This window comes from Candidatus Binatia bacterium, from assembly GCA_036563615.1.
In the GTDB taxonomy this organism is placed as follows: Bacteria; Desulfobacterota; Binatia; order UBA12015; family UBA12015; genus DATCMB01.
In genome coordinates this window covers 113,332-170,678 of the sequence record DATCMB010000016.1, presented here as the reverse complement: position 1 = coordinate 170,678, position 57,347 = coordinate 113,332, and the positions used below count along the sequence as shown (strand labels likewise).

Here is a 57,347-nt window from a genome sequence, read left to right as displayed (position 1 = left end):
CCTCGAGTGGGGCTGGCTCGCGACGCTCGAGGAAGCGCGCTGCGTCGGCGGACGCACCGGCTGGAGCCCGCAGCACCTCGCGCTGTTCGAGGACGATCGCCTGGTCGCGGCCTGCCCGCTCTACCTCAAGACCAACAGCGAGGGAGAGTTCGTCTTCGACTACGCGTGGGCGAACGCCGCCTACGGCGCGGGGATCGAGTACTACCCGAAGATGCTGGTCGGCGTGCCGTTCACGCCGGTCGAGGGACGCCGCTTCCTGGTCGCGCCGCACCTCGACCGCCGCGCCGTCGTCCGCATGCTCGGTCAAGCGCTGCGCGACCTGTGCGAGGAGAACGAGGTCTCCTCGGTGCACGTCAACTTCTGCACCGAGGACGAGGCGGAGGTGCTGCGCGAGCTCGGCTTCGCCGAGCGGGTCGGGTTCCAGTACAAGTGGCGCAACCGCGGCTACGCGACCTTCGACGACTACCTCGCGGCGCTACGCCACAAGCGGCGCAAGGAGGTGAAGCGCGAGCGGCGCGAGCTCGCCGAGCAGGGGATCGAGATCGTCGCGCACGTTGGCGACGAGATCCCGGACGCGCTCTTCCCTCGGATGTACGAGCTCTATCTGACGACCGTCGACAAGTACGTCTACGGTCGCAGGTACTTGACGCGGCGGTTCTTCGAGATGCTCCCGCAGCGCTTTCGCCACAACCTGTGCTTCATCACGGCGCGGCGGGGTGGTGAGCTCGTCGCGGGGACGTTCAACGTGCAGAAGGGCGGGGCGCTCTACGGCCGCTACTGGGGAACGCACGAGGAGCTGCGCTTCCTGCACTTCAACGTATGTTACTACGCGACCATCGAGCACTGCATCGCGCACGGGATGGAGCGCTTCGAGCCGGGCGCGGGCGGCGAGTTCAAGTGGCTGCGGGGATTCGACCCGGAGCCGACGCGCAGCATGCACTGGCTGCGCGATCCGCGGCTCGCCGCCGCGGTGCAACGCTTCGTCCAGGCGGAGCGTCGCGAGATCGATCGCGTGCGGCGCGCGATGCTCGAGCAGAGCCAGCTCAAACGTCAAGCAACGGACGGCGAGAGCTGAGCGTCGAGCATCTCGAGCGCGCCGCGCGATCGTGGCCGGGCAGAGCGCGCCTCGCGCGGCGTCACGAGCTCGAGGACTTGACGCTGGCGCGAGGCGCGGTCCGCCGCGGACCTATGTGCACGGCCTTGCGACCGACTCAGACGGTCTGGCCGGTACCCCGCACGTCGTGCGCGGACGGACGCGGGAAGGCGACGCGCATGGGCGCAGCGGGCGCCGTCCGGCGATGCGACTCGCGGTACATGTTGGCGAGGAACCACAGCGCGCCGCACGCGAGCACGAGCGCGGTGAGGAAGAGCGACGATACCCAGAAGGGGCTGAGGGTCAGCGTCACGGACTGATCCGGGATCGCCGCCGACGTCAGGGTGGGTACGACCGAGCTCAACATTGTTCCGACTCCTTCCATTTCCCACCCGGGCCCTGCGGCCACCCGGTGCGGGTACCACTCCGAGCGCTTGCGGTGGATTCCGCGACAGCGCCCCTGCGTTTGGCTCGGAACGACCCCGCGGGTGCCGCGAAATCGTCCGCATGTCCGAGATGGGGCGGGCATTGTGCAAGCGCGGTGCCGTCAGGCGTGGCGCGCTCTCCACTGCCCATCGCGGTCTATGATGCGGCGGATGGGCGATCCTGTTGCCGATCGGCAACGGCGCACGCGGCGCGACGTCAAAGCGCGGTAGCGACGCGCGCGCGGGCCGGGCGAGCGCCGGCGCCGCCGTCGTCGAGCGAGGGCGATGTCGCGAAGGCTATGTCGCGAGGGTCACGCCGCGGCGATCAGGCCGCGGCGCCCGCGCGCTGCGCGCGCTCGACCCGCACCTCGATGCCGTTCAGCACCGCGTTGCCCGACAGCGGGTCGAAGCGGTCCTCCTCCGCGAGTCGGTTGCTGTTCGCGCCGGCGACCGAGCGCGCGACGCGCAGCCGCACGCCCTCCTCGTCGTGACCCCAGCCGTGCGGCAGGCTGACCACGCCCGGCATGACGTTCTCGGTCACCTCGACCGGGACCTCGACGCTGCCGGCGCGCGAGCTCAGGAGCACCAGCTCGCCGTCGGCGAGGCCGAGCCGGCGCGCGTCCACCGGGTGGAGGTGCAGCGTGCAGCGCTCCTTGCCCGAGACGAGGCTCGGCACGTTGTGCATCCACGAGTTGTTCGAGCGCAGGTCGCGCCGCCCGACGAGCAGCAGGCTCTCGCCGTCGCGGCGCGCGATCTCGTCGAGACGCGACTCCAGCCGCGCGACGTCGGCGACCAGCGGCTCGGGCGCGAGCTCGATCTTGCCCGACGGCGTGCGCAGCAGATCCGGCAGGCGCGGCGTCAGCGCGCCGAGGTCCGCCGCGCGGCCGCTCGCCTCGAGCTGGTCGAGCGTCAAGCCAGCGCGCGCGCCGAAGCCGTCGCCGTACGGACCCGTGCGCAGCATCAGGTCGAGCATGCGCTCGGGGCCGCGACGATGCGCGAGCGCGCGGCGCACCGTGTCCGCGTCGCGACCGTGCGCGGGCGAGTGCGGGCCGAGCGCCTTCTCGAGCTGCTGCTCGAAGACGAAGTCGTCGAGCGCGTCGACGTCCGCGTTCGATCCCTGTCCGGAGACGATGCCGGCGAGCCGCAGCAGGATGCGCCACTCGGGCATCTGCCCGTCGGGCATGTCGAACACCGGACGCGAGTAGCGCGCGAAGTTGCGCACCGAGAGCTGCGTGAAGGCGAGCGGGAAGTGCCCCTGCTCGAGCGGCGACGGACCCGGCAGGATCACGTGCGCGTGCCGCGTGGTCTCGTTGAGGTAGATGTCGACGCTCACCATGAAGTCGAGCGTCGCGAGCGCGCGCGAGAGGCGAGCGCCGTTCGGCGTGCTGAGCGCGGGGTTGCCGGCGATCGTGATGAGCCCGCGGACCTGACCCTCGCCCGGCGTCTCGATCTCCTCGGCGAGGCAGACGACGGGAATCTCGCCCAGCACCTCCGGGATGCCGCGCACGCGGCTCTTCCAGCGCCCGAGGCGGATCCCCTTGCCGCGCCCCGGCTCGCCGAGCGTGTTCGCCGCGCCGGCCGCTCCCTTGGGGAACATCGCGCCGCCAGGACGGTCGAGGTTGCCGGTCAGGACGTTGAGCACGTCGACGAGCCAGCTCGTGAGCGTGCCGAACTCCTGCGTGCAGGTGCCGATGCGCGCGTAGACGGCGGCCGTCTTGGCCGACGCGAGCTCGCGCGCGAGACGGCGGATGGTCGCGGCGTCGATGCCGCACGCCGGTGCGACGCGCTCGGGCGAGAACGCGCGCGCGAGCTCCTCGACGCGCTCGATGCCCACGACGAGCGGCTCGAGCGCGCCCGGACGCGCGAGGTTCTCCTCGAACAGCACGTGCACCATCGCGAACAGCAGCAGCGCGTCCGTTCCCGGGCGGATGAAGTGGTGCTCGTCGGCCTCCTGCGCGGTGCGCGTACGACGCGGATCGATCACCACGCAGCGTCCGCCGCGCGCGCGCAGCGCGCGCAGGCGTCCCTTCATGTCGGGCGCGGTCATCAGGCTGCCGTTCGACACCAGCGGGTTCGCGCCGAGGATCAGCAGGTAGTCCGTGCGGTCGACGTCCGGGACCGGGACGCTGAGCGCGCTGCCGAACATCAGGCCGGCCGAGATCTGCTTCGGCATCTGGTCGACGGTGCTCGCCGTGAAGACGTTGCGCGTCCCGAGCGCGCGGATCAGCACGCGCCCGTAGAGCCCCATCCCGAGGTGGTGCGCCGACGGGTTGCCGAGATAGATCGCGACCGCGTTGCGCCCGTGCTTCTCGAGGATGGCGTTCAGACGCCGGTCGATCTCGGCGAACGCTTCGTCCCAGGTGGCCTCGTGCCAGTCGTTGCCGCGGCGGATGAGCGGCGTGCGGAGACGGTCGGGGTCGGCGTGGAGCTGCGCGAGCGCGGGCGCCTTCGGACAGATGTAGCCGCGGCTGAACGGGTCCTCGTCGTCGCCGCGGACCGCGACCACCTCGCGTCCGCGCGTCGTGATCGCGAGGTTGCAGTTCGCCTCGCAGAGGGGGCAGGTGTGCAGATGCGTCGCCGTCGCGGGTGCTTGCTGCATCGTTTCCTCCGCGCGGCCGGCGTTTCTCGGCCGCTCAGCTCGCCGCGTGGCCCTGCGCGGCGGCGGCGCGCGCGACGATCTTTCGCGCGCGGTTGATGTGCGGCGCGTCGACCATGGCGCCCTTGTAGACGAACGCCGCCTGGCCGCGCGCAAACGCCTCGGTCGCTGCCGCGAGGAGCGCGTTGGCCTCCGCGACCTCCTCCTCGCTCGGCACGAAAACGCGATTGATGATCGGGACCTGCGCCGGGTGGATCGCGGCCTTGCCGGTGAAGCCGAGATCCGCCGCTTCCTGCGCCTCGCGCTCGAGCCCCTCGGCGTCGTGGAAGTCGAAGTACGGCATGTCGAGCGGGTCCATGCCGGCCGCCGCGGCGGCGAGGAGGCAAGCGGAGCGCGCGAACTGGAAGACGTCGGGCAGCGAGCCGTCCGGCTTGCGCGAGCGGCGCGAGCCGAGCGCGTTCGACAGGTCCTCGCTCGCCCACATCATCGCCGTCGAGCGCAGGCTCGCCTGCGCGACGCGGCGGATGTTGAGGATGCCCTCCGGCGTCTCGGTCGCGAGCAGCACGAGGCGGACGGAGCCCTGCTCGCGGCCGACCAGCGCCTCGAAGTTGGCGAGCGCGCGGTCGATGAAGCGGACGTCGTCCTCGCTGCGCACCTTCGGGATGACGTAGCCGTCGGGGTGGCCCGCCATCGTGACCGTCAGGTCGTCGAGCGTGAGACCGGTCTCGAGCGGGTTGATGCGCACGAGCTTCTCGGCGCCGCGGAAGTCGAGCTCCTTCAGCGCGTCGCGCACCATCTCGCGCGCGGCCGCCTTGTGCGCCGGGACGACGGCGTCCTCGAGGTCGAAGATCAGCGAGTCCGCGCCGGCGCTGAGCGACTTCTCCATCTTGTGCCGGTCGTCGCCGGGGACGAACAGCAGCGAGCGTCGCAGACGCGGCGTTCCTGGCTTGGTTTCGCGGGACGGGCTCATCGGCCTTTCGCCTGTCGCTATCGCGGCGAACGTATGCAGGCAAGACGCGAGCGCGGGGTGCGAGAGGCCCCGCGCCCTTGCGCGTGCGGACCGCCTGGAACACTGTCGGTGCGACGCCGCCGCCGGTTCCCGGCGGAGGTTCTTCCGAGGAGAGAGGATGAGCAACGACGGCTGGGAGGAGATCCGCTACGCGGTCGATGCCCGCATAGCGACCATCACGCTGCACCGACCCGAGCGCATGAACGCGTTCACGGCGCGCATGTGCCGTGAGCTGATCGAGGCGCTCGATGCGGCCGACAAGGACGACGACGTCCGCGCGGTCGTCGTCACCGGCGCGGGACGCGCGTTCTGCGCCGGCGCCGACCTGAGCAGCGGCGGCGACACCTTCGACGCCAACGCCAAGGGCTACCAGGACACGATCGACACGCACCGCGACGGCGGCGGCCTCGTGTCGCTCAAGGTGTACTCGCTGAAGAAGCCCGTGATCGCGGCGATCAACGGTGCAGCGGTCGGCGTCGGGATCACGATGACGCTGCCCATGGACATCCGCATCGCCGCCGAGGGCGCCAAGATCGGCTTCGTCTTCGCGCGTCGCGGGATCGTCCCCGAGGCCGCGAGCAGCTGGTTCCTGCCGCGTCTGGTCGGCATCGAGCGCGCCGCGGAGTGGGTCTACACGGGTCGCGTATTCGACGCCGCGGAGGCGAAGGAGGCGCGTCTCGTGAGCCGCGTCCTGCCGGCCGATCAGGTGCTGCCCGCGGCGCAGGAGCTCGCGCGCGAGATCGCGGAGAACACGTCGGCGGTGTCGGTGGCGCTCGCGCGCCAGCTGATGTGGCGCATGCTCGGCGCCGCGAGCCCGCTCGAAGCGCACCGCATCGACTCGAAGTGCATCTTCTACATGGGCCGCTCGCCGGACGCGTACGAGGGCGTGTCGTCGTTCCTCGAGAAGCGTCCGCCGCGCTTCAGCATGAAGCCGAGCACCGACATGCCGCCGTTCTATCCGTGGTGGAGCGAATGAAGACCCGACGCATCCGACGTGCGACCTGGCTCGTGGCGGCGCTGGCGCTGTGCGCGACGGCGGCCAACGTGAGCGCAGCGCCGCCCGTTCTCGACGAGTCGAAGCTCGTCGACCTGACCCACACCTTCGACGACGAGACCATCTACTGGCCGACCGAGAAGGGCTTCGAGCTCGAGCAAGGCCCGCACGGCTTCACGCCGCAAGGCTACTTCTACTCGGCGAACCGCTTCTGCACCGCGGAGCACGGCGGCACGCACATGGACGCGCCGATCCACTTCGCGGAGGGCAAGCTCACCGCCGACGCCGTGCCGCTGCAGGCGCTGATCGGAGCGGCGGTGGTGGTCGACGTCACCGAGCAGGCGAAGCAGGACCGCGACTACCGTCTCACCGTCGAGGACCTGCAGCGCTGGGAGGCGAAGTACGGCCGCATCCCCGACGGCGCGATCGTGCTGATGCGCAGCGGCTGGAACCGCTACTGGCCGGACAAGCTGCGCTACCTCGGTACCGCGGAGCCGGGCGACGTCGAGAACCTCCACTTCCCCGGCTTCTCGCGCGAGGCCGCGGAGTGGCTCGTCACGCAGCGGACGATCGACGCGATCGGCGTCGACACCGCGAGCATCGACCACGGCCCGTCGAAGGACTTCATCGTTCACCAGGTGATCAACGGCGCCAACAAGCCCGCGTTCGAAAACGTCGCCAACCTCGACCGCCTGCCGGAGAGCGGCGCCACGATCATCGCGCTGCCGATGAAGATCGGCGGCGGCTCGGGCGCGCCGCTGCGCATCGTCGCCCTGCTGCCGTGAGATGACGGTGAAGATCGGCATCCCGCTCTTCATGCTGCGTCCGGAGCAGCTGGTGCCGGTCGCGAAGCGCGCCGAGGAGCTCGGCTTCGAGTCGGTGTGGGTCGCGGAGCACCTGGTCTTCCCGACGCGCTTTGCGAGCCGCTATCCGTACACCGCAGACGGCGTGCCGCCGATCCAGCCGTCGACGCCGCTGCTCGACCCGTTGCTGGTGCTCGCGCAGGTCGCGGCGGTGACCTCGCGCATCCGCCTCGGGACGAACGTGTACTTGCCGGCGCTGCGTCACCCGCTGCACGTCGCGCGCCTCGGCACGACGCTCGACGTGCTCTCGGGCGGACGGCTGAGCCTCGGCATCGGCGTCGGCTGGCTCGAGGAGGAGTTCCGCGCGGTCGGCGTCGACTTCGCGCGCCGCGGCGCGCTGACGCGCGAGTGCGTCGCGGCGCTGCGCTGCCTGTGGAGCGAGGACGAGCCCGAGTTCCACGGGCGCACGTGGTCGTTCGGGCCCGTCAAGTTCGAGCCCAAGCCGGTGCAGAAGCCGCACCCGCCGCTGCTGCTCGGCGGCGAGAGCGAGGCGGCGCTGCGCCGCGCGGCGCAGATCGGCGATGGCTGGTACGGCGTGCGGCACACGCCGGAGAGCGCGGCGGCGGTGGTCGGGCGTCTGCGCGCGCTGCGCGAGGAAGCGGGGCGCAGCGCGCTGCCCTTCGAGATCACCGTCGGCCCGAGCGCCGACTCGCTCGACCGCGACGTGATCGCGCGCTTCGCGGACGCCGGCGTCGACCGCCTGGTGTCGCTGCCCTGGCGGCGCGCGCGCGAGGCGATGGACGCGCTCGAGGCGTTCGCGGCGCGGGTCCTGTAGCGCACGCTCGGGTCGCGCACGCCCAGATCGCGCGCGTTGCAAGGGTCTCGCGTCTTCGGAGCGCGGCGCGAGGGCGGCACGCGTGAGCCGCCCCCGCGCATCCGCTCGCGCTTCAGCTCACGGCAAGCCCAGGAGCTGCGTGAGATCGAGCGCGCCCCGCTGGCTCACCGCGCCGACCGCGGGCAAGCCCGCGAGCACGTCGAGCAAGGTCCCCGTCGCCGGGATGCAGAAGGTGCCCGCGAGGCGCATGCCGAGCAGGCTTCCCGACGAGCCGAAGCCCGCGCCGCTCTCGGTCACGACGCGCGCGTCCGGCAGGCCGAGCGCGCCGGGCGCCGTCTGACCTTCACAGAAGGTTCCTTCGGCGTCGGCCGTGATCGTCGACGTGCCGGTGCCGAGCTGCGTGATCGGCACCGTGAGCGCGCCGAAGAAGGTCGCGTCGGCGGGCGGGCAGTCCGGGCTCGTGCCCGCGGCGCCGACCGGCGTGCACGCGCCGCCGGCGTTGGCGCCCGCGCTGCACTGGCCGTTCACGCACACCGGGCAGGGCTCGGTGAGATTCCCCGTCAAGTACACGCGCGCCGAGATCGTGGTCGCGAACGTCGCCCGCGTCGTCAGCAGATCGACCTCGCCGCAGAGATCGGTCTGGAAGGCGTTGACCACCCACGCGCCGAACGAGGTGAGCGGGATCGGCGGACCGAAGAAGCAGTTCGCGTCGTAGTTGCACGTGCCGGGGGCGCCGCCGCAGTGCGCGTCGGAGGTGCAGGCGCCCGCGCCGTCGGTGCCCGGGGCGCCGTTCAGGCAGTGCGCGCCGGGTCCCGCGCCCTTCGTGCAATCGAGCGGACCGCTGCCGCTGCTGCCGCCGAGCTTGACGTCGAGCACGCCGACGCCCTTCACCGCGAGCATCGCGGTGCTGCCGGCCGGGATCAGGATCGGCGCGAGCCCACCCGTGTAGAGGCAGCCCTCGCCGAGGTCCGCGATCTTGGCGTTCGAGCCGTCGCGCACCTGGCCGCTGAAGGGCGGAGATGCGGGTGGATCGAACGCGGCGCCGCCGCAGCTCGGCGAGCCCTCGACCACCGTGAACGGCACCTTGAGCAGCTCCGGCAGGCCGATCAGCGGCCGGCAGAGCGCGGGCAGCGGCGGCAGCGTCGGGATCGGACGCGGCGTCGGCGACTGCGTCGGTTGCGGCGTCGGCGTTGGCGTCGGCACGGGTGTGGGCGTCGGGGCGCAGCCGGTCGCGGTGCACGCGTCGCAGCAGCTCGCGTACTGCCCGACGCACGCGCTGCCGCCGCTCGGCGCCTTGCAGCGCGAGGCGTTGCCGACGATCGTGCACGTCGTCTTGCCTTGACGGTTCGTGCGGCAGCACGACACCGCGCCGGGACGTCCGCACGACGACTTGTTCACGCAGCGCATGACGCTCGAGCGACAGCTCGTGGGCAGCGTGCCCTGCGCGACGTTGGCCTTGACCACCTCGCGCGCGCAGCGGAGGTAGGTCGATCGGCTGCCGGCCGTCGTCGGGCAACCACAGCTCGCCTCGATCGCGGCGCGGGTCGCCGCCACCGCCGCGTCGTCGCCCGGTAGATCACCGCAGCGCGCGCTGACCTCGCCCGCGCCGAGCAGCAGCGCCAGCACGGCGCCGCCGAAGACCATCGCAAGAAACCTCACCGCCACGCCGCATGCGTCGCGTCTCATGCCGTACCCTCCCTCTTGGGATCCGCCGGGAGCGCCTACGACGGTGGTCGAGCAATCGCGCGCAAGGCTGGATCGAGAAGGGAGGGCGCCTTTGCCCGCGTGAGCGGCTCCGCGGCGAACGTGTTGGTCGCGACGCTACTGCATCGCGGGGGCGCGAGGAAGGGGCTTCGCGGCGCGGCTCGGTCGGGATCGACGCCGCGGTTCTCTGCCGGTGGGGGCGGAGCCGTGGGTGTGACCGACGCTGCGGCTTCTGTGCCGGTGGGCGCGGCGTTGGTGGGGACCGGACGGTTGCCCGCACGTGCCTTCTTGGAGGTGGCCGCGCGCAGCGGTCGCGTGGCCGGGGCGATGACGAGCACGTCACGCTCGGCGTGCCTCGCGCGGTTGTCGTGCACGTGCTCGTCGAGATCGCCCCGTCCCCGCGCCCGCTGCGCGCTCACGTAGGGGGGCGACGCTCGGGCGACGGCGAATGGTGTCCGCGGAGACCGGCGCCGCGGTGAAAGTGCCGCGACGCGGGCGCGCGCCACGCGTCGCGGCTTTGCGCGCGGTCAGCTTGCCTGCACGACGAGGCGCGCGCTGGGCTCCGTAGCGGGTTCGGGGCGGCGGAGAAGGTAGAGGAGGGGGCCGACGCTGCCGAGCGTGGCGGTCAGGACGAGGTAGGGCAGCGGCGAGATGCCGTGCTGGCGGGCGTCGCGCACCATCCAGGTGGCGATCAGGCCGAGCGCGATCACCAGGTCGACGGCGCAGGTGATACCGGACCAGGTCGACGTCACCTCGGCGAAGAAGCCGACGTAGCCGACCTGCCAGACGGCGTACGCGGTCAAGAAAGAAAAATCTGCGAGAACGACGGCGAGCAGCACCTTCTTCCAGCTCATGGGAGCCTCCTTTCGTGATCGTGCCGGGCGGCCATCGCCCGGCGCGCGGCTGCTCGTCCAAGCGGCGTGCCGCGCCGACCGTGCACGGCGTGTCGAGCAGGAGGTGCGGCCGGCGCGCGGCGAGCGACGGATCGCGTTGCGCCGCGGCCACCGGCGTTGCGGCTCTGCAACGGCACGGCCGCTTCCTGGTGCGCCGGCTCCGAGCGATTGTTGCTGCTGCGGCGCCGTGCGAGACAATCGACCAGCGCCCTGCACTGGCAGCGGAGTTGCTGCTCCGACGGACGAACGATGACCACCGACGGCGAAGCTGCGGACCACGAGACGGCGATCGCGCACGCGAGCGGAATCGCGGTCGACGAGCCGCGCACCTTCCGGATCCGCGAGCGCTGGCTCGGGCTCGCGGTCGGGGCGGCGATCGGGCTCGTCGACCTGATCGGCACGCTCGCGCTCGGCATCCACTTCGAGATGAACGGCAGCGACGTGACGCTGCTCGTGCTCGGCGTGTACGGCGTGACCTTCGCCGCGTTCGGCTTCACCTTCGGGCTCGTCCTCGAGGCGCGACGCCGCGATCGGAAGGCAGCGGCGATCATCGCGCAGCAGATGGAGACCGTCGCGACGACGCGCGCGCGGCTCGCGCAGAGCGAGAAGCTCGTGGCGCTCGGACAGCTCGCAGCGGCGATCGCGCACGAGGTGCGCAACGCGCTCGGCGTCATCCGCTCGGCGGCGCAGGGTCTTGCCGAGAGCGTGCCCGCGGACGACGTCGAGCGACAGCGCGCGTGCTCGTTCATCAGCGCCGAGATCGACCGGCTCGGCAGCGTCGTGTCGTCGCTGCTCGGCTTCGCGCGCCCGCTGCGCCTCGCGCCGCGTCCGGTCGAGGTGTCGAAGCTCTTCGATCAGGCGCTGCTGCTCGCGCGTCCGGACCTCGAGGCGAAGGAGATCCGCGTCGTGCGCCGCGAGGACGGCGCGTTGCCGCCGGTGCGCGCCGACTCGGACCTGGTCGTGCAGGTGCTGCTCGGGCTGCTCGCGAACGCCGTCGAGGCGGTGCCGCGCGGCGGCGAGGTGGCGCTCGAGGCGCGCGCCACGGACGGCGTCGTCGAGATCGGCGTCGCCGACTCGGGACCCGGCATCCCCGAAGATCTGCGCGCGCGCGTGTTCGAGCCGTTCTTCACCACGCGCGACAAAGGCACCGGGCTCGGGCTCGCGGTCGCGCGCCAGATCGTCGAGGCGCACCAGGGGCGCATCGAGGTCGGCGAGCGTCCGGGCGGCGGTGCGCGCTTCTGCATCTCCTTGCCCTTGGCAACGGTAGCGCCCGCAGCGCTCGCGAGGTCGGCGTGAAGGCACGCATCCTCGTCGTCGACGACGAGGAGCGCATGGCGCAGGTGGTCGCCATGGCGCTCGCGCGCGCGGGCTGGGAGTGCGAGACCTGCACGACCGGCGAGGCCGCGCTCGCCGCGGTCGAGACGCGCGGCGCCGACGTCGTCGTCACCGACTGGCGGATGCCGGGCATGGACGGCATCGAGCTGCTGCGCCGTCTGCACGAGAAGCGTCCCGCGCTGCCGGTCATCCTGATCACCGCGCACGGCAGCGTGCCGTCGGCGGTGGCGGCGATGCGCGAGGGCGCCTTCGACTACATCACCAAGCCGTTCGACAACGACGAGCTGCGCGCGCTCGTCGGACGCGCGCTCGAGCTCACGCGGCTCGAGCGCGAGAACCGCTACCTGCGTCAGGAGGTCGCGAGCCGCTACGCGCCCGACGCGATGGTCGCCGAGAGCGCGCGCAGCAAGGAGCTGCTCGAGCTCGTGCGTCGCGTCGCGCCGAGCAAGGCGACGGTGCTGATCCAGGGCGAGAGCGGCACCGGCAAGGAGCTGGTCGCGCGGCTGCTGCACTTCTGGAGCGACCGCGTCGGGCAGCCGTTCGTCGCGGTCAACTGCAAGGCGTTCGCGGAGGGCGTGCTCGAGAGCGAGCTCTTCGGTCACGAGAAGGGTGCCTTCACCGGCGCGGCGAGCGCGCGCGCGGGCTGCTTCGAGCGCGCGCAGGGCGGCACGCTCTTCCTCGACGAGATCGGCGAGGTCAGCCTCGACTTCCAGGCGAAGCTGCTGCGCGTGCTGCAGGAGGGCGAGGTGCTGCGCGTCGGCGGCACGCAGCCGCGCCGCATCGACGTGCGCGTCGTCGCGGCGACGAACCGCGTGCTGCGCGACGAGGTGCAGGCGGGACGCTTCCGCGACGACCTGTTCTTTCGCTTGAACGTGATCCCGATGCAGCTCGCGCCGCTGCGCGAGCGTCGCGAGGACATCCTGCCGATCGCGAGCCACTTCCTCGCGCGACACGCGGCGGGCGGCGGAAGGCGTCTCGTGCTGTCACCGGAAGCCGAGCGCGCGATCCTCGAGCACCCGTGGCCGGGCAACGTGCGCGAGCTCGAGAACGTCATCGAGCGCGCGGTGGTGCTGGCGCGCGGCGACGTGATCCAGCCCGAGGACCTGCTGCTCGAGCAGACGCTCGCGGTGCCGTCCGCTGCGGCGAGCGCAGAGGCGGCGAACGAGGGCACGCTGCAGGAGTGCCTCGATCGCGCGGCCGCGGCGCGCATCCGCGCCGCGCTCGAGGCCGCGCACGGCTCGCGCGTCGAGGCGGCGCGCGCGCTTGGCATCGAGCGCACGACGCTCTACCGGATGATGAAGCGCCTCGGCTTGGAGTAGACTGCAGGCCGGCTCGACACGCCGCGCAGCCGCGGCGAAGGAGAACTGGCCATGCCCCGCATCCCACACGACGCGCCGACGCTCCTCGCGCACGACCCGACGAACCTCCGGTCGCCCCGCGGTGGCGCGCAGAGCCCGCGGACCGAGGACCGCGTCGACGAGGCCGTCGCGGCGCCAAACCGGCACCTGACGGCGCGGCGGCGCGTCGACGAGCGGCGCGCGGGGACGCGCTCGTGAGCCCGCGCACGTCGCGCGAGGCGCGCACGGGCGGGCGAGATACCGGTGCCGAGCGGGCTACGGTACGCTCGACTTCGAGAGGAGCGCGATGAAACCCCTGTGGCAGCGTAGCGGCTCGGCGCCGGCGAAGGGCGGCCCCGCACGACCTGGAACCAATTCCGGCACCAGCGGACAGAAGCAGCCCCCCATGCCGAAGCGCTCGACCTGGGTGTGGTTCCTCGTCGTGCTGCTCGCGAACTACCTGCTCGTGCGCTTCCTGATGCCGGGTCCGGAAGCGCCGCTGTCGGTGCCGTACACGTTCTTCCGCGAGCAGGTCGACGCCGGCAACGTCGAGGCGATCTTCGGCCGCGGCGAGACCATCACCGGACGCTTCAAGAGCCCCGTCACCTACCCGCCGCCCGAGAGCGCGGCGAAGGCCGAGCAGCCCGGCGAGACGCGCGAGCGCGCGAGCGAGAGCAGCACCCCACGCGCCGCGACGCGCCGCGGAGGCGACGGCCTCGCCGACCCCGGCCCGCCGCGCACCGGCACGACCTTCACCACGACGTTGCCGTCCTTCGTCGACACCGACCTCGAGCGCTTCCTCGTCGCGCACCAGGTCGAGATCAGCGCCGAGCCGATCGACAGCGGCGTCGGACCGCTCGCGACGCTGCTCTACGGCTTCGGTCCCGCGCTGCTGTTCATCGGCTTCTACATCTGGATCTTCCGCCGCGCGTCGCAGGGCGGCATCGGCGGCTTGATGGGCATGGGCAAGAGCCGCGCGCGCCGCTACGACCAGGAGCAGGACACCAAGGTCACCTTCGACGACGTCGCCGGCATCGACGAGGCGGAGAACGAGCTCGTCGAAATCGTCGATTTTTTGCGTGACCCGCCGAAGTACACGCGGCTCGGCGGCACCGCCCCGAAGGGCATCCTGCTGGTCGGGGCGCCGGGCACCGGCAAGACGCTGCTCGCGAAGGCCGTCGCGGGCGAGGCGGGCGTGCCGTTCTTCTCGATGAGCGCCGCGGAGTTCGTCGAGATGATCGTCGGCGTCGGCGCGGCGCGCGTGCGCGACCTGTTCAAGCAGGCGCGCGAGCACGCGCCGGCGATCATCTTCATCGACGAGCTCGACGCGATCGGTCGCGCGCGCGGTCAGGTCGCGCTCGGCGGCTCGACCGAGCAGGAGCAGACGCTCAACCAGATCCTCACCGAGATGGACGGCTTCTCGAGCCGCGAGGGGATCATCGTGCTCGCCGCGACCAACCAGCCCGAGGTGCTCGACAAGGCGCTGCTGCGTCCGGGACGCTTCGACCGCCGCGTCGTGGTGAACCTGCCGGACAAGAACGGCCGCGAGGCGATCCTCAAGGTCCACACGCGCAAGGTGCCGCTCGCGAAGGACCTGAGCCTCGCCGAGATCGCGGGCGCGACGCCGGGCTTCTCCGGCGCGGACCTGAAGAACCTGGTGAACGAGGCGGCGCTGCTCGCCGCGCGCCGTGACCAGACCGAGGTGCGTCAGCAGGACTTCTTCGACGCGCTCGAGAAGATCGTCCTCGGACCGGAGCGTCCGCTGCTCCTGAGCCGCGCCGACAAGGAGCGCATCGCCTACCACGAGGGCGGACACGCGATCCTCGGGCTCGTCGTGCCGGGCGCCGACCCGGTGCACCGCGTGAGCATCGTGCCGCGCGGGCTCGCGCTCGGCGTCACCTACCAGCGCCCCGACAGCGATCGCTACAACTACCCGGAGGCGTACCTGCGCGCGCGCATCATCGGCATGCTCGGCGGTCGCGCCGCGGAGGAGATCGTGTACGGCACGAAGACGACCGGCGCCGAGAGCGACATCGAGCAGGCGACCGATCTCGCGCGTCGCATGGTGACGCGCTGGGGAATGAGCGAGCGTCTCGGCCTCGTGCAGCTCGGCCCGCGCGAGAACCCGTATCTCGGGACGCAGGCCGGATTCGGTCTGAGCAAGCCGTTCAGCGAGGAGACCGCGAAGCTCATCGACGCCGAGGTGCGCAGGATCATCAGCGAGTGCCACGAGGAGGCGCGCCAGCTCTTGACCAAGCACCGCAAGGCGCTCGACGCCCTCGCGGCGGCGCTGCTCGAGCGCGAGACGCTCGACGAGAAGGAGATCCACGAGGTGACCGGCTTGCCGCCGGCGCCGCAGCTCGAGACCGGCATCGTGCCGCTCGTCGACGAGCCGCCCGCCGACGCGGTCGCAAGGAAGTCGGCGGGTTGAGCAGGGCTGGCACCACGGCCGCGCGACGTCCGACGGATCCGAGCGTCGCAGGCGCGCCGGCGGGTCTCGAGCGACCCGCGTACCGCGCCACCGTCGACGAGGTCGTCGCGGCGCTCGGCACCGATCTGCGCAATGGCTTGACGGCGAGCGAAGCGCGCGCGCGCCTCGAGCGCTTCGGCCGCAACGAGCTCGCCGGCGAGGAGCGCGTGCCCGCGTGGCGCAAGTTCCTCGCGCAGTTCCAGGACGTGCTCGTCATCCTGCTGCTGATCGCGACGCTGATCTCGGCCGCGATCTGGTTCTACGAGCGCGACGCCGCGGCGCCTTACGAGGCGATCGCGATCTTCGCCGTCGTGCTGCTCAACGCGATCCTCGGCTACGTGCAGGAGGCGCGCGCCGAGCACGCGCTCGCGGCGCTGCGCCAGATGGCGGCGGCGCAAGCGCACGTCGTGCGCGACGGCGAGCGACGCAGCGTGCCCGCGACGGAGATCGTCCCCGGCGACGTCATCCTGATCGAGGAAGGCGACACCATCCCCGCCGACGCGCGCGTCGTGCAGGCGACCGCGCTGCAGACCTCCGAGGCGGCGCTGACCGGCGAGAGCTTGCCGGTCGAGAAGGACGACCTGCCGATCGAGGACGAGGTCGGCATCGGCGACCGCCACAACATGGTGTTCAGCGGCACCGCCGCGACCTACGGCCGCGGTCGCGCGGTGGTGGTCGCGACCGGGATGCAGACCGAGATGGGCCGCATCGCCGGGCTGCTGCGCGCCGCGACGGACGACGCGACGCCGCTGCAGAAGGAGCTCGATCGCACCGGCAAGCTGCTCGGCGGCATCGTCGTGCTGATCGCGATCGTGCTGATCGCGACCGTGCTGATGGTCGAGGACGTGGACGGCGTGGCGGCGCTCGTCGACGTGTTCGTCATGGGCGTGGCGCTCGCCGTCGCCGCCGTGCCGGAGGGGCTGCCGGCGGTGGTCACGGCGGTGCTGTCGCTCGGCGTGCAGCGCATGGCCCGGCGCCGCGCGATCGTCCGACACCTCGCCGCGGTCGAGACGCTCGGCTCGGCGAACGTCATCGCGTCCGACAAGACCGGCACGCTGACCAAGAACGAGATGACGGTGCGCGTGGTCGTGACCGCGAGCGGCCGCGTCCGCTTCGGCGGCACCGGCTACGCGCCGGAAGGCGAGGTGACCGCCGAGAACGGTTCCGCGATCGAGGGCGCGCTGCGCGCCGAGCTGATCCGCGCGCTCGCCGCCGCCGACCGCGCCAACAACGCGGTGCTGCAGAAGCGCGGCGGACGCTGGGTCGTGCACGGCGATCCCACCGAGGGCGCGCTGATCGTCGCCGCGCACAAGGCGGGTCTCACCGAGGAGACGCTGGACGCGCGCTTCGAGCGCGTCGGCGAGGTGCCGTTCTCGTCCGAGCGCAAGCTCATGAGCACGATCCACACCGACGCCGAGCGCGCCGGGCGGCTGCGCGTCTTCACCAAGGGCGCGCCCGACGTGCTGCTCGCGCGCTGCACGCACGAGCTGGTCGGCGAGGAGACGCGGCCGCTCACCGACGAGCGTCGCGCCGAGATCGGGCGGGCGAACGACGAGCTCGCGGGCGAGGCGCTGCGCACGCTCGGCGTCGCGATGCGCACGCTGCCCGAGAACGCGCTCGCGAACGACGATCCGAACGACGAGGTCGAGCGCGAGCTCGTCTTCCTCGGCCTGATCGGCATGATCGATCCGCCGCGCAGCGAAGCGGGCGAAGCGGTCGCGCGTGCGCGCTCGGCCGGCATCCGTCCGATGATGATCACCGGCGACCACCCGCGCACGGCCGCGGTGATCGCGCAGCAGCTCGGCATCGCGGACACGGCGCGTGCGGTGACGGGCGCCGAGCTCGAGAAGGCGTCCGACGAGGAGCTCGACCGCACCGTGGCCGAGGTGTCGGTCTACGCGCGCGTCAATCCGGAGCACAAGCTGCGCATCGTCGAGGCGCTGCAGCGCGGCGGCGCGATCGTCGCGATGACCGGCGACGGGGTCAACGACGCGCCGGCGCTCAAGACCGCGGACATCGGCGTCGCGATGGGCATCACCGGCACCGACGTGTCGAAGCAGGCGGCCGACATGGTGCTCGCCGACGACAACTTCGCGACCATCGTCGCGGCGGTCGAGGAAGGGCGCGCGATCTTCGCCAACATCCGCAAGTTCCTGCGCTACCTGCTCGGCACCAACATCGGCGAGGTGCTGACGATGTTCCTCGGCGTGCTGTTCGGCGACGCGCTCGGGCTCGCGGCGCACGAAGGCGTCGTGCTGCCGCTGCTCGCGACCCAGCTCCTGTGGATCAACCTCGTGACCGACGGCGCGCCCGCGCTGGCGCTCGGCATCGATCCGGCCGATCCGGACATCATGCGCGAGCCGCCGCGGCCGCGCGACGAGAGCGTCATCACGCCGGCGATGTGGCGCAGCATCCTGTTCGTGGGCGTGGTGTTCGCCGTGACGACGCTCGGCATGATCGACGCCTGCCTGCCCGGCGGATTCATCGAGGGCTCGGGCGACCTGCGCTACGCGCAGACGATGGCGTTCAACACGCTCGTCTTCGCGTCGCTGTTCGCCGTGCTCAGCGTGCGCTCCGACGTGCAGAGCACCTTCGTCGGGCTGTTCCGCAACCGCTGGCTGTGGGGCGCGATCCTGATGTCGGCGGCGCTGCAGGTCGCGGTCATCTACGTGCCGTTCCTGCAGGAGGCGTTCTCGACCGTGCCGCTCACGGTGGGCGACTGGATCGCCTGCATCGCGGTCGGCAGCGTGGTGCTGTGGCTGCGCGAGATCACCAAGCTGGTGAAGCGCGTGATGCTGCGCGCGCGTAACGCTGACGCTGCGGCGTGACGCGCGGCACCACACGGGAGGCGTTGCGCAGCCTGCGGGCGCTGTCCCGCGCGCTCGCGCACAGCGAGATCCGCGGCCGCGCTGCCGCGATGGCGATCCTGCTGTTCGTTTTTCTCTTGACGATCAACGGGCTCAACGTGGTCAACAGCTACGTCGGCCGCGACTTCATGACCGCGATCGAGCAGCAGGACCAGCGCGCGTTCGTCCGTCAGGCGCTGATCTACGCCGGCTTCTTCGTGCTCTTGACGGTGGTCGCGGTGCTCTACCGATTCACCGAGGAGCGGCTCGGGCTCCTGTGGCGCGAGTGGCTGACGGAGCAGCTCGTCGACCGCTACCTGCGCGATCACGTCTACTACGACCTGAACGTCTCCGGCACGCTGACCAATCCCGACCAGCGGATCGCCGACGACGTGCGCTCGTTCACGACCAACACGCTGTCGCTCGCGCTGATCTTCACCAACGGCTTGATCACCATCGCCGCGTTCTCGGGCGTGCTGTGGTCGATCAGCGGGACGCTGTTCCTGGTCGCGGTCGGCTACGCGGCGCTCGGCTCGGTGCTGACGATCGGCTTCGGTCGTCCGCTGGTGCGGCTCAACTACGCGCAGGCCGACTGCGAGGCGAACTTCCGCGCGGAGCTCGTGCACGTGCGCGAGAACGCCGAGCACCTCGCGATGGCGCATCGCGAGCGTCACATGCGCGGACGTCTGCGACAGGACGTCGAGGCGCTGGTGCAGAACATGCGGCGCATCATCGCCGTCAACCGCAACCTCGGCTTCTTCACGACCGGCTACAACTACTTCATCCAGCTCATCCCGGTGCTGGTCGTCGCGCCGATGTTCATCCGCGGCGAGGTCGAGTTCGGCGTCATCTCGCAGTCGTCGATGGCGTTCGCGCACCTGATGGGCGCCTTCTCTCTGGTGGTGACGCAGTTCCCGCAGCTCTCGTCCTACGCGGCGGTGGTGGCGCGGCTCGGCGCCCTGACCTACGCCATCGACTCCGTCGCCACGCGTCCGAGCCCGGGCGTCGAGATCGTCGAGGACGAGCGGCGCTTCGCGTTCGAGAACGTCACGCTGCGCTCGTCGCACGACCGGCGCGTGGTGGTGCGCGACTTGACGCTCGAGCTGCCGCCGCGCGCGCACGTCCTGGTCCGCGTGCCGACGCCGGGCACGGCGACCGCGCTACAGCGCGCCGTCGCCGGCGTCTGGGAACGCGGCGAGGGTCGCATCGTGCGGCCGCCGCTCGACGACGTGCTGATGCTCCCCGAGCGGCCCTACCTGCCGCCGGGGACGCTGCGCGAGCTGGTGCTCGGGACGGAGACGAGGAACGTGTCCGAGGACGAGCTCTGGTCCGTGCTGCGGCGCCTCGGCCTCGAGGGCACCGTGCGACGCGTGGGCGGGCTCGACGTCGAGCGCGACTGGGACGACGTGCTCACGGTCGACGAGCAGCGGCTGATCGGCATCGCCCGCATCGCGCTCGCCGGCGTGCGCTACGCGATGCTGGCTGACGTCGAGGAGGCGTTCGGCAGCGAGCGCGCGCGCCGCGTGCTCGACCTGCTCGCCGAGCGCGGCATCGGCTGCGTCGAGCTCGCCGAGGGCGAGATCGAGCGCCCTGAGGCGGCGGCGACGATCGTCATCGCGCTCGACGGCAGCTGGACGCAGCCGGTGGCGCAGGCGCGCGTGTCCTGACGGCGCGCGGTCTGGCGAGCCACGCGATCCGCCGACGCGGGCCGCGCCGTGCTCCGCGGTCCCGGCGACGCAGCCCGCTCGCTTGCGTCCTCAGCGCGCGATCACGACCTTCAGCGCTCCCGTCTCGGCGGCACGCGAGAACGTGTCGTAGGCGGCGAGCATGTCGTCGAGCGCGAAGCGGTGCGTGATGAACTTGCCGACCTCGAGCCGACCTTCGGCGATGAGCTTGCGCAGCATCGGGGTCGTGTTGGTGTTCACGAGCCCGGTGGTGATGGTCACGTTCTGGATCCAGAGATCCTGCAGGCGCAGCAGAACCGGCTTGCCGTGCACGCCGACGTTGGCGACGTGCCCGCCGGGGCGGACGATCTCCGTCGCCATGTCGAAGGTCTCGGGCACGCCGACCGCCTCCACCGCGACGTCGACGCCGAAGCCGTCGGTCATCGCCATGACCTTGTCGCGCCAGTTCGGGTCGCGGGAGCTGATCCCGTCGCTCGCGCCGAATTTCTTTGCTTGTTCGATGCGCTTCTCGTCGAGATCGATCGCGATGATGCGCGCGGCGCCGTAGAGCCCCGCGGTCGCGATCACGGCGAGGCCGATCGGCCCCGCGCCGATCACGGCGACGACGTCGCCCGGCTTGGTCGCGCCGTACTGCACGCCGATCTCGAAGCCGGTCGGCAAGATGTCGCTCAGCAGCACGGCGTGCTCGTCCGGGACGCCCTCGGGCACCCGGTACAGCGAGTTGTCGGCGTAGGGCACGCGCACGTACTCCGCCTGCGTGCCGTCGATCAGGTGCCCGAGCACCCAGCCGACGCCGGGCGCGCCCTCGTCGCCGAGGCAGTGCGCGTACATCGCCTGCTTGCAGAACGCGCAGCGGCCGCAGGACTTGATGCAGGACACGATGACGCGATCGCCCTTGGCGAGCGTCGTCACCGCGCTGCCCACCTCGACGATCGTGCCCACACCCTCGTGGCCGAGGATGCGTCCCGGCTGCACGGCAGGCACGTCGCCCTTCAGGATGTGCAGATCGGTGCCGCAGATCGTCGTCGTGTCGATGCGCACGATGGCGTCGGTCGGCTGCTCGATGCGCGGATCGGGGACGTCCTCCCACGCCTTCTTGCCCGGCCCGTGGTAAACCAGCGCCTTCATCGTGTGCTCCTCCGACGGCCGGCGACGGCGGCCGTCAACGGTCGAGCCTAGGCTCGTCGCGCACGCGAAACAACGCGCGGCCGGTCAGATACGGAGAAAATACTTGACGGCCTGGTTGAACGCGTCGGCGCGCTCCCACTGCAGGAAGTGGCCCGCGCCGGGGACGACGAACGGCCCTACGCACTCGGTGAACGCGACGCGCGCCTTGTCGACGAAGTCGCGCGGTACGACGTGGTCCTCGGGTCCGTACAGCACGAGCGTCGGGATCGGGTTCTTCTCGAACAGACGCACCTGCTCCGGCGCGCGGCGGTTGCCGGTCGCGTACTCGTAGTTGGCGAAGCTCGCGCGCAGCTTCGCGCCGTCGGCGAACGGCTCGGTCATGAAGTCGACGTCCTCGGGCGTGAACGTGCCGGGCGCCGCCCAGAAACGGTGGCCGTAGAAGTCCGCGATGTAGGCCCGTCGTCGGCGCGGGGTGTCGAGCTCGGCCGCGAGCCCGTCGGCGTCCGTTGCTTGACGCAGGAAGTAGTCGGACGCGGGCCGCGAGCGACGGTCGAGCTCGGCCGAGAGGCCCGCCGCCTGGTAGTCCGCGGTGAGGAACGGCAGCACGGTGTTGAACAGGCACTGCCGCACGACGAAGCCCGGAAAGCGCAGCCCCATGTCCTGCGCGACGACGCCGCCGAGATCGCCCGCCGCGGTCACGCAGCGCTCGTGGCCCAGCACGTCGTGCACCAGCGCGTAGACGTCGCGCACGTGCGCGACGACGTCGTAGCGGTCGTCGGGCGCGAGGTCCGAGTCGCCGAAGCCGCGCAGGTCGGGGACGATGACCTCGAAGCCCGCGTCGGCGAGCGGTGCGATGTTGCGCCACCAGATGCGCTTCGTCTCCGGGTAGCCGTGCAGCAGCACGAGCGGGATCCCGCCGACGCCCTCGCGCACGTAGGCGATGCGCAGGCCGCCGAGGTCGGCGTGGTGGATCGTGAAGCTCGCGTGGCTCACGCCGGCGCTCCGACGATCTTGAGCTCGACGGTGCGTCCGTCGGGATCGTCGACGTAGAACGAGCTGCCGAAGCCGCTGGCGCCGTAGCGCTGGGCGACGTCGCCGTGCGCGATGCCGGCGGCGTCGAGCGCGGCGGCGAGCTGCTCGGCGCTCTCGGCGCGCACGGCGAGGCAGAAGTGGTCGTAGAGCGACTCGCCGGGCCCGGCCTGCGCGCCGCCGAAGACGTCGGCGTCGACGATGTCGACCAGCGCCGAGCCGGCGCGGAGCTGGTAGAGGCCGATCTGCTCGACGGTGCGCTCGACGGGCAGCCCGAGCTTGTCGCGGTAGAACGCGAGCACCTCGGCGAGCTTCTTCGTCCGCAGGACGACGTGATCGAGGCCGACGACATCGATGGGCATCGGTGCATTGTCGGCGCGGGCGCGGGCTCGAGTCAAAGGCGCGCTGCCGCTGCCCCGACGCGGTGGGAACCGCCGACGTGACTTCGGTGCCGGTGGGCGCGGTGGGGCAGCTTCGCACCGGTGGGAACCGCCGACGTGACTTTGTGCCGGTGGGCGCGGCGCGCGCGGCCCGGGTCCGGAGCCGCGCCTCGCCGTGCGGGCTGCGGCGCTTCTCGCGAGCCTCGGTGGACGGCTCGGCTCGGAGAGCGGCTCCGGTCCCGGGCCGTGCGCGCCGCTTGCCGTGGTGGCACGGCGTCGGTGGTGACCGGACGGTTGCCCGCGCGTGCCGCGCTGCCGGTGGCCGCGCGTCGCGGGCACGTGGCCGGGGCGATTGACGAGCAACGTCACGGACGTCGTGCCTCGCGCGAACGCGCGTGCACGTGCTCGTCTAGATCGCCCCGTCCCCGCGCCCGCGGCGCGCTGACGTGCGTGCGACGCGGCGACGACGGAGCGGCTTCTGGGTCGCGCACACCGTGCGTGCGCGCGTACTCAGGTACGGGGAGCGGTCGCTGCGCACGAGCTTGGCGGTGATCGCGCTCAGCATCCCGGTCGCTCGATGGTGTGAGCTGCGCGATCGTGGCTGCGGCTTGGCCGTTCACCTCGCCGAGGATGATGACGCACTCGACGCCAGGGGCAGCGAGCGCTGGGCATCGGCGCGCATCCCCGGCGCGGGCTCGAGTCGAAGCCGTGCGTGACGAGGGCGTAGAGCCGCCACCGTTGCCGTCGTGCTGTCATCGCCGACAGCCGCTCTCCGCGATCGGAAAGCTCTCCGTCGTCCCAGCGTTGCACTCTCGTCAGCGCGTAGCGGGCGCGGGGGCGGGGCGATCTAGACGAGCACGTGCACGACACGCGCGCGAGGCACGGCGACGACGACGTGCTCGTCAATCGCCCCGGCCACGCGACCGCTGCGCGCGGCCCCCACATGCGGGGCGCGGGCGGGCAACCGTCCGCCCGGCACCAAAGCCGAGCCACCGCAGCGAGCGGAGCGCGAGGCCCGGGACCGGAGCCGCTCTCCCAGCCGAGCCGTCCTCGACGAACGCGAGAAGCACTGCAGCCCGCGACGGCGAGGCGCGGCGCCGGGCCCGGGCCGCGTGCTCCGCGCCCACCGGCACCGAAGTCACGTCGGCGGTCCCCACCGGTGCGAACCTGCACGCCCCGCGCCCACCGGCAGCACAGTCCCGTCGGCGGGTTCCACCGACGCGAACCTGCCCCCATCGCGCCACCGGCACCCACGCCGCGTCGGCGGTTCCCACCCCCGCGCGATCAACGCCGCGGGCGGTCGTTGCGCACGAGCTGCGCGGTGATCGAGCTCAGCATCTCGATCGCCTGGCGCCGCGGCAGCTGGGCGATGGCGGCGGCGGCTTGACGGTTCGTCTCGCCAGGGATGACGACGGGCTCGACGCCGAGCGCATCGAGCGCCTCGCGCACGACGTCCGCCGGGTCCATCGCGGGCATGAGCTCGGCCTCCCTCGGCTGCGACGAGAGCCAGCCGGGTGTGCGTGTCGAGCCAGGCTGCACGACCAGCACGTCGACGCCGTGCGGCCGCAGCTCGCTCCACAGCGCGTCGCCGAAGACGAGCGCGAACGCCTTGGTCGCCGCGTAGATCGCGAGCTGGCTCGAGCCGACGTTGCCCGACATCGACGACATCAGCACGACGCCGCCGCGCCCACGCGCGACCATCGCGGGTGCGAGCGCGTGCACGAGGTGCACCATGCCGCGGCAGTTGACGTCGATCGTCGCGTCGCTGAGCGCGAGGCTGCTGTCGAGGAACGGCGCGACGGTGCCGATCGCCGCGTTGTAGACCAGCAGCCCGATCTCGACGTCGGCGACACCGGCCTGCACCTCATCGGCGATGTCGGGACGCGCGAGGTCGAGCGTCAGCGTGCGCACGTCGACGCCGTGCGCGCCGCGGATCGCCTCCGCCGTCTTCTGCAGCGCGTCGCCGTCGCGATCGATCAGCACCAGGGCGAGGCCGCGCGCCGCGAGCTGACGCGCGTACTCGGCGCCGAGCCCGACCGCCGATCCGGCGACGAGCGCGTACGGTCCGTACCTCGCGGGAAAGGATGCGTCGGGCGTCATGCGGGAGGTCTTCCCACGACGCCGCGCCCGCGTCCACCCGCGCGCGTCAAGCGCGCAGCAGCCGCTCGGTATCGGCCCAGCCGAGGCAGGGATCGGTGATCGACACGCCGTAGCGCAGCGCCGCGCGCGGCTGCGGGAACGGCTGGTTGCCCTCTTCGAGGTTGCTCTCGAGCATGACGCCGATCAGCCCCGGCGTGCCCGCGCGCCGCTGCTCGACGACGCTGCGGTACACGTCCTCCTGCCGCGCCGGCACCTTGCGCGAGTTGGCGTGGCTGCAGTCGACGAGCAGCGCGCGCCTGAGCTTGCGCGCGTCGAGCTGCTCGAGCGCGCCCGCGATGCTCTCGGGATCGAAGTTCGAGCGCGCGCGACCGCCGCGCAGCACGAGGTGGCCGTACGGATTGCCCGACGTGCGCACGACGGCGGTGACGCCGTTCTCGTCGATGCCGAGGAAGCTGTGCGACGTGCCCGCGGCCTGCATCGCGTCGAGCGCGACCTCGAGGCTGCCGTCGGTGCCGTTCTTGAAGCCGACCGGCATCGACAGCCCGCTCGCCATCTCGCGGTGCGTCTGCGACTCGGTCGTGCGCGCGCCGATCGCGGCCCAGCTCACGAGGTCGGCGAGGTACTGCGGGACGATCGGGTCGAGAAACTCCGTCGCCGCGGGCAGCCCGAGCTCGGCGATGTCGCGCAGCAGACGGCGCGCGAGGCGCAGCCCGGCCTCGATGTCGTAGCTGCCGTCGAGGTGCGGGTCGTTGATCAGACCCTTCCAGCCGACCGTCGTGCGCGGCTTCTCGAAGTAGACGCGCATCACGATCTCGGTGCGGTCGGCGACGTCGGCGCGCACGCTCGCGAGCCGGCGCGCGTAGTCGAGCGCCGCGTCGGGATCGTGGATCGAGCACGGGCCGACGATCGCGAGCATGCGCGGGTCGCGGCCGTCGAGGATCGCCTCCACGGCGGCGCGTCCGGCGGCGACGGTGCGCATCGCGTCCTCGCTCGCCGGCAGCTCTTCCTTGAGCGCGCGCGGCGCGATCAGCGGCTCGGTCGAGCGGACGTGCAGATCGGTGAGCGGCGTCGGCACGCGGACCTCAGGTCGCGGAGCGGACGGCGTCGAGCGCGCTCGCGTTGTCGAGCGCCGAGACGTCGCCGAGCGCGGGCTGCGCTCCCGCCGCGCCGGACTCGCCGTGCGCCGTCAAGTATACGGCGCGGATCAGCCGCCGCATGATCTTCGCGTTGCGCGTCTTCGGCAGCTCGGCCGCGAACTTGATCGCCTCGGGCGCCATTGCCTTGCCGAGCCCGTCGACGACGCGCTGACGCAGCTCGGCGCGCAGCTTCTCGTCCGGCGTCACGCCCTTCTGGAGGACGACGAAGCAGACCAGCGCGCCGCCCTTCACCTCGTGCGGCACCTCGATCGCCGCCGCCTCGACGACGTCGGGGTGTGCGACCAGCAGCGACTCGACCTCCGCCGGACCGAGGCGCTTGCCGGCGATCTTGATGGTGTCGTCCGAGCGTCCCTCGATGAACCACTGGCCGTGCTCGTCGATCCGCGCCCAGTCGCCGTGCACCCAGACGCCGGGGATGCGCGTCCAGTAGGTGTCCTCGTAGCGCTGCGGGTCGCGCCAGAAGCCCTGCGTCATGCCGGGCCACGGCCCCTTCACGACCAGCTCGCCGACCGCGCCGCGCACGGGCTTGCCGTGCTCGTCGACGACGTCGGCGTCGACGCCGAGGATCGGCGCCGAGAAGCCGCATGGCTCGATCGGGTGCAGCACCGTGCAGCCGAGGATGCCGCCGCCGATTTCGGTTCCGCCGCTGTAGTTGACGATCGGGCAGCGGCCGCGTCCGATCTCGCGCGCGTACCAGGCGTAGGGCTCGGGGTTCCAGGCTTCGCCGGTCGAGCCGAGCACGCGCAGCGACGTCAGGTCGTGCTTCGCGGGCCACTCGGAGCCGTGCTCCTTGAGCGCGCGGATCACGGTCGGCGCGAGCCCGAGGTGCGTCACGCGATGACGCGCGGCCATCTCCCACAGCCGATCGGGCTGCGGATGGTCGGGCACGCCCTCGAACAGCACCATGCTCGCGCCGAGCGTCAGCGTGCCCAGCATCTCCCACGGCCCCATCACCCAGCCGATGTCGGTGACCCAGAGCATGCGGTCGCCGGCCTCGACGTCGAAGCAGTAGGCCATGTCGGTCGCGATCTTGAGCGGGAAGCCGCCGTGCGTCGCGACCACGCCCTTCGGACGTCCCGTGGTGCCCGAGGTGTACATGATGAGCGCCGGGTCCTCGGACGACGTCGCCACGATCTCGACGTCCGCATCGCTCGCGTCGTCCGCGGATGGCCACCAGCGGTCGCGTCCCTCGCGCCACGGCGTGTCGCCGCTGCGGTCGCCGCCCGCGCGCGGCACGACGAGCACGCCCTGCACCGAGCCGCCGCCGAGCTCGATCGCGCGATCGGCGGTCTCCTTCATCGCGACGCGCGCGCCGCGGCGGAAGAACGCGTCGGCGGTGACGAGCACCTTCGCTTCCGCGTCGGCGAGGCGCGTCGCGACCGCTTCGGCGCCGTAGCCGGAGAAGCAGGGCACCGCGACCGCGCCGAGGCGCAGCGTCGCGAGCAGCGCCGCGACGGTCTCGGGCAGCATCGGCAGGAAGAGCGCGACGCGGTCGCCGTGTCCGACGCCGAGCTCGCGCAGCGCGCGCGCCGCGCGCTCGACCTCGCGCGCGAGCTCGCCGAGGGTCATCTGCCGCTGCGCGCCGTCGTCACCTTCCCAAAGCACCGCGACCGCGTCGCGGCGCGCCGGCAGCCAGCGGTCGACGCACAGCTGCGCCGCGTTGATCCGGCCGTCCGGGAACCAGCGCGGCCACGCCGGTCCCTTGCTCGCGTCGAGGACGCGCGAGAACGGCGTGAGCCACTCGAAGCCGAGATCGCGCAGCACCGTGCGCCAGAAGCGCTCGGGATCGGCGATCGACAGGCGGTGCAGCGCCGCGTAGCCGTCGGGCGTCGGCGGCAGGTCGTGCGCGCGCAGCAGGCGTCCGATGCGGCTCGTCGCCGCGCGCGCCGGGTCGGGCTGGTAGCTCCACTCGGGCACGTCCGCTCCATAGCACCACCCGCGACCGGCTCGCACTTGACCACGGATCGCCTCGCACTTGCGGCGCCGTCGGGGCATCGGGCAGATTCGCTGCATGAAAATCGGACTCTTCCTGCCCGTGGTCGGCGGGCGCGACGCCGGTCACCTGCGCGAGTACCTGACCGCCGCGGCGCGGGCGGCGGACGAGGCGGGCTTCCACTCGATGTGGTTCCCCGAGCACGTCGTGCTGTTCGACGACTTCGAGTCGAAGTACCCCTACTCGCCGGACGGCAAGCTGCCGATCCCGGGCGGCATCGGCATGCTCGAGCCGTTCACCGCGATCTCGTTCGCGGCCGCGGTGACCTCGCGCATTCGGCTCGGCACCGGCGTCTGCCTGGTGCCGCAGCGCTCGCCGATCTACACCGCGAAGCAGGTCGCGGACTGCGACGTGCTGTCCGGCGGACGCATCGACTTCGGCGTCGGCATCGGCTGGCTGCGGGAAGAGTTCCAGGCGCTGGGCGCCGACTTCGAGGATCGCGCGACGCGCTGCCGCGAGTATCTCGCAGCGATGAAGTCGCTGTGGATGGACGACGTCTCCGAGCACCAGGGTCATCTGCTGCGCATCCCGCCGGTGCGCATGTTCCCGAAGCCGCTGCAGACGCCGCACCCGCCGATCGTGTTCGGCGGCCACAGCGATCGCGCGCTGCGCCGGGTCGCCGACCTGGGCGACGGCTGGTTCGCCTTCGACCTGCTGCCCGAGGAGGCGAAGCCGCGCATCGAGGAGCTGAGCGCGATCTTGACGCGTCGCGGGCGGCGTCCGGACTCGGTCGAGATCAGCGTGTCGCCCTACATGAAGGGCGCGCGCGACGTGGAGAGCCTGCGCGCGTACGCCGAGGTCGGCGTCGACCAGGTGATCCACATGGTGTTCTCGATGACCCCTGCCGAGGCCGTGGAGGAGATCCGCCAGCTCGGACGCGATCTGCTGCCCGCCGCGGCGGACATCCAGCCGCGGCGGCGCACGCACCACTGAGCGGTCACGCGCGCGGCTGAGCGTCTGCGCGCTCCGAGCCCCACGCAGCGCACGCGCGCGTCGGGACGCGCGTCAGGAAGCGGTCGCGCCTGCTCGCGAGCGCGCGACCGCTTCAGCGCGACGGGTCGAGCACGACCTTGATGATCTCGCTCTGCGTCTCGAAGCGCTCGAACACCGCCGGCGCCTCGGACATCGGCGTCAGCTTCTCGACGAACGGCGTCACGTCGATCCGCTGCGTCGCGATCAGGTCGAGCGCCGCGTCGAACTCCTGCGGCGTGTAGGCGATCGACGGCAGCAGCGAGATGCCGCGCGTGAGCCAGCGTCCGGGCTTGATCTCCGCCGGCGCGTGGTACGACGCGACCATCACGACCGTCCCGCCGACGCGCGCGAGACGCGCCGCGCGCTCGATCGACTCCGGCTTGCCGCTCGCCTCGATCACGACGTCGGGCCCGCCGTTGGTCAGATCGCGGATGCGCTCGTCCGCCTGATCGTCCGAGGTGAACGCGCCGAGGCCGAGCTCGTGCGCGCAGGCGACGCGCGACGGTCGGTCGTCCATGCCGAAGGTGAGCCCGCCGTAGGAGCGCGCGATCATGCCGGCGAACAGCCCGAGCGGACCGAGGCCGATGATGCCCATGCGCGTTCCCGGGCGGACGTCGCCGAGGTTGACCGCGTGCAGCGCGACCGCGAGCGGCTCGACCAGCGCGCCACGCCGTCCGTCGACGCTGCTCGGCAGGCGACGCAGCGAGGTCACCGGCACTGCGGCGAGCTGCGCGAGCCCGCCGGGGTCGCCGCCGCAGCCGACGGTCTTCGACAGGCCCTTGCGACAGAGATTTTGCTTGCCGGTCTGGCAGAGCTCGCAGCGCCCGCAGAACGGCACCGGCAGAACGCAGGCGCGATCGCCCGGCTCCCAGTCCGCGACGTCGCGTCCGACCTCGACCACCGTGCCGGCGAACTCGTGACCGAGCACGGCGCCGTCGGGCAGCAGACGGTTTCTGTAGATGCTGTGATCGGTGCCGCAGATGCCGCACGCCGCGACCTCGAGCACGACGTAGCCGGGCGCGGGCGTGGGATCGGGCACCTCCTCGATCGAGAGACGGCTTTCACGAAGAACGACGGCTCGCATGCAACGTCCGATTCGGTCATACTTCCGCGCACGCAGCAACGCCTCCCAGCCGTCCCGCGAACCGCACGATGACCACTCCGTTCTACCATGCCACGGCGAGCGACCGGCCGTGGAAGCGCTACCCGTACGTCATCCCGGGCGCCGACGAGACCTGGTTCACCTTTCCCGCCGCCGAGGGCGACCAGGGCACGGCGGTCAACACCTGGTTCATCGAGACGGAGCTACGCGGCCTGCGCAGCGGACGACGCCTCGCGCTGCTCGCGATCTTCGCGGCGTCGCGCGTGCCGGTCGCCTTCACCACGGTGCGCGCCGACTTCTACGTCTTCTCGCTGTTCAACCTCGACGACGGCAGCTACGGCACCACGACCGAGTTCGACTTCCCGCGCCCGCTGCGCTTTCGGCGCACGCACCGCATGCGGATGGCGCGCGGTGTTCTCGATCTCAGCTTCGACACGCGTGAAGGTCGCGCGCGCTGGACGACGCGTCGCGACGCCGCGGGAGCGCCGGTGCCGTTCAGCTACGCGCTCGACCTGCGCGGCCGCGACCAGCAGGGCCAGCGCATGAGCGCCGTGCTCGACGTCGAGGTCGCGAAGCCGCCCGCGCCGGTCGGCGGCGACGAGCTGCGCGGCGTCAAGACGTGCTGCATGCAGCTCGGCACGTTCTCGTACTTCCAGACCGGCCTCGCGGTGCGCGGCCGCGTGCGCTGGGGCGACTTCGAGGACGAGGTGCAGGGCGACGTCGGCTGGATCGACCGGCAGTTCGCGCGCGAGCACTTCGGCCGCTACACCGATCGGCTCAACAGCCGCCACCGTCACGAGTGGCGCGTGCTGCACCTCGACAACGGCTGGGACCTGAGCGTCTGGCAGCAGTTCGACGCCGAGCGCGGCGACCGTCTGGTACCGTACAGCGGCGTCACCGCGCAGGGTCCGGACGGCGAGGTGCGCGCGACCACCGACTTTCGCATCGAGCGCCTGTCGTTCGTGCGCGACCCGCGCCTCGTGCTGCCGCGCAAGCCGCTCGCGCCCGGCACGGCGTTCCTCACCGATCGCTTCCACCTCACCGTGCGCGAGTGGGATCTGTCGGTCACCGCGGAGCCCTACGTCGCGACCCCCGCGCACGGGATGCCGATCGAGTACTGGAACGGACCGGTGCGGTTGATCGGCCAGATGGGCGGTCGGCCGGTGTCGGGCTTCGGCTTCCACGAGCGCACCAAGCTGTGGTTCCGTCCGCACGAGCTCGTCCACGTGCTGCGCGAGACGCTGCACCACGTGCCCGCCACCGGACACGCCGGCGTGAGCCCGCGCGCGCTCGCGAACCGCGTCTGGCAGTGCGACGTGCTGCTCGCGCGCAAAGATCTCGAGGGGACGCGCGCCTACCTCGAGCGCGAGGTCGCGCCGGCGCTCGGGCTGCTCGGCGCGCCGGCGCGCGACACCGCCTTCGAGGTGTACGAGGCGCTGCTCGAGTCGCTGCGGCGCTAGCGTCGGGCCGCGCACGCGAGTGACGCGGATCCCGAGCGCGAACGACGCGGATCCCGAGCGCGGCGGCGCGCCCTCAGAGGTCGGCGGCGACCGTCTCGCCCGCGGCCGCGAGCTCGTCGAGCGTCGTCGCGAGCAGCGCGCCGTCGCCCGCGAGGTAGGCCGCGAGGAAGCCCTCGATCGCGCGCGCGGCGAGCAGCAGGTTCGGCGACGGCGCGCCGACGCTCTCGATCAGGTCGACGTGGTTCGCCGCGTGCAGCTCGACGTACACGCGCGCCGGCTCGATCGCGTCGTAGAACTCGCGCACCCGCGGCGGCGGCACGACCGGATCCTGCCCGCCCGCGATGCACAGCGTCGGCGGACCCGAGCGCGAGATCTCCTCGCCGCCGAAGAGTCCGCTGACCGCGAAGCCCAGCCCCGCGACCCCGACCGCGGCGTCGACGCGTGGGTCGGTGCAGCATGGAAGGCGGGTCTGGGCGGCGACCGTCGCGCCGCCGAGCGAGTGTCCGACGACGCCGATGCGCTCGCCGTCGATGCGTCCCGCGAGCGCATCGGACGGATCGTCCGACGCCGCGAGCAGGCGGTCGATGACGAACGACAGATCGGCCGGCTGCGAGACCACGTCGCCGAGCGCCGTCAGGTGGCCGCCCGGTGCGTCCTCGTTGGTCAGCGGGAAGCTCGGCGCCGCCACCACGTAGCCGCGTCCCGCGAGGTAGCGCGCGATCGCGTCGAAGCGCAGCGTGCTGCCGCCGAAGCCGTGGGCGAGGACGACCAGCGCGCAGCCGTCACGACCGCACGGCCGCATCCGCGGCTGCTCCGGGGCGTACCAGAGCCGGGTCGCGATCGTGCGCTCCGGCGCGCCGGGGAAGCTGCCGTTCGGTGCCGTCGGCCGCGAGGCGTCGACGAAGACGCGCTCCTCGGACGCGATGGCCTCGGGCGGAAGTGGCGGCGCGCTGCGCGCGTCGTCGCCGTCGCTGCAGCTCGCGGCGAGGCCGGCGAGCAGCGCGAGCGCGACGGCGGCAAGCGCGCGGCGCGAAAGCGTCACCGCTTCTTCTTGGCTGCGGCCGCCGCCTTGATCGCTTCCTGCTTGCGCGCCTTGAGCGCACGCTCACGGCGCCGACGACGCCTATTGATTTCCTTCCGACGTTCCGAAGACATGGCGAGGGTTAGGTAGAGCACGCGCCGGTCGCGGGCAACACCCGAAGACCTTCCGCGCTCCCCGCGTGCGGCGGTGCCGCGTTACGGCACTCGACGTGGACGCAGAGCGGTCGGGGAACCCGACCCCGGTCAAAAGTCTGACCGGCTGCCGCCAGGATTCTGCCAGGGCGAGCGCCATAGACCGTCAGGGCCGCCGCGCTATCTCCGCGTTCTAGCGCGGTTTTTTTCGTGTGCCGTAGAGCGTCCTCCCAGTGGAACGCTTCTCGCGTAACGCCGACGCCCACCGGCTTTGGGGAGGAAGCCTATGAGCGCAACGGGGACTGCGAGACAGCGGGTGATGACGGGTGCGACGGCGCGCGCGGTGGCGGCGGGTGCCGGCCGGACCCGGACGAAGACGGAGCAGGCGGACGCCGAGCTACGCCCCACGGTGACGAACGACGGCGGCGCGGAGGCCTCGCCCGCCAAGCGGCGCGGGCCGCAGCCGATGGCGCGCGAGGCGATCGTGCAGCGCCAGGGCGCGTCGAGCCGGCCGCCGGCTCTGCGGCCGATCTCCGAGGCCGAGGTGCGGACCTACCTGCCGCTCGTGCGCCAGGTCGTGCAGCGCATGCTGCCGCGCAAGCCCGCCGAGGTCGCCGCGGAGGATCTGATCAGCTGGGGTGTGGTCGGCCTGCTCGACGCGATGCGCAAGTACGACTGCAAGCGCGAGGCGGCGTTCCCGACCTACGCGCAGTACCGCATCCGCGGCTCGATCCTCGACTACCTGCGGCGCTGCGACTGGCTGCCGCGCAGCGCGCGCCAGAAGTCGCACGACGTCGAGGACGCGACGCTGCGCCTCGAGCGCCGTCTCGGCCGCACGCCGGGCATGGAGGAGGTCGCGGCCGAGCTCCAGATGACGCTCGACCAGTACGCGCGGACGGTGGCGACGGTCGGCGCGCCGATGGTGGCCGCGGGCGACCTCGGCTTCGGCCGCGGCGAGGACGGCTTCTCCGCGGACGAGATCATTCCGGACGGCGGCGATCAGGGGCCGATGCGCAAGGTGCTGCGCAAGGAGCGCGTCGAGATCCTGGCGCGGGCGATCGAGAGGCTCCCCGACAAGGAGCGCATCGTCGTGTCGTTCTACTACTTCGAGGGCCTGACCATGCGGGAGATGGCGGAGGCCCTGCACCTCACCGAGGGGCGCATCTCGCAGCTGCACAGCCAAGCGATGGCCCGGCTGCGCCAGATGCTCTCCGCCGACGAGCAAGACCTGACGCTCGACTGAGCGACCAAACCACGCGGATCGGGGCGCAGCACGCCCCGACCGCCCTGGAGCGCGGACCCTCTCCGCGCCGTCGGGGGAGGTCCGTCGGGCTGCTAAAGATTTGGGCGCGGTTCGACGACGAACCCCGCGATGTCCGAGGCACGTCGCGCGAAGGGGTCGGGCGCGCTCGCGCTGCGCTCGTTTCCGTCGAGGAATGACGACGAGCGACGTCGCGAGCGCATCGCGCGTCTCGCCGCCGCCGTGGAGGCCGGCACCTACCGACCCGACGCGGCGGCGATCGCGGACGCGATGCTGCGCTACCTCGAGCGCAGCGACCAGCCGCCGCCCTGCTGAGCGGCGCGCGCTCCTTGCACCCCCTCTGCCGCGACGGTAGCCCGGGAGCATGAGCTCGCGTCCCGAGCGCTTCGTCGCAGCCTGCGTGCAGATGCGCAGCGGGGACGACAAGGCGCGCAACCTCGACGCGGCCGAGGCGGCGATCGAGGCGGCGGCGCGCGCCGGTGCGACGCTGGTCGTCCTGCCGGAGACGTTCTCCTGGCGCGGCCCGGCCGAGCGCGACCGCGAGGAAGCCGAAGGTCTCGACGGTCCGACGCTCACGCGCATGGGCGAGCTCGCGCGTCGCCTGCGCTTGACGCTGGTCGCGGGCTCGATCCTCGAGCGCGGCGCGGACGGCGCGCTGCCGTTCAACACGAGCGTCGTGCTCGGACCCGACGGCAGCCGGCTCGCGGTCTACCGCAAGATGCACCTGTTCGACGTCTCGATCCCGGGGCGGGTCGAGGTGCGCGAGTCCGCGCGGCGCGGACACGGCGCGGAGGTCGTGTGCGCCGACACGCCGGTCGGCCGCCTCGGCCTCTCGGTGTGCTACGACCTGCGCTTCCCGGAGCTCTACCGTCGGCTCGCGCGCGCCGGCGCCGAGCTGCTCTGCGTGCCGTCCGCGTTCACCTTCCCGACCGGCGCCGCGCACTGGGAGGTGCTGGTGCGCGCCCGCGCGATCGAGAACCAGTGCTGGGTGCTCGCCGCGAACCAGCACGGCCCGACCGGGCAGGGCCACGCCGACTACGGGCACAGCATGATCGTCGATCCGTGGGGCACCGTGGTGGCGTGCGCGTCGGACGGCGAGCGCGTGATCACCGCCGAGATCGACCTCGGCTACCTCGCGCGCGTGCGACGCGAGATGCCGTGCCTCGAGCACGCGCGGCTCGACGCTTGACCGTTCACCGCCCGTGTCGCGCAAGCACCATCCGGAGACCAAGCCTCTCGCGGAAGCGCGCCGCCTGCTGCTCGCCGCGGCGATCCCGCTGAGCTCGTCCGAGACGATCCGCGCCGAGCGCGCGCTCGGACGCGTCACCGCGGAGCCGGTGTACGCGCGCGCTTCGGTGCCGCACTACCACGGCGCCGCGATGGACGGCATCGCGCTGCGCGCCGCCGACGTCGCGGGCGCGAGCGAGGAGACCCCGGTCGACCTCGAGCTCGGCACGCCCGATACGGTCGCGCGTCCCTTCGCCTGGGTCGACACCGGCAACGCGCTGCCTGCGTGGGCCGACGCGGTGGTGATGATCGAGCGCGTCTACGCGGGTCGCACCGTCGATGCTGTGCTTGACGCGAATGACCCCAGCGGTCCGCGGCCGGCGTCCGGCCGCGACGCGCGCGTCGTGCACGTCCGCGCCGCGGCGCCGCGCTGGCAGCACGTGCGGCTCGTCGGCGAGGACGTGGTCGCGAGCGAGCCGCTGCTGCCGCGCGGGCGGCGCATCCGTCCGTGGGACGTCGGCGCGCTGCTCGCGGCGGGCGTCGACGAGGTCGCGGTGCGGCCGCGTCCGGTGGTCGCGATCCTGCCGACCGGCGACGAGCTGATCGAGCCCGGCGAGCCGCGCGCGCCCGGACGCATCGTCGAGTTCAACTCGCGCATGCTCGCGGCCTTCGTCGAGGAGTGGGGAGGCACGGCCCTGCGCCTCGCGCCGGCGCGCGACGACCTCGCCGCGATCCGCGCGCAGATCGAGCCCGCGCTGCACGAGTCGGACGTCGTGTGCGTGATCGCCGGCTCGTCCGCGGGGCAGCGCGACTTCACCGCGCTCGCGCTCGGCGAGATCGGCGAGGTGCTGGTGCGCGGCGTCGCGGTCATGCCCGGCAAGCCGGCGATCGTCGCCGCGGTCGCGCGCGAGCGCGGCGCGCGCGCGAGCGTCGCGCTCGGCATCCCCGGCTATCCGGTGTCGGCGGCGGTCGTGTGTCGCGAGCTGCTCGAGCCGCTGGTCGCGCACCTGCTCGGCGCGGTGCCCGAGGAGCGCGTCCGCGTGCGCGCCGTCGTGCCGCGCGCGCTCACCTCGCGCGTCGGGCACGAGGAGCTGCTGCGCGTCGCGCTCGGCGAGGTCGGCGGACGCCTGGTCGCAACCCCGCTCGCCCGTGGTGCGAGCGCGATCGTCGGCATGGCGCGCGCGGATGGCCTGCTGCGCATCCCGTCCGCTGCAGAAGTGGTCGCGGCCGGCGACGAGCTCGAGGTCGAGCTGCTGCGGCCGCTCGCCGAGGTGCGCGAGACGGTCCTCGTCGCGGGCGCGTTCGATCCGCTGCTGGGCGCGCTCGAGGACGCGCTGCGCGCCGAGCGTCCGCAGGCGAAGCTCGCGCGCGCCGCGCTCGGCGACGACGCGTGGAGCGCGCTCGCGCGCGGCGAGGCGCACGTCGCGGCGGTCGACGAGCCATGCTTGGCGGCGGACGACGCCGCGGGCAATGAACCGCGCCCCGCAGCGGGCGACGCCGCGGGCGCGCCGCCCGGGGCGTCCGTGCGCGCCGGTGCCGACGCGGTCGTCGTCCACCTCGCGAGCCGCGCGCACGGCCTCGTCGTCGCGCTGGGGAATCCTCTGAGCTTGACGTCGCGCGCCGACCTCGAGCGCGCCGACGTGCGGAGCGCGCCGTCGGGTCTCGCGCCGCTCGCCGCCGCGGCGGCGGTGCAGAGCGGGCTCGCCGACGCGGCGCTCGGCGTCGAGTCGGCGGCGGTGGCGCTCGGACTCGGCTTCGTGCCGCTCGAGCGCCGCGACTACGACCTGGTCCTGCGCGCCGACTTCGCGGCGAGCGATCTCGGGCGGGCGCTGCTCGCGGCGCTCCGCAGCGCCGCGTTTCGCGAGGCGGCGGCGCGGGTCGCGGGCTGCGACGCGTCGCGCGCGGGCGAGGAGAAGCGGCTCACCCGGCGCGACACCGGCGCGTCGCGCGCGAGCTAATGCGCTTCACGGCGCCGCGCGACCGCCGGCGCGTGTCTCAGCAGTGCATGCGCGCCATCGCGGGCGCGCGGGCGATCACCTCCGCCTCGTGGCGCGCGAGCTCGCGCAGGCGCGCGCGCACCTCGGCGCTCGGCGCGAGCGAGGTCGCGAGGTCGACGTAGCACTGGTGGTGGCGCGCCTCGCTCGCGAGCAGTCCCGAGTACAGCTCGCGCAGCGCGGGGTCGTCGAGCGCGCCCGCGAGCAGCTTCATGCGCTCGCAGCTCCGTGCCTCGATGAGCGACAGGCAGAGCAGCGTGTCGACCGCGCGCGCCGGCTCCTCGGGACGCAGCGCGCGCATCAGCTCGCTCGCGTACGGGCTCGGGATCTGCCGCTCGAGGCGACGTCCGCGCGCCTCGATGTGTCCGAGCACCAGCGTGAAGTGCGCGAGCTCCTCGCGGGCGAGGTCTGCCAGCGGTCGCAGCAGGCTCGCGTGCTCGGGGTAGCGGAACAGCAGGCTGACCGCCGTCGAGGCGGCCTTCTTCTCACAGTGCGCGTGGTCGAGCAGGACCTCGTCGATGTTGGCGAGCGTGCGCTCGAGCCAGCGCGGGTCGGTGTCCGATGCGAGATTCAACATCGTCCGTGAGGAAACGACGACGACCGGACGACAGCACGCTGCCGCCCGGTCGTCGCGCGGTGGTTTTGAAACTCGTTACTGCGCCTTCGCGCCGGGCGCCTTGCTGGCGCCGCCGGCCGCAGGCGGCGGTGCGGCCTCGATGTCGAGCAGCTCGACGTCGAACACGAGGGTCGCGCCCGGCTTGATCTTGGGCGGCGCGCCACGGTCGCCGTAAGCGGTGTCGGACGGGCAGATCAGCTTCGCCTTGCCGCCGACCTTCATCTTCTGCACGCCCTCGGTCCAGCACGGGATGACGCCGTTCAGCGGGAACGTCACCGGCTCGCCGCGCTCGACCGAGCTGTCGAACACCGTGCCGTCGGTGAGCGTGCCGTGGTAGTGCACCTTGACGCGGTCGGTGGCCTTCGGCGACTCGCCCGTGCCGGCCTTGGTCTCGGTGTAGATCACGCCCGAGGGGAGCTTCTGCGCGCCCTTCTCCTTGGCGGCGTTCTCGAGGAAGCCCTTGCTCGCGTCCTTCTCCTTCTGCGCGGTCGCCGTCGCGCGCGCCTGCGCGAAGGACTGGATCTTCGGGCCGTAGGTGTTCATGTCGACCTTCGGCTCCTGGCCCGTGACGCCGTCCTGCAGCCCGGCCTCGACGATCTTCAGCTCGTCGGGCGTCAAGTTGAAGGATGCGAGATTGCGCGACAGCGCGATGCCGAGCGCATAGAGCGTCTTCTGGTCGTCCGTTGCGAGCGTCTGCGCGCCCGCCGCGCCGACGGTGAAGACCGCCAGGAGCGCAGCGGCCCCGGCCGAGATCAGCTTACGCATACATCGTCCTTTCCCGGTCTTCGCCGGGCACCTGCCTCGGAGAGACCCAAACATGGCCGGTCGCGACACGCGCCGTCCGTCCGCCCCGAGCTCGATCGGTTCGCACCGGCGGCGTCGGGGCAGCGCCGACCGGAGCACGCGAGGATCACATACGGGTCGCCTCGGCCGCAAACGGGACGTCGCGTCACGGCGAGCGCTCGCGCACGGCATCGTCAGCGGCCGGTGAACCGCGGCGGTCGCTTCTCGCGCAGCGCCGCCAGCGCCTCGCGGTGGTCCTCGCTGCGGAAGGTCACGAGCTCGAGCGCGGTCGAGGTGTCGAAGGCGACGTTGAGCGCGTCCTTCAGAAGCTTGTTCACCGCGAGCTTGGTGTAGCGTACCGCGAGCGGCGCGCCGGCCGCGAGGCGGTGCGCGAACTCGAGCGCGCGCTGCTGCAGCTCCTCGGCCGGCACGACGAAGTTGACGAGCCCGATGCGCTCCGCCTCTGCGGCTGGAACCGCGTCGCCGGTCAGCAGGTACTGCTTCGCGCGCGCCGGACCGAGCGCGAGCGGCCAGATCGCGACGCCGCCGTCGCCGGCGACGATGCCGACGCGCACGTGCGGATCCGCGAAGGTCGCGCTCTCGGCGGCGAAGATCACGTCGCAGAGCAGCGCGATCGACGCGCCGAGGCCGATCGCCGGCCCGTTCACCGCGGCGACGATCGGCAGCTCGACGTCGAGCAGGTCCCAGATCATCTGCTTGCCGTCGCGCCGCACCGCCTCGAGCGTCGCCGGATCCTGGAACTTCGGAAACCAGGCGAAGTCGCCGCCCGCGGAGAACGCGCGTCCCTCGCCGGTCAGCAGCACGGCGCGCGCGCGGCTCTCGCGACGCAGCACGCGGAACAGCGTCGCGAGCTCCTCGTGCAGCTGCTCGTCGACGGCGTTCAGCGGGTTGCGCGGGTTGGCGATCGTGACGCGCAGCACGTCGCCGATGCGCTCGGTCTTCAGCGAGGTGAAGGTCGGCAGAGCGTCGCTCACAGCATCTCCGTGTCGGCAGGGAGGCCCAGCAGCACGCGGCCCGCGAGCTCGTAGGTCGGCGGCGCGACCAGGATGTGCTGGGTCACGACGTGGACGTCGCGGAAGCGGCGCTGCAGCGCGCTCGAGGAGTAGATCGACGTGACGCCGCCGGCCTCGTACATCGCGTCGACCACGCGCGCGACCTCCTCGATCGCGTCGACCATCGTGCGGGGCTCGACCTCGAGCCCGCCGAGCTCGCGCGGCACCAGCATGCGGAAGAGGCCGGCGCGCGCCATCTCGCGGATCAGGGGCTCGGGGACGCGACGCTCGCGCTCGATCGTCTCCGCCGCCGCCGCGATCTCGCCGGCGAGCGCGCGGGCGGCGTCGAGCGGGGAGGCGTGCGGCGCGCCGCGCGGCATCCGGCGATTCTACCGCGGTCGAGAGGCAAGGGAACCGCCGCGCGGGCGGTCGCTCTCACGCGTCCGTCACGCGGACGTCATTCGGACGCCGTCGCGCCGCCGAGCCAGCGGTAGAACAGTCCGGCGAGCACGGCGCCGAGGATCGGCGCCAGCCAGAACAGCCACAGCTGCTCGAGCGCCCAGCCGCCGACGAACACCGCGGGGCCCGTGCTGCGCGCGGGGTTCACCGAGGTGTTGGTCACCGGGATGCTGACCAGGTGGATCAGCGTCAGCGACAGGCCGATCGGCAGGCCCGCGAAGCCGACCGGGACGCGCGCGTCGGTGGAGCCGAGGATGACGAGCAGGAAGAAGAACGTCATCACCACCTCGCACACCAGCGCCGCGAGCAGCGAGTAGCCACCGGGCGAGTGCTCGCCGTAGCCGTTCGCGGCGAAGCCGCCGAGCACGAAGTCCGGCTTGCCGCTCGCGATCACGTAGAGCACGGCCGCGCCCAGGATGCCGCCGATCACCTGCGCGACGATGTACGGTGCGAGCTCGCTCGCCGAGAAGCGTCCGCCGGCTGCGAGACCGACCGACACCGCCGGGTTGATGTGGCAGCCCGAGACGTGCCCGATCGCGTACGCCATCGTCAGCAGCGTCAAGCCAAAAGCCAGCGACACCCCGACCAAGCCGATCCCGACCTCCGGGAACGTGGCGGCGAGCACGGCGCTGCCGCAGCCGCCGAACGTCAGCCAGAACGTGCCGAGCAGCTCCGCCGCGAACCGATTCGCCATCGGCGCCATGGTCCAGCCCTCCTTCCGGCGACGAGGCCGGATGCCGGCACATGCGCGCCGTTGCGAGGCTAGGTCAAGACAGCCTTTCGATGACGGCGGCGGTGAACGCCTTGGTGCCGAGGCTGCCGCCGATGTCGCGCGTCTTCTGACCGTCGGCGAGCGCGCGGTCGTAGGCGGCCTTGATGCGCAGCGCCGCCTGACGGCAGGCCTGGTCGCCGGTCGACTCGGCGAGGTGGTTCAGCATCATCACCGCCGACATCAGCAGCGCGAGCGGGTTCGCCAGGTCTTTGCCTGCGATGTCGGGCGCCGAGCCGTGCACCGCCTCGAACACCGCCATCTGGTCGCCCATGTTCGCACCCGGGACGACGCCGAGCCCACCGACCAGTCCGGCGCACAGGTCGCTCACCACGTCGCCGTAGAGATTCTCCATCAGCAGGATGTCGAAGCGGCTCGGGTCCTGCACGAGCTTCATGCAGCCGGCGTCGATGATCATCGCGTCGAACGCGATGTCCTGGTAGCGCTCGTGCTCCTCGCGCGCGCAGCGCAGGAACAGACCGTCGGTGAGCTTCATGATGTTCGCCTTGTGGAACACCGTGACCTTCTTGCGCTCGCGCCGACGCGCGTACTCGAAGGCGTAGCGGGCGATCCGCCGGCACGCGGCCTCGGTCGCGACCTTGAGGCTCGTCACGACGCCCGGCGTGACCTCGTTCTCGACGCCGCTGTAGAGCCCTTCGGTGTTCTCGCGGATCACCACCATGTCGACGTGGTCGTAGCGGCTCGCGACGCCTGCGAGCGTGCGCACCGGCCGGACCGCGGCGTAGAGGTCGAGCGTCTTTCGTAGCTTGACGTTGACCGAGGTGAAGCCGCCGCCGACCGGCGTCGTGCACGGACCCTTGAGCGCGACGCCGTGCTGGCGGATCGCCTCGAGCGTGCTCGCCGGGAGCACGTCGTCGCCGTCCTCGAGCGCGGCGAGACCCGCCTTGCGCTCGACCCACGCGACCGGCGCGCGCGCAGCGGCGAGGATGTCCTGGACGGCGGCCGAGACCTCGGGGCCGATGCCGTCGCCGGGAATGAGGACGACGTGATGCTGGCTCATGCCGCGAGAATAGCGGAGCGCGGGCGCTGGAACGAAGGGGCTCGCGTCAAGATCATGCGGGTCCGGGGCCGAGCTCCACGCGGATGACGTCGGCGAGGTCGAGGAGCGCCTGGCGGCCGTCGCCCTCGAACGACGAGCCGTGCATCACCCCGAGCGATCGCGGCGACAAGTCGGCGAGCTGGCGCAGCGTCGCGTCGGTCGACGCGGTGTACGGCATGTCGTGCGCGAGCGGACCCTGCGCGCCCTCGCGGATCGAGTCCCGCGCCCGCGACACGACGTCGCCGCGGGTCAGCGGCTCGGGGTCGCCGGGATGAAAGAAGAGGTCCGAGCACAAGAGCACGCCCTCGGTCTCCTCGAAGTAGAGCCCCGCATCCCAGCCGTGCGGCAGGTGCGGCGTGGCGAGGTAGCGCAGCCGGTGCGAGCCGGTGCTGAGCACCTCGCCGTCGGCGAGCACGCGCGCCGGACGGTCGGCGAAGTCGCTCAGCATGACGGTCGCGCCGACGAAGCCCGCGACCGGCTCGGCGCGCGGCGCGAGCGCGAGCCACTCGTTCAGCGCGCCGCACTCGTCGGGCTCGAAGTGGCTGAAGCCGATCCAGCGCAGCGACGCCGGATCGAGGACGCGCGCCACCGCGCTCCGCGTGACGTCGAACATGCGGCGCATGCCGGTGTGCATCAGGAACGGCTCGTCGCCGGCGACCAGGAACTGGTTGAACTGGATGCCGAAGCCGCGGTGGAAGGCCGAGATGCGGTACACGCCGCGCGCGATCTCGGTGACGGTGCTGTCCACGACGCACCTCCTTTCGCGGCCACTGTGACGCGCCGCGCAGCTGAGACAACTCCCGCGCGGCGACGCTCGTCGATCGCGCCGGCTGCGTCGGTGCGGCGCCGGTGCTTGATCGGGCCGCGGCGATGCAGGAAGGGTGCCGCGATGAGCACGGTCACGCGATCGGAGCAGGGCTGGCTGCTGCACCATCCGCCGGCCGCGCTCGAGCGACGCTGGCTCGGCTCCGGGCTCTGGCTCGACACGACGCTCGGCGCCTTCGTCGACGAGCGCCTGCGCGCGAACGCGGCGCTCGAGTTGCGGATCTGGTCGAAGACCCATCCGTACCGCGGCACGATCGGCGAGGTGCGCGAGCTCGCGCGTCGCGTCGCGGGCGGGCTCCGCGCCTGCGGCGTCGAGCCCGACGACGTGGTCGCCTTCCAGCTCCCGAACTGGGTGGAAGCGGCCGCGGTGTTCTGGGGCACGAGCATGCTCGGCGCGGTGCTGGTGCCGATCGTGCACTTCTACGGCCCGAAGGAGGTGCGCTACATCCTGCGCCACACGCGCGCCAAGGTGCTGGTGACCGCGGCGCGCTTCCGGCAGAGCGACTACCTCGCGGCGCTGCGCAGCTTCCGCGAGGAGCTACCGGACCTCGAGACCGTGGTCGTGGTCGGCGGCGAAGCACCACCCGGCACGACGTCGTTCGCGCACTTGCTTGACGCGGAGCCGCTCGCCGCGCCGACGCGCGTCCCGCCGCGGACGCCGGCCGTGGTCGGCTTCACCTCGGGCACGACGTCCGACCCGAAGGGCGTCATCCACACGCACCACACGATCGTCGCCGAGACGCGCCAGCTCGCCGACATGCAGTCCGAGCGCGCGCTGCCGCAGCTCGTCGGCGCGCCGGTCGGCCACGCGATCGGCATGCTGTCCGGGCTGCTCGTGCCGCTCTGCCAGAACAAGCCGATCCACCTGATCGACGTGTGGGACGTGCCGACGATCCTCGACGCGATGGTCGAGGCCGACGTGAGCTGCGGCAGCGGCGCGACCTACTTCCTGACGAGCCTGCTCGACGCGCCGGGCTTCGGACCCGAGCACCTGCGGCGCATGTCCATGATCGGTCTCGGCGGCGCGCCGGTGCCGGCGGCGGTCGCCGACCGCGCGGACGCGCTCGGGATCTCGATCGTGCGCTCCTACGGCTCGACCGAGCACCCGTCGACCACCGGCGCGAAGCACGAGGAGCCCGCCGTCAAGCGCAAGTACACGGACGGCCGCGCGCTGCCGGGCGTCGAGCTGCGCCTGGTCGACGAGGAGGGACGCGAGGTGCCGCGCGGGCAGCCCGGCGAGATCCAGAGCCGCGGTCCCGACCGCTTCGTCGGCTACACCGATCCGTCGCTGACCGCGGGCGTGCTCGACGAGGAGGGCTGGTACGCGACCGGCGACGTCGGCATCCTCGATGCCGACGGATACTTGACGATCACCGACCGGAAGAAGGACATCATCATCCGCGGTGGTGAGAACATCAGCGCGGCCGAGGTCGAGGAGCTGCTGATGCGCATGCCGGGGGTCGCGGAGGTCGCGGTGGTCGCGGCCCCCGACGCGCGCCTCGGCGAGCACGCCTGCGCCTGCCTGCGCATGCAGCCCGGGCAGCCGGCCCCCGACCTCGCCGCGGTGCAGCGCCACCTCGCCGCCGCCGGCATCGCGAAGCAGAAGTGGCCCGAGGAGATCCTGGCGTTCGACGACTTCCCGCGCACGCCGTCGGGCAAGATCAAGAAATTCGTGCTGCGCGCCGAGCTGCGCGAGCGCGCCACGCGAAGCTGACACGCAGTCGCGCCATGCCGACCTGGCTGCGCTACGTGCTGCTCCAGCTCCCCGGCGCGCTCCTCGCAGCGGTCGTGCTGCTGCTGTTCTGGGACGAGACCGGGCTGCCGGGCTGGATCGGCGTCGTGGTCTTCGTGCTCTGGGTCGCGAAGGACGCGGTGCTCTACCCGTTTCTGCGCCGCGCCTACGAGCCGCCGTCGCCGAGCGGCGGCGAGCGCCTGGTCGGGCGGCGCGGCGTCGCGCGCGAGGAGCTGCGTCCGTACGGGCAGGTGCAGGTCAACGGCGAGCTCTGGCGGGCGCGCGCGGCGGACGGCAGCGGAAAGCCGATCCCGGCCGGCGCCGAGGTCGTGGTGCGCGGCGCGGAGCGCTTGACGCTGATCGTCGAGCGCGCGCCGTCCTGACGGGCGGCGTCCGAGCGCCTGTCCGTGCGCCAGCCCGAGCTCGGCCGGAGCCTGCGGCGCGCCCGAGCCGTTCGAGCAGAAAATCCGCCCGCTCGCGCTCGAAGGGGCTCGAACGAGCTCGTGCGTCCGGCCTAGAAACGGCCATGACCGGCGCTCGGCGGTGGCGCAGCGGGATCGCGAGCGGCGCGCTCGCGCTGCTCGCCGCGGCCTGCAGCGACGCGCCGGGCACGGGCGGCGCCGCCGTCGCCCGCTACCAGTCGACGCGGCTGTGCGCGCTGGTCCCGGCGCGGCACCTCGCCGACGCCGTCTTCCCACCGACGCCGCCGGTCGAGGTCTTCGGCACCGACCTCGGCTGGACCTACGAGATCGCGGGCGGACGCGTCCCCATCCTGTTCGGCGACAGCTGGCAGCGGATCGACGTCTGCCCGATCCAGCTCAACGACGACTCGCTCGGCGAGCTGCACCTGCCCGCGAGCGACTGGCCCGGCTTCACCGCGACGCAGTCGATCTCCGACGAGCAGTGTCTCGACATCACCTGGGTCGTCGACGACGCCGGCACGTCGTTCGCGCCCATCGTGCTGCACCGCTGGGACGGCGTGCCGGTGCCGCTCGGGCCGCTCAACACGCCGGTGGTCGGCTTCTGGGACGGCGAGCGCGAGTGGGCGATCTTCATCGTCGGCGGCGGTCAAGCATGCGCGGCGGCGGAGTCCGCGAGCGAAGCGCCGTGTCCGGCCGAGCTGTCGCCGCAGGCGGCCGACCTGAGCTGCGGCACGGTGATGGGCCAGCCGCGCTGCGTCGATCCGACGAGCACGCGTCGCGGCAACGGCGGCGAGGCGCTCTACCTGCACGTCGCCGAGCGCGTCGGTCCCGCGCAATACGTGTCGCGCGCGGTGTTCTTGACGAACAAGTACCTGAACCTCACCGCGCGTACCGTGCGCGCGTTCCATCCGGACGATCCGCGGCGCGACGACTATGCGGTCGGCACCGCGGCGCTGCTGATCTGGGGACGTCCGGGCTTCGACGACCTCGCGGGCGACGGCGAGCTCGCGCCGTACTTCGCCTGGCACCCGCTGCCCTTCGAGCGCGACGGCGAGCGCATCGTGTGGGCGCCGCGCTACCTCGCGGGGTTCGACGGCGACGTCCCGACCTACGCGCAGGACCAGCGCGCCGCCGTGCCGCTCTACGGCGGCGAATTCGAGCCCGTCAATCACGTCGCGGTGAGCTGGGTCGGGCCGCTCTCGCGGTGGCTCATGATCTACGGCGGCAGCACGACCGACTACGCCGACCCCGAGCGACGCTCGGGACGCGGGCAGAGCGTGCCGGGGGCGATCTACGCGCGCCACGCGCCGCGTCCGTGGGGTCCGTGGAGCGAGCCCGAGCCGATCTTCACCAACGAGGACGCAGCGCAGGACCTGGTCTGCGGCCACCAGGCGCCGGTCGGCTGCCTGCCGCAGCCGGAGCCGCCGATCCGTCCGCAATGCATCGAGGCGGTCGATCCGCGGTCGGGCGGCAGCCTGTACGGCGCGAACGTCATCGATCCGCTGACGCGCGCGGCGCCGGGCGACGAGCGCGCCGCCGACGTCTTCTGGAACTACTCGACGTGGCATCCGTACAGCGTCGTGCTGGTGCGCACGCGCATCGCGCTGGATTGACGCCCGCGCCCCGGCTGTCGCGGGCTCGCGCTGCACGGGCCGCCCGGGATGGTAAAACCCCGCGCCGATGACGAGCACCCGTCTCCTGACCGCCGTCTTCCTGGTCGGCATCGTCGCGCTCGTGGTGTGGCTCAGCACGCAGGTCGGCGCGGTCGAGTGCCACGTGTGCATCGAGTTCGGCGGACGGCGCAACTGCGCGACGGCCGCGGCGCCGACCGAGGAGGAGGCGGTGCAGAGCGCGCGCACCACCGCCTGCGGCACGATCTCCGGCGGCGTGCGCGACTCGATCGCCTGCGGCAACACGCCGCCGGTCGAGCGCTCCTGCAGGCCGCGCTGACGCGGAGCGCCCGTGACCGGAGCACGGCGCGCCGGCGCGCTCAGCCCGGCAGCCGCGCGAAGAAGTCGAGCAGCACCCGCGCCGTCGCCTCGGGCTGCTCGAGGTGCGGGTGGTGCGCGGCGTCCGGGATCGTCACGCGCGCGGCGCGCAGCACGCGCAGGCGCTCCGCGATCTCCGACTCGGACGCGCTGAGCATGCCGCGCTCGCCCTCGACGTAGAGCACCGGGCACGCGATGCGGCGCCAGAAGGCGCGCGCCTGCTCCTCGTAGAACGGCTGTGGCGAGCGCGTCTTGTGCAGCGGGTCGAACTTCCAGATGCGGAGCCCGTTCTCCGCAGGCCGCGTGCCGTGCAGCGCCATGTGGCGCGCGACGTCGTCGGGCAGCGGGAAGAAGCGCTGCAGGCGTGACGCGGCTTCCTCGAGCGGCAGCGGACGGCGCTCGGACGCCGCGGTCCGCTCGAGGTCCTCGATCCAGCCCGCGAAGCGCTCGGGGGCGACGTCGAAGGTCGCGCCCGGCGGACCGGTGCCCTCGATCACCACGAGCCCGCCGACGCGCTCGGGCTCGGTGCCGGCGTAGAGGATCGCCGCGTTGCCACCCATCGAGTGGCCGACGAGCGTGACCCGTCCGCCGAGCTGGCGCACGATCGCGGCCAGGTCCGCGACGTAGTCGGCGAAGTGGTAGTAGCCGCCGCGGCCGATCCACTCGGAGTCGCCGTGGCCGCGCATGTCGAGCGCGAGCACGCGCAGACCCGTCGCGGCGAGCAGCGGCGCCGTTCGGTCCCAGGCGTGCGCGTGCTCCTGGAACCCGTGCAGCAGCAGGACCGGACGCCCGCGGCCTCCACCGTCCCACTCGAGCAGGTGCAGGCGCAGGCGGTTCGCCTCGAGGAACAGATCGCGCGGCTGCGTCATGCGGGATCGGTCGCTACGTCGTCCGCCGAGCCGAGGCAAATCGCGCACCGGAAGCGGACGGGAAAGAGCGATTTGCCGCGGCACCCGAAATCCAGCATTCCCATCTTCATGTCGAACGCCGCACCCGCGAACGTCGGTCTCATCGGCCTCGCCGTGATGGGTCAGAATCTTGTCTTGAACATGGCCGACCACGGCTTCCGGGTCGCAGTGTACAACCGCACCGTCGAGACCATGCAGCGCTTCGTCGCCGAGCATCCCGACACCCCGGGCGGGATCGTCGGCTGCACGACGCTCGAGGAGCTGGTCGCGGCGCTCGAGCGGCCGCGCAAGATCGTGCTGCTGGTCAAGGCGGGACCCGCGGTCGACGCGATCGCCGAGCAGCTCGTGCCGCTGCTCGAGAAGGGCGACATCCTGATCGACGGCGGCAACTCGCTGTGGACCGACACCATCCGCCGCGAGCGCGAGCTCGCCGCGAAGGGGATCCGCTTCGTCGGCTCCGGCGTGTCGGGTGGCGAGGAGGGCGCGCGCTTCGGACCGTCGCTGATGCCGGGCGGCGCCTTCGAGGCGTGGCAGGAGATCGAGCCGATCTGGACCGCGATCGCCGCCAAGGTCGACGAGAAGACCGGCAAGCCGCTCACCGGCGCGGCGCCGGGCAAGCCGGTCACGGGCGGCGTGCCGTGCACCGCATACATCGGCCCCGACGGCGCCGGGCACTACGTCAAGATGGTGCACAACGGCATCGAGTACGGCGACATGCAGCTCATCGCCGAAGCGTACGCGCTGCTGCGCGGGCTGCTCGGCCTCGACCCCGAGGAGCTCGCCGACGTGTTCGCCGAGTGGAACGAGGGCGACCTCGACTCGTTCCTGATCGAGATCACCGCCGAGGTGCTCCGTCAGCGCGACCCGATGAAGCCCAGGCGCTTCCTGATCGACGCGATCCTCGACAGCGCGGGACAGAAGGGCACCGGCCGCTGGACCGCGACGCACGCGCTCGAGGCCGGCGTGCCGGCGACGACGATCACCGAGGCGGTGTTCGCGCGCGTCATGAGCTCGCTCAAGGACGAGCGGGTCGCGGCCAGCAAGACGCTGCGCGGTCCGAAGTTCGCGTACCGCGGCGGCAAGAAGGCGCTGATCGACGCCGTGCGCGACGCGCTCTACTGCTCGAAGATCTGCAGCTACGCGCAGGGCTTCGCGCTGATGCGCGCGGGCGAGCAGGAGTACGGCTGGAAGCTCGACCTCGGCCGCATCGCTTCGATCTGGCGCGGCGGCTGCATCATCCGCGCGCGCTTCCTGCAGAAGATCACCGAGGCGTACGCGCGCGACGAGGGGCTGGTCAATCTGCTGCTCGACCCGTTCTTCAAGCGCAAGGTGCAGGCCGGACAGGAGAGCTGGCGCAAGGTCGTGGCGCTCGCCGCGCAGGCCGGCATCCCGGCGCCGGGCTTCATGTCGGCGCTCGCGTACTACGACGGCTACCGCTCCGCGGTGCTGCCGGCGAACCTGATCCAGGCGCAGCGCGACTACTTCGGCGCCCACACCTACGAGCGCGTCGACGCCTCGCGCGGCAAGGCGTTCCACGTCGACTGGCCCGATCCGAAGCGTCCGCAGCTCGAGGTGTGACGAGGCGGCGTCGCTGGCCGCGGCGACCGGGGCTTGCAGCGCTTCCGGCGGCGCGGCTTCATGGAACGGCCTTCGATGTCCGGCCTCGAGCTGCTCTTCCCGATCCTCGCGTTCGCGACCCTGCTCGGCGTCCCGCTCTACGCGTGGCGCGTGCGCGGTCGCGCGTACGCGACGTTCGGGTTCATCCTTCTCGCGATCGCGCTACCCGGCGCGCTCGTCGTGCACGCGCGTCTGCGCGTGCTGCTCGGCGCGCAGCTCGCGCCGTGGCTCGACCTCGCGTTCGCGTACTGCATGGCCGCGGCGGCGGTGCACCTGGTCGCGCTCGTGCGGCCGCGCCTGCGCACGGCGCCGTTTCGCTACGGGGTCAGCATCCCCGGCATGACCTTCATCGCGGCGGGCGCGCTGTCCGGGCTCTGGCTGCTCGTGCTGCTGCCGGTGCGCGTGGTGCTGTGGCTGCTCGGGCTCGAGAGCGTGCTCCACGTCCTCGCCTGGTTCGACCTCTGGCCGATCGTGGTCGCGGCGGCGTCGGTCTTCACCTCGACCCGCCTCGTCGACGAGGTGGTGCGCGTCACGATCGCCGACGAAGGCCCCGACGAGGTGACGAGGCTGCCGGTGCAGCGCTACCGTGGCCGCCCGCCGCGACCGCTCGAGCGGCGTCCGCTGCGCATCGTGCAGATCGCGGATCCGCACCTCGGCCCGTGGCAGCCCGTCAAGAAGCTGCGTCGCCAGATCGACGCGCTGATCGACCGCGACCCCGACCTGGTGCTGCTCACCGGCGACTTCCTGACCATGGAGGGCGTCGGCACGCCGGGCGCGCTCGCGGAAGCGCTCGAGCCGCTGCAGCGCGCGCCCGGACGCTGCTTCGCGGTGTTCGGCAACCACGACCACGAGTCGCCCGAGGAGGTGGCGCGCGCGCTCGCCGCGAACGGCGTCCGCTTGTTGCTTGACGCGGAGGCGGTGGTCGAGACGCCGGTCGGTCCGGTGCAGATCATCGGCGCCGACTACCGCGGCAAGGGTCGACGCCAGCACCTGCAGGACGTCCTCGCGCGCCACCCGCGGCGCAACGGACACCTGCGGCTCCTGCTGCTGCACGACCCGAGCGCCTTCAAGCACGTGCCGAAGGGCGACGTCGATCTGACGCTGTCGGGGCACACGCACGGCGGACAGCTCGGACTGGTGAGCTTCGGGCTCGACTGGACGGTGCTGCGACGCACGCCGTTTCCCGACCACGGGCTCTTCGGCCACGGACCGAACCGGCTCTACGTCCACCGCGGGACCGGCTTCTACGGCTTCCCGCTGCGCATCGGCGTGCCGGGCGAGGCGTCGTGCCTCGAGGTCGTGGTGGCGGAAGAGCACCTGCGCGTGCAGGCCGCGGGCTGAAGCGCGCGCGCGCCTGAGGTGCACGAGCGCGCCTCCGCGCGCGGCGCCGTCCGCGAGCGCCGTCGTAGCACGCCGACGCTCGCGACCTCCCGACGTGCGGAGCAGCGCGTGTCAGCGCGCAGCGGCGCTCCGCGCCCCGCGCTCGCTGCCGAGCGTGCGCGCCTGCGGCGGACCCGCCTTCGCGATCAGCACGCCGTCGGCGTCGAGCTCGAGCGGACCGCCGACGATGCGGTCGCCCGGACGCCGCGCGCTCGCCATCAGCACGCGCCAGGTGGCGCCCGTCGGCAGCGCCGCCTGCCGCGGCTTGCTCTCGAAGTTGAGCAGCACGGCGACGCGCTCGCCCTCGTGCTCGCGCACGTAGCCGAGCACGCTCGAGCCCTGCGCGAGGCGGCGCAGCGTCCCGCGACGCAGCACCGGCTCCTCGCGCCGCAGCCGGATCAGGTTGCGGTACCAGTGCAGCAGCGAGCCCGGATCGGACTCGGCGCGCGCGACGTTGATCTCGGCGAACTCGGGGTGCACCGGCAGCCAGGGCTCGACGGTCGAGAAGCCGGCGTGCGGCTCCCCCGACCACTGCATCGGCGTGCGCGCCGGGTCGCGGCCGACGGGCAGCGGCCAGTACGCCTTGCCGAGCGGATCCTGCAGGCGCGAGCGCGGGATCTTGACGTCGAGCATGCCGATCTCCTCGCCGTAGTAGAGAAACGGCGTGCCGCGCAGCGTGAGCACGAGCGTCGCCGCGACGCGGCCGCGCGCCGCCCGATTCGACGCGCTCGCGTAGCGGGAGAGCACGCGACGCTGGTCGTGGTTGCCGAGCGTCCACGTCGGCCAGCAGGGCGGGGGTAGGGCGCTCTCCCAGGTGTCGATCGCGCGCCCCATCTCGGCAGCGCTCCAGCTGCAGAACAGCAGCGAGAAGTCGAACGCGAGGTGCAGACCCTCGCCGCCCGCGTAGTACGACGCCGACAGCTCGGGGTTGCCCGGCGGCTCGTTGTAGACCTCGCCGACCGTCATGCGCTCGGGCCAGCGGTCGACCACGGCGCGCAGCCAGCGCATCAGATCGATCGTCTCCGGACGGTTGCGATCGTAGATGTGCTTCTGGCGGTCGTACGGACGACGGCCGAGCAGCTTGACGGGGTTGTCGCGCAGCTGGTCGTCCTTCAGGAACCAGTTGACGACGTCGAGCCGGAAGCCGTCGACGCCCATGTCGAGCCAGTAGGCGATGATGTCCTCGGCCGCTTGCTTGACGCGCGGGTTGCGCCAGTTGAGGTCGGGCTGCTGCGGCAGGAACGAGTGCAGGTAGTACTGCTGCGTCGCCTCGTCCCACTCCCAGGCGGAGCCGCCGAAGGCGGCGAGCCAGTTGTTCGGCGGACCGCCGTTCTTGCCGTCGGCCCAGATGTACCAGTCGCGCTTGTCGCTGGTGCGCGACGAGCGCGACTCGACGAACCACGGGTGCAGGTGCGAGCTGTGGTTCAGGACGAGATCGAGCAGGATGCGGATGCCGCGCGCGTGCGCCTCGCGCAGCAGCAGGCGAAAGTCGTCGAGGGTGCCGAACTCCGGCGCGATGCCGCGGTAGTCGCTGACGTCGTAGCCGAAGTCGAACATCGGCGACGGATGGATCGGCGACAGCCAGATGCCGTCGACGCCGAGCTCCTTCAGGTAGTCGAGGCGCGAGACGATGCCGCGGAGGTCGCCAACGCCGTCGCCGTTCGAGTCGGCGAAGCTGCGCGGGTAGATCTGGTAGATCACGCCCTCCTGCCACCAGGGGCGGGCGTCGTCCGTGCGCTCCGGCATCGTCAAGTAGAAGAGAGCGCCGTGTAGCGGACGTGGGTCAGGGTCTCCGACACCTCCCACAGCCGCCGCGCGTCCTCGAGGTTGTGCGAGCGCGCGTTCGACGTCGTCCTCTTCGGGTAGCCCGTGTTCTCCATGAAGCCGTCGGGACCGATGTAGTCGCCGCCGCGGACGTCGGGATGGGTCGCCGCGTACAGCGTCGGCAGCGCGCCCATCGCGGCGCTCTGCGCGAACCAGCGGTTGCCGATGTCCATGATGCGCTGCCAGAAGCGCGAGCCCTCGAGGCGCGGACCGACCGCCTGCAGGTTGGTCGCGGAGTAGCCGGGATGGCAGGCGACGCTGATCGCGCGCGCGCCGCTGCGCTCGAGACGCCGCTGCAGCTCGTAGGCGAAGAGCAGGTTGGCGAGCTTCGACTGCGCGTACGCCGGCCACTTCGAGTAGCTTCGCTCACCCTGCAGGTCGTCGAAGTTCATGCGACCGATCTTGTGCGCCGTGCTCGACACCGTGACGACGCGTCCCGCCGGCGCCGCGAGCACCTTCTCGAGCAGCAGACCGGTGAGCGCGAAGTGGCCGAGGTGGTTCGTGCCGAACTGCATCTCGAAGCCGTCCGCCGTCTTGCGGTACGGGATCGCCATCACGCCGGCGTTGTTGATCAGGAGATCGAGCGGCCCGTCCTTCTTCGCGAACTCCTCCGCGAAGCGGTGCACGCAGTCGAGGCTCGAGAGGTCGAGCTGCATCGGCTCGAGCGACGCCGACGGCTGCAGGGCGCGGATCTGCGCGACCGCGTCGCGCGCCTTGACGAGGTCGCGGCAGGCGAGGACGACGTGCGCGCGCTTGCGCGCCAGCGCGCGCGCCGCCTCGAGGCCGATGCCGCTGTTGGCGCCGGTCACGATCGCGACCTTGCCGGACAGGTCGGGCATGTCGTCGGCGGTCCAGCGGTCGTGTGCCATGGGTCGGTCTCCTCAGCGCTCGTTGGGCAGCGAGTAGGTCATGGTCGCGTGCGCGACCATGTCGGGATCGCCGTCGGAGTACATCTCCACCTCGCCGACCGCGAGACGCTTGCCGAGCTTCAGCAAGCGCGCCTCGGCGATGACGTCCGCCGGGCGCGGGCGGCGCAGAAAGTTGATCGTCAAGCTGGTCGTCACCGCGAGCGGCACCGGACCGATCTCGGCGAGCACCGCGACGTACATCGCGGTGTCGGCGAGCGTCATCAGCGACGGCCCGGACACCGTGCCGCCCGGGCGCAGGTGCTTCTCGTGGAACGGCATGCGCACGCGCACGCCGCTCTCCTCGACCACCTCGATCCGGAAGCGGTGCTCGTCGACCTGCGGGAACTCGCGGTGCAGGAACGCGTCGAGCTCCTCGGCGGTCATGCGGCTCATGCGCGCCTCGGCCGCATCGCGATGCGGTAGGTGACGGTGCCGGACGCGATCGCTCGCCCCGAGCTGCGACCCGCGACCGTGACCGCGCTCACGTAGGTTCCGTCGCTCGCCCACGAGGTCTTCGCTTCCGCGAGCACGTCCTCGCCGCGCGTGCTGACGTCGAAGCAGAGGTGCATGCCGACGGTCGCGGCGCGTCCGTGCGGGTTGAAGCCGTCGATCGACCAGGCGGCGGCGCCGCCCGCGCAGTCGACCAGCGCCGCGAGCGCTCCCTCGTGCACCGTGCCGTCGTCGGCGAGGACGTCGTCCTGCAGCGGCAGGAGCGACACCGCGCGACCGCGTCCGAGCCGCACCGACGTCACACCGATCCGGGCGGTGAAGGGCGAGCCGCTCGGCCGCGCGGCGCGCAGCTGCTCGGGCGCGAGATCCTCGACCGCGCGTGTGCGCGCGGCGGCGTCGGAGCCTGGAGCGTCGGGGCGACCCGCCGGCGGACGTCCCGGCACGGGGCCCGCGCGGTGCGCGACCAGGCCGCGCGCGATCCGCTTGCCCGCCGCCGTCGCGACGTCGACCTCGACGAAGGTGATGTCGCGCCCGCGGCGCAGAAGCGTCGCGACCGCGGTCACGTCCTCGCGCACCGCCGGTGCGAGGTAGCTCACGGTGAAGTCGATGCTGCTCGCGCGCTCGTGGCGTCGCGGGTCGACGCCGTGCAGCGCGAGGGTCGCGGCCGCGACGTCGATCAGCGCCGCGACGACGCCGCCGTGCAGCGAGCCGTTCCGGTTCGCGTTCTCGTCGCGGTAGGGCAGCTCGAGGCGCGCGTGGCGCTCGTCGAGCTCGGCGACGTGCGCGCCGAGCGTGCGCAGGAAGGGCGCGTCGCTCGGCGCGGAGACGCTCTTGGGACTTCCGTGCGGCATGCCCCGGCCAAGGTCTCGGAGGGCGGTTCGACTGTCAACCGACGCGCGCTCGCGCCGACGCCGCTCGGACGCCGGCCGCAGACGCCGCGTCACCGACCTCCTTCACGCACAGCAGCCCGAACGCGAGCCTCGGCATCCGGTAGACGAGCGGTGCCGTCAGGTCCGCGACGCGCCGCCAGAGGAAGCCCGGTGACCATCGCGTCTCGCCGAACGCGCCGAGCACGAACCACAGCCCGTAGACGCCGCGCACGCGGTAGCCGCGCGACGTCATGTCGTCGACGGTGAAGCCCGAGCGGTGCTCCTGGTACGGGTTGTCCTCGGTCGCGGGCTGCGGCACGAAGCCGTTCGGCGTCAGGATGACGACGCGGCGGCGCGCGATGCGCTCGAGCGTCGCGAGCAGAGCGAGCGCCGTCTCGCGCTCGAGGTGCTCGATCACGTCGAGCGCGACCACGGCGTCGACGCTCTTCGGACGCACCAGATCGCCGATGCGCGCGAGGTCCGCGCGTACGAGCTGCTGATGCGTGCCGGCGCGCCGCGCGAGCGCCAGATCGGGCGCCGAGATGTCGAGCCCGATGCGCGTCCCGCGGTGCGCGATCGCCGCGAGCGGCGACGCACGCCCGCAGCCGACGTCGAGCACGCTCGCGCAGCCGTCGAGCGACGCCTCCAGAGCGCGGCGGAAGATCCGCTCGCGCAGCGGGATGAACAGCGCGCGCGCCAGGCGACGCTAAGCGGCTTTCGCCGGTGGAGCTTCGGCCGACTGCGGCAATGGCATCGCCGGACGCCGTCCGGTGAGCGCCTTCCACGCCATGCGCAGCGTGACCTTGATCCCCTCGACGCCGAGGTACGGGAACGTCAGCGGGATCAGGATCACGTACAGCAGCAGCGCGAGGCGCTTCATCCGCCGCTCGATGATCCAGCGGATCGCCGGCTTCAGGAAATCGGGCGAGCGCGCGTAGACGGGCGTGATCTTGGCGAGCGTCTCGGCGAGCTCCTTGTGCGGGTGCTTGAGGATCGACTCGTGGTGGTAGCCCGAGATCCCCTGGCGCACCTTCTCCTCGCCCTCGGCGTCGAGGTAGCCCATCTCGACCGCGTGGCGATAGAGCTTGGTCTTCGGGAACGGGTAGAAGATGTACGCCGAGGACTGCGTCGGCTTGATCTCGTCGACCATCCGCAGCGTCTTGAACATCTGCTCCGGCGTCTCGCCGGGCACGCCGTAGATGCACGACACCTGCAGCCCGATGCCGTGCTCCTTGATGAGCGCCGCCGACTTCTTGATCAGCTCGTCGGTCATCGGGCGCTCCATCAGGTGACGACGGATGTCGGGGTCACCCGAGTCGACGCCCATGAAGATCGTGTGGCAGTTCGCCGCCTTCATGGCGCGCAGGAGCTGCGGCCGGATCGTCGTCGGGTAGCCGAAGCAGTACCACGGCAGCCCGACCTCCTTGCGGTACACCTCGCAGAACTCCTCGACCCACTTCGGGTTGGTCGTGAAGTTGTCGTCGTGCACCGAGACGTACTTCGGGTCGTACTTCCGGAGGTTCTCCTTGAACTCCTCCATCACGTTCGCGATCGAGCGCTTGCGGAGGAAGTTCCCGGCGCCTTTGAAGATCTCGCGCTGGTAGTGGATGTTGCAGAACGTGCACTTGAACGGGCAGCCGCGGCCCGTGAAGATCTCGAGGTTGTCCTTGAAGCAGCCGTACTCGTACCAGAGCTGCTTCTCGGGGAAGGGGAACTTGTCGAGATCGTTCTCGAGCGGCCCCATCGGGTTGCGGAAGATGTGCCCGTCCTTCTTCACCCACATCGTCGGGACGGTGGTGTAGTCCTCGCCCTTCTCCATCCGCGTGACGAGTTCGAGCATCGCGAGCTCGCCTTCGCCGATGCAGACGATGTCGATGTTCGGGTTGGTGGTGAGGATCCAGTCGGGCAGCGCCTGCGGATGATGTCCGCCCATGACGATCGGCACGTCGGGCATCTTCCGCTTGAGCATCTCCGCCATCTTCGAGGCGAAGGGGTAGAGGTTCGTCAGGCACCCCATCGCGATCAGGTCGGGCTTGAAGGCGACGGCGCGCTCGAGGAGCTCCTCGTGCCGATTCATCCAGGCCAGGTGCGGGAACTTGACGAACAGGTTGTCGTCGAGCCCCGGGTCGAAGATCAGGTCCACCTGATGCCCGTGAGCCTTCAGCATCGACATCACGTAGCCGACGCCAAGGTTCTCGATGCCCCGATAATAGAAGAGGACGCGCATGGGGATGAGCCTAGTTAGCTTTCAAAAGCGTGTCGGAGTCAACACGTTATTGGCGCGAAAGGCCGCAATCGACGGCCTGTGCCACGCGCTCGATCGAAAACCGCTGCGCCGCTCGGCGGTGGGCGGGTTCTAGCGCGGGGGCTCGCCGATCTCCAGCGTCGGCGTTTTCGGCTGCGCCGGCGCGCGGGACGGCCTGCGCAGCAGGTGCTCGGCCACCTCGCGGGCCATGATCCGGTGGCCCGCGGCGTTCGGGTGCATGATGTCCATGAAGAGCTCGCCGCCCGTCGCCTCGAACGCCGGCCGCAGATCCAGGCAGTCGAGCTCGAGCTCGGCGCACACCTCGCGCAGCCGCTGCTGCGGCCCGAGGTCCGGGCTCGGGACGCCGACCTGGTCGCCGTCGGGGATGATCGCCACCACCAGATCGATGCCGCGCTCCCGGGCGAGATCGCGCAGCGCGCGCAGGGAGTCGAGCATCACCTGCCAGCGGCCGTCGTTC

Annotated in this window: 50 protein-coding genes (2 of these 50 only partly in view); 22 read left to right on the top strand and 28 right to left on the bottom strand. The window is 72.1% G+C overall.

Annotation, left to right across the window (positions count from 1 at the left end; all coding sequences use genetic code 11):
• A protein-coding gene (locus VIS07_13510) for a GNAT family N-acetyltransferase (protein HEY8516523.1) crosses the window boundary here: on the top strand, positions 1-1,075 show its 3' portion. Its footprint begins 113 nt before the window's first position; the window shows 1,075 of its 1,188 coding nt (coding positions 114-1,188); the start codon falls outside the window, past its left edge; the stop codon is at positions 1,073-1,075.
• Positions 1,076-1,211: 136 nt separating this feature from the next.
• Here VIS07_13510 and VIS07_13505 read toward each other — a convergent pair whose 3' ends face one another.
• The 3 genes from VIS07_13505 to VIS07_13495 all read right to left on the bottom strand — a co-directional run bounded on the left by VIS07_13505 (position 1,212) and on the right by VIS07_13495 (position 5,084).
• Complete coding sequence (locus tag VIS07_13505) at positions 1,212-1,460, bottom strand: hypothetical protein (GenBank protein ID HEY8516522.1); 249 nt, start codon at positions 1,458-1,460, stop codon at positions 1,212-1,214.
• Between the two features lie 383 nt (positions 1,461-1,843).
• Entirely contained in the window at positions 1,844-4,117 is a 2,274-nt protein-coding gene (locus VIS07_13500) for a molybdopterin-dependent oxidoreductase (protein ID HEY8516521.1), read from the bottom strand.
• A gap of 34 nt (positions 4,118-4,151) precedes the next feature.
• Positions 4,152-5,084 carry a CoA ester lyase gene (locus VIS07_13495; protein HEY8516520.1) on the bottom strand — a complete coding sequence of 311 codons (933 nt, stop codon included), beginning with the start codon at positions 5,082-5,084 and terminating at the stop codon, positions 4,152-4,154.
• Between the two features lie 157 nt (positions 5,085-5,241).
• Here VIS07_13495 and VIS07_13490 point away from each other — a divergent pair, with 157 nt between their 5' ends.
• Genes VIS07_13490 through VIS07_13480 form a run of 3 tightly spaced genes read left to right on the top strand, consistent with a single transcriptional unit; the run spans position 5,242 to position 7,755 of the window.
• Positions 5,242-6,099, top strand: a complete 858-nt coding sequence (locus VIS07_13490; protein ID HEY8516519.1) for a crotonase/enoyl-CoA hydratase family protein — start codon at positions 5,242-5,244, stop codon at positions 6,097-6,099.
• Complete coding sequence (locus VIS07_13485; protein ID HEY8516518.1) at positions 6,096-6,902, top strand: cyclase family protein; 807 nt, start codon at positions 6,096-6,098, stop codon at positions 6,900-6,902. Before VIS07_13490 ends, VIS07_13485 begins: the two co-directional genes overlap by 4 nt.
• A 7-nt stretch (positions 6,903-6,909) precedes the next feature.
• The gene (locus VIS07_13480; protein ID HEY8516517.1) at positions 6,910-7,755 is read left to right on the top strand and encodes an LLM class F420-dependent oxidoreductase; all 846 of its coding nucleotides are present in this window, start codon (positions 6,910-6,912) and stop codon (positions 7,753-7,755) included.
• Between the two features lie 117 nt (positions 7,756-7,872).
• On the opposite strand, the gene VIS07_13475 is transcribed toward VIS07_13480, so the two are convergent.
• Positions 7,873-9,441, bottom strand: coding sequence for a hypothetical protein (locus tag VIS07_13475; protein HEY8516516.1), 1,569 nt, complete (start codon positions 9,439-9,441; stop codon positions 7,873-7,875).
• Between the two features lie 545 nt (positions 9,442-9,986).
• Positions 9,987-10,313 carry a DUF2834 domain-containing protein gene (locus VIS07_13470; protein ID HEY8516515.1) on the bottom strand — a complete coding sequence of 109 codons (327 nt, stop codon included), beginning with the start codon at positions 10,311-10,313 and terminating at the stop codon, positions 9,987-9,989.
• A 288-nt stretch (positions 10,314-10,601) separates the two neighbouring features.
• Between VIS07_13470 and VIS07_13465 the strand changes: the two genes are divergently transcribed.
• From VIS07_13465 to VIS07_13440, 6 genes are all read left to right on the top strand, one after another.
• The gene (locus VIS07_13465; protein HEY8516514.1) at positions 10,602-11,648 is read left to right on the top strand and encodes an ATP-binding protein; all 1,047 of its coding nucleotides are present in this window, start codon (positions 10,602-10,604) and stop codon (positions 11,646-11,648) included.
• Positions 11,645-13,006 carry a sigma-54 dependent transcriptional regulator gene (locus VIS07_13460; protein ID HEY8516513.1) on the top strand — a complete coding sequence of 454 codons (1,362 nt, stop codon included), beginning with the start codon at positions 11,645-11,647 and terminating at the stop codon, positions 13,004-13,006. The genes VIS07_13465 and VIS07_13460 overlap by 4 nt, the downstream gene beginning before the upstream one ends.
• A gap of 51 nt (positions 13,007-13,057) precedes the next feature.
• Positions 13,058-13,243, top strand: a complete 186-nt coding sequence (locus VIS07_13455) for a hypothetical protein (GenBank protein ID HEY8516512.1) — start codon at positions 13,058-13,060, stop codon at positions 13,241-13,243.
• Positions 13,244-13,430: 187 nt separating this feature from the next.
• Entirely contained in the window at positions 13,431-15,455 is a 2,025-nt protein-coding gene (gene ftsH, locus VIS07_13450; protein HEY8516511.1) for an ATP-dependent zinc metalloprotease FtsH, read from the top strand.
• A complete protein-coding gene (locus VIS07_13445; protein ID HEY8516510.1) occupies positions 15,452-18,322 on the top strand; it encodes a cation-translocating P-type ATPase in 2,871 nt (956 codons plus the stop codon). The genes ftsH and VIS07_13445 overlap by 4 nt, the downstream gene beginning before the upstream one ends.
• Positions 18,319-20,007 carry an SbmA/BacA-like family transporter gene (locus VIS07_13440; GenBank protein ID HEY8516509.1) on the top strand — a complete coding sequence of 563 codons (1,689 nt, stop codon included), beginning with the start codon at positions 18,319-18,321 and terminating at the stop codon, positions 20,005-20,007. Before VIS07_13445 ends, VIS07_13440 begins: the two co-directional genes overlap by 4 nt.
• 90 nt (positions 20,008-20,097) lie before the next feature.
• On the opposite strand, the gene VIS07_13435 is transcribed toward VIS07_13440, so the two are convergent.
• The 6 genes from VIS07_13435 to VIS07_13410 all read right to left on the bottom strand — a co-directional run bounded on the left by VIS07_13435 (position 20,098) and on the right by VIS07_13410 (position 27,736).
• Entirely contained in the window at positions 20,098-21,153 is a 1,056-nt protein-coding gene (locus VIS07_13435) for a zinc-dependent alcohol dehydrogenase family protein (protein HEY8516508.1), read from the bottom strand.
• A gap of 84 nt (positions 21,154-21,237) precedes the next feature.
• Positions 21,238-22,146, bottom strand: a complete 909-nt coding sequence (locus VIS07_13430; protein HEY8516507.1) for an alpha/beta hydrolase — start codon at positions 22,144-22,146, stop codon at positions 21,238-21,240.
• Positions 22,143-22,544, bottom strand: a complete 402-nt coding sequence (locus tag VIS07_13425) for a VOC family protein (protein HEY8516506.1) — start codon at positions 22,542-22,544, stop codon at positions 22,143-22,145. The genes VIS07_13430 and VIS07_13425 overlap by 4 nt, the downstream gene beginning before the upstream one ends.
• A gap of 1,302 nt (positions 22,545-23,846) precedes the next feature.
• Positions 23,847-24,662: an SDR family NAD(P)-dependent oxidoreductase gene (locus VIS07_13420; GenBank protein HEY8516505.1), complete on the bottom strand. Its 816-nt coding sequence runs from the start codon at positions 24,660-24,662 to the stop codon at positions 23,847-23,849.
• A gap of 46 nt (positions 24,663-24,708) precedes the next feature.
• The gene (locus tag VIS07_13415) at positions 24,709-25,737 is read right to left on the bottom strand and encodes a 3-deoxy-7-phosphoheptulonate synthase (GenBank protein HEY8516504.1); all 1,029 of its coding nucleotides are present in this window, start codon (positions 25,735-25,737) and stop codon (positions 24,709-24,711) included.
• Between the two features lie 7 nt (positions 25,738-25,744).
• Positions 25,745-27,736, bottom strand: a complete 1,992-nt coding sequence (locus VIS07_13410; protein HEY8516503.1) for an AMP-binding protein — start codon at positions 27,734-27,736, stop codon at positions 25,745-25,747.
• Between the two features lie 94 nt (positions 27,737-27,830).
• On the opposite strand from VIS07_13410, the gene VIS07_13405 reads away from it, so the two are divergent.
• Positions 27,831-28,745, top strand: coding sequence for an LLM class F420-dependent oxidoreductase (locus tag VIS07_13405; GenBank protein HEY8516502.1), 915 nt, complete (start codon positions 27,831-27,833; stop codon positions 28,743-28,745).
• A 112-nt stretch (positions 28,746-28,857) separates the two neighbouring features.
• Here the strand turns inward: VIS07_13405 and VIS07_13400 are convergent, their stop codons facing one another.
• Complete coding sequence (locus VIS07_13400; GenBank protein HEY8516501.1) at positions 28,858-29,868, bottom strand: alcohol dehydrogenase catalytic domain-containing protein; 1,011 nt, start codon at positions 29,866-29,868, stop codon at positions 28,858-28,860.
• Positions 29,869-29,936: 68 nt separating this feature from the next.
• Here VIS07_13400 and VIS07_13395 point away from each other — a divergent pair, with 68 nt between their 5' ends.
• Positions 29,937-31,346 carry a secreted hydrolase gene (locus VIS07_13395; protein ID HEY8516500.1) on the top strand — a complete coding sequence of 470 codons (1,410 nt, stop codon included), beginning with the start codon at positions 29,937-29,939 and terminating at the stop codon, positions 31,344-31,346.
• A 73-nt stretch (positions 31,347-31,419) separates the two neighbouring features.
• Here the strand turns inward: VIS07_13395 and VIS07_13390 are convergent, their stop codons facing one another.
• The gene (locus VIS07_13390) at positions 31,420-32,388 is read right to left on the bottom strand and encodes an alpha/beta fold hydrolase (protein ID HEY8516499.1); all 969 of its coding nucleotides are present in this window, start codon (positions 32,386-32,388) and stop codon (positions 31,420-31,422) included.
• Positions 32,389-32,928: 540 nt separating this feature from the next.
• Here VIS07_13390 and VIS07_13385 point away from each other — a divergent pair.
• The 4 genes from VIS07_13385 to VIS07_13370 all read left to right on the top strand — a co-directional run bounded on the left by VIS07_13385 (position 32,929) and on the right by VIS07_13370 (position 36,965).
• Complete coding sequence (locus tag VIS07_13385; GenBank protein HEY8516498.1) at positions 32,929-33,762, top strand: FliA/WhiG family RNA polymerase sigma factor; 834 nt, start codon at positions 32,929-32,931, stop codon at positions 33,760-33,762.
• A gap of 129 nt (positions 33,763-33,891) precedes the next feature.
• Entirely contained in the window at positions 33,892-34,095 is a 204-nt protein-coding gene (locus VIS07_13380) for a flagellar biosynthesis anti-sigma factor FlgM (GenBank protein ID HEY8516497.1), read from the top strand.
• Positions 34,096-34,144: 49 nt separating this feature from the next.
• Positions 34,145-34,969: a carbon-nitrogen hydrolase family protein gene (locus VIS07_13375; protein HEY8516496.1), complete on the top strand. Its 825-nt coding sequence runs from the start codon at positions 34,145-34,147 to the stop codon at positions 34,967-34,969.
• 13 nt (positions 34,970-34,982) lie between these two features.
• Positions 34,983-36,965, top strand: coding sequence for a molybdopterin-binding protein (locus VIS07_13370; GenBank protein ID HEY8516495.1), 1,983 nt, complete (start codon positions 34,983-34,985; stop codon positions 36,963-36,965).
• Between the two features lie 37 nt (positions 36,966-37,002).
• Here VIS07_13370 and VIS07_13365 read toward each other — a convergent pair whose 3' ends face one another.
• From VIS07_13365 to VIS07_13335, 7 genes are all read right to left on the bottom strand, one after another.
• On the bottom strand, positions 37,003-37,578 hold the full coding sequence (locus tag VIS07_13365) for a tRNA-(ms[2]io[6]A)-hydroxylase (protein HEY8516494.1): 576 nt from the start codon (positions 37,576-37,578) through the stop codon (positions 37,003-37,005).
• Between the two features lie 75 nt (positions 37,579-37,653).
• Positions 37,654-38,382 (bottom strand): FKBP-type peptidyl-prolyl cis-trans isomerase, encoded by a 729-nt coding sequence (locus VIS07_13360; GenBank protein ID HEY8516493.1) that lies wholly within the window; start codon positions 38,380-38,382, stop codon positions 37,654-37,656.
• A 212-nt stretch (positions 38,383-38,594) separates the two neighbouring features.
• Positions 38,595-39,395, bottom strand: a complete 801-nt coding sequence (locus tag VIS07_13355; protein ID HEY8516492.1) for an enoyl-CoA hydratase-related protein — start codon at positions 39,393-39,395, stop codon at positions 38,595-38,597.
• Positions 39,392-39,793 carry an acyl-CoA dehydrogenase family protein gene (locus VIS07_13350; protein HEY8516491.1) on the bottom strand — a complete coding sequence of 134 codons (402 nt, stop codon included), beginning with the start codon at positions 39,791-39,793 and terminating at the stop codon, positions 39,392-39,394. Before VIS07_13350 ends, VIS07_13355 begins: the two co-directional genes overlap by 4 nt.
• A gap of 77 nt (positions 39,794-39,870) precedes the next feature.
• Positions 39,871-40,575 carry an aquaporin Z gene (aqpZ, locus tag VIS07_13345; protein ID HEY8516490.1) on the bottom strand — a complete coding sequence of 235 codons (705 nt, stop codon included), beginning with the start codon at positions 40,573-40,575 and terminating at the stop codon, positions 39,871-39,873.
• Between the two features lie 64 nt (positions 40,576-40,639).
• Positions 40,640-41,662, bottom strand: a complete 1,023-nt coding sequence (locus VIS07_13340; protein ID HEY8516489.1) for an isocitrate/isopropylmalate family dehydrogenase — start codon at positions 41,660-41,662, stop codon at positions 40,640-40,642.
• A gap of 52 nt (positions 41,663-41,714) precedes the next feature.
• Complete coding sequence (locus tag VIS07_13335; GenBank protein HEY8516488.1) at positions 41,715-42,449, bottom strand: MBL fold metallo-hydrolase; 735 nt, start codon at positions 42,447-42,449, stop codon at positions 41,715-41,717.
• 141 nt (positions 42,450-42,590) lie between these two features.
• Between VIS07_13335 and VIS07_13330 the strand changes: the two genes are divergently transcribed.
• The 4 genes from VIS07_13330 to VIS07_13315 all read left to right on the top strand — a co-directional run bounded on the left by VIS07_13330 (position 42,591) and on the right by VIS07_13315 (position 46,630).
• Positions 42,591-44,240, top strand: coding sequence for an AMP-binding protein (locus VIS07_13330; GenBank protein HEY8516487.1), 1,650 nt, complete (start codon positions 42,591-42,593; stop codon positions 44,238-44,240).
• Between the two features lie 14 nt (positions 44,241-44,254).
• Positions 44,255-44,641, top strand: a complete 387-nt coding sequence (locus VIS07_13325; protein HEY8516486.1) for an NfeD family protein — start codon at positions 44,255-44,257, stop codon at positions 44,639-44,641.
• Positions 44,642-44,784: 143 nt separating this feature from the next.
• The gene (locus VIS07_13320) at positions 44,785-46,293 is read left to right on the top strand and encodes a hypothetical protein (protein ID HEY8516485.1); all 1,509 of its coding nucleotides are present in this window, start codon (positions 44,785-44,787) and stop codon (positions 46,291-46,293) included.
• A gap of 67 nt (positions 46,294-46,360) precedes the next feature.
• Positions 46,361-46,630 (top strand): hypothetical protein, encoded by a 270-nt coding sequence (locus tag VIS07_13315; GenBank protein HEY8516484.1) that lies wholly within the window; start codon positions 46,361-46,363, stop codon positions 46,628-46,630.
• 40 nt (positions 46,631-46,670) lie between these two features.
• On the opposite strand, the gene VIS07_13310 is transcribed toward VIS07_13315, so the two are convergent.
• On the bottom strand, positions 46,671-47,537 hold the full coding sequence (locus tag VIS07_13310; GenBank protein ID HEY8516483.1) for an alpha/beta hydrolase: 867 nt from the start codon (positions 47,535-47,537) through the stop codon (positions 46,671-46,673).
• 108 nt (positions 47,538-47,645) lie between these two features.
• Here VIS07_13310 and gndA point away from each other — a divergent pair, with 108 nt between their 5' ends.
• Complete coding sequence (gene gndA / locus VIS07_13305) at positions 47,646-49,154, top strand: NADP-dependent phosphogluconate dehydrogenase (protein ID HEY8516482.1); 1,509 nt, start codon at positions 47,646-47,648, stop codon at positions 49,152-49,154.
• 75 nt (positions 49,155-49,229) lie between these two features.
• Complete coding sequence (locus VIS07_13300) at positions 49,230-50,534, top strand: metallophosphoesterase (GenBank protein ID HEY8516481.1); 1,305 nt, start codon at positions 49,230-49,232, stop codon at positions 50,532-50,534.
• A gap of 111 nt (positions 50,535-50,645) precedes the next feature.
• Here VIS07_13300 and VIS07_13295 read toward each other — a convergent pair whose 3' ends face one another.
• From VIS07_13295 to VIS07_13265, 7 genes are all read right to left on the bottom strand, one after another.
• Complete coding sequence (locus VIS07_13295) at positions 50,646-52,319, bottom strand: alpha-glucosidase (protein HEY8516480.1); 1,674 nt, start codon at positions 52,317-52,319, stop codon at positions 50,646-50,648.
• A 2-nt stretch (positions 52,320-52,321) separates the two neighbouring features.
• A complete protein-coding gene (locus tag VIS07_13290) occupies positions 52,322-53,266 on the bottom strand; it encodes an oxidoreductase (GenBank protein HEY8516479.1) in 945 nt (314 codons plus the stop codon).
• A gap of 12 nt (positions 53,267-53,278) precedes the next feature.
• A complete protein-coding gene (locus VIS07_13285; protein ID HEY8516478.1) occupies positions 53,279-53,698 on the bottom strand; it encodes a PaaI family thioesterase in 420 nt (139 codons plus the stop codon).
• On the bottom strand, positions 53,695-54,606 hold the full coding sequence (locus VIS07_13280) for a hotdog fold thioesterase (GenBank protein HEY8516477.1): 912 nt from the start codon (positions 54,604-54,606) through the stop codon (positions 53,695-53,697). Before VIS07_13280 ends, VIS07_13285 begins: the two co-directional genes overlap by 4 nt.
• Before the next feature lie 34 nt (positions 54,607-54,640).
• Positions 54,641-55,243: a class I SAM-dependent methyltransferase gene (locus VIS07_13275; protein HEY8516476.1), complete on the bottom strand. Its 603-nt coding sequence runs from the start codon at positions 55,241-55,243 to the stop codon at positions 54,641-54,643.
• An 87-nt stretch (positions 55,244-55,330) separates the two neighbouring features.
• Positions 55,331-56,851: a radical SAM protein gene (locus VIS07_13270; GenBank protein ID HEY8516475.1), complete on the bottom strand. Its 1,521-nt coding sequence runs from the start codon at positions 56,849-56,851 to the stop codon at positions 55,331-55,333.
• Positions 56,852-56,980: 129 nt separating this feature from the next.
• Positions 56,981-57,347 carry the 3' portion of an SGNH/GDSL hydrolase family protein gene (locus tag VIS07_13265; GenBank protein ID HEY8516474.1) on the bottom strand. 752 nt of this gene lie beyond the right edge of the window, so 367 of the gene's 1,119 nt are visible here — the last part of the coding sequence; its start codon lies off the right edge, out of view; it ends in the stop codon at positions 56,981-56,983.

Coding starts and splice junctions, on each gene's coding strand:
- VIS07_13505 (HEY8516522.1), bottom strand. CDS start 1,460: ATGTTGAGCTCGGTCGTACCCACCCTGACGTCGGCGGCGATCCCGGAT.
- VIS07_13500 (HEY8516521.1), bottom strand. CDS start 4,117: ATGCAGCAAGCACCCGCGACGGCGACGCATCTGCACACCTGCCCCCTC.
- VIS07_13495 (HEY8516520.1), bottom strand. CDS start 5,084: ATGAGCCCGTCCCGCGAAACCAAGCCAGGAACGCCGCGTCTGCGACGC.
- VIS07_13490 (HEY8516519.1), top strand. CDS start 5,242: ATGAGCAACGACGGCTGGGAGGAGATCCGCTACGCGGTCGATGCCCGC.
- VIS07_13485 (HEY8516518.1), top strand. CDS start 6,096: ATGAAGACCCGACGCATCCGACGTGCGACCTGGCTCGTGGCGGCGCTG.
- VIS07_13475 (HEY8516516.1), bottom strand. CDS start 9,441: ATGAGACGCGACGCATGCGGCGTGGCGGTGAGGTTTCTTGCGATGGTC.
- VIS07_13470 (HEY8516515.1), bottom strand. CDS start 10,313: ATGAGCTGGAAGAAGGTGCTGCTCGCCGTCGTTCTCGCAGATTTTTCT.
- VIS07_13465 (HEY8516514.1), top strand. CDS start 10,602: ATGACCACCGACGGCGAAGCTGCGGACCACGAGACGGCGATCGCGCAC.
- VIS07_13455 (HEY8516512.1), top strand. CDS start 13,058: ATGCCCCGCATCCCACACGACGCGCCGACGCTCCTCGCGCACGACCCG.
- ftsH (HEY8516511.1), top strand. CDS start 13,431: ATGCCGAAGCGCTCGACCTGGGTGTGGTTCCTCGTCGTGCTGCTCGCG.
- VIS07_13435 (HEY8516508.1), bottom strand. CDS start 21,153: ATGAAGGCGCTGGTTTACCACGGGCCGGGCAAGAAGGCGTGGGAGGAC.
- VIS07_13425 (HEY8516506.1), bottom strand. CDS start 22,544: ATGCCCATCGATGTCGTCGGCCTCGATCACGTCGTCCTGCGGACGAAG.
- VIS07_13420 (HEY8516505.1), bottom strand. CDS start 24,662: ATGACGCCCGACGCATCCTTTCCCGCGAGGTACGGACCGTACGCGCTC.
- VIS07_13405 (HEY8516502.1), top strand. CDS start 27,831: ATGAAAATCGGACTCTTCCTGCCCGTGGTCGGCGGGCGCGACGCCGGT.
- VIS07_13400 (HEY8516501.1), bottom strand. CDS start 29,868: ATGCGAGCCGTCGTTCTTCGTGAAAGCCGTCTCTCGATCGAGGAGGTG.
- VIS07_13395 (HEY8516500.1), top strand. CDS start 29,937: ATGACCACTCCGTTCTACCATGCCACGGCGAGCGACCGGCCGTGGAAG.
- VIS07_13380 (HEY8516497.1), top strand. CDS start 33,892: ATGTCCGAGGCACGTCGCGCGAAGGGGTCGGGCGCGCTCGCGCTGCGC.
- VIS07_13375 (HEY8516496.1), top strand. CDS start 34,145: ATGAGCTCGCGTCCCGAGCGCTTCGTCGCAGCCTGCGTGCAGATGCGC.
- VIS07_13365 (HEY8516494.1), bottom strand. CDS start 37,578: ATGTTGAATCTCGCATCGGACACCGACCCGCGCTGGCTCGAGCGCACG.
- VIS07_13360 (HEY8516493.1), bottom strand. CDS start 38,382: ATGCGTAAGCTGATCTCGGCCGGGGCCGCTGCGCTCCTGGCGGTCTTC.
- VIS07_13350 (HEY8516491.1), bottom strand. CDS start 39,793: ATGCCGCGCGGCGCGCCGCACGCCTCCCCGCTCGACGCCGCCCGCGCG.
- aqpZ (HEY8516490.1), bottom strand. CDS start 40,575: ATGGCGCCGATGGCGAATCGGTTCGCGGCGGAGCTGCTCGGCACGTTC.
- VIS07_13340 (HEY8516489.1), bottom strand. CDS start 41,662: ATGAGCCAGCATCACGTCGTCCTCATTCCCGGCGACGGCATCGGCCCC.
- VIS07_13330 (HEY8516487.1), top strand. CDS start 42,591: ATGAGCACGGTCACGCGATCGGAGCAGGGCTGGCTGCTGCACCATCCG.
- VIS07_13325 (HEY8516486.1), top strand. CDS start 44,255: ATGCCGACCTGGCTGCGCTACGTGCTGCTCCAGCTCCCCGGCGCGCTC.
- VIS07_13320 (HEY8516485.1), top strand. CDS start 44,785: ATGACCGGCGCTCGGCGGTGGCGCAGCGGGATCGCGAGCGGCGCGCTC.
- VIS07_13315 (HEY8516484.1), top strand. CDS start 46,361: ATGACGAGCACCCGTCTCCTGACCGCCGTCTTCCTGGTCGGCATCGTC.
- VIS07_13310 (HEY8516483.1), bottom strand. CDS start 47,537: ATGACGCAGCCGCGCGATCTGTTCCTCGAGGCGAACCGCCTGCGCCTG.
- gndA (HEY8516482.1), top strand. CDS start 47,646: ATGTCGAACGCCGCACCCGCGAACGTCGGTCTCATCGGCCTCGCCGTG.
- VIS07_13300 (HEY8516481.1), top strand. CDS start 49,230: ATGTCCGGCCTCGAGCTGCTCTTCCCGATCCTCGCGTTCGCGACCCTG.
- VIS07_13295 (HEY8516480.1), bottom strand. CDS start 52,319: ATGCCGGAGCGCACGGACGACGCCCGCCCCTGGTGGCAGGAGGGCGTG.
- VIS07_13290 (HEY8516479.1), bottom strand. CDS start 53,266: ATGGCACACGACCGCTGGACCGCCGACGACATGCCCGACCTGTCCGGC.
- VIS07_13285 (HEY8516478.1), bottom strand. CDS start 53,698: ATGAGCCGCATGACCGCCGAGGAGCTCGACGCGTTCCTGCACCGCGAG.
- VIS07_13280 (HEY8516477.1), bottom strand. CDS start 54,606: ATGCCGCACGGAAGTCCCAAGAGCGTCTCCGCGCCGAGCGACGCGCCC.
- VIS07_13270 (HEY8516475.1), bottom strand. CDS start 56,851: ATGCGCGTCCTCTTCTATTATCGGGGCATCGAGAACCTTGGCGTCGGC.